Below are 54,940 nucleotides of genomic sequence, written 5' to 3' on the forward strand. Positions count from 1 at the left end.
CGACGAGGGTGCGGGGGGCCGGGGCGTGGGAGGAGCGGAGGAACTCCTCGGGGATGCGATACGACCGATCCGGATCCGTCGTGGGCTGGGCAGGCAATCGCATGTCCTTCTCTCGGCCTGGTGGTGCGTTCGTCCGGTTATCTCACGGTCAGATGGACGGAGGGTGAACATCGGGTGTGTCGGTGCCCACTCCGGCGGTGGAATCTCCCGCTCGACCCGACGTCGCGCTCCGCGGCGCGGCGTCCGTCTCCGCGCGAAACACCTTATCGCCCTGTAATTTTCGGTTGCGGGACGACGGTCGCTGCGATTCCGGTTTGACATCCGTGCGCGCTCCTGCAATCCTCTTCCGCAGGTCACGAGAACCAGCGACAAGCCCCGGCTAGCTGGTCGGCAACCCTCCTCCGCGGTGGGGTGCTCCGGGTGACGACCAGGCCGTGTTTCCACACCGGACACGGCAAGCGCGGATTCGGACCGTGATCGCACTCGGGCGACGAGGCGACCACCGGCGAATCCCTGAACGACGAGGGAACGTCATGACTGCTGCCGTACTGACCGCCGACACCTGCATCGCCCCGTTCGCCCGGGTCACCGGATGTGACCTGCAGGTACCCCTGGTCCAGGGTGGTACCTGCACCTACGCCAACTTCGACTACGCGGCGAGCGCCCCCGCCCTCGAAGCGGTCACCGAGCGGATCGCCGAGCTCCTGCCGTACTACGCCAGCGTGCACCGCGGTGCCGGTTACGCCTCCCGGATCTCCACCTCGAGCTACGAGCAGGCTCGTGAGTCGGTGGCCCGATTCGTGTGCGCCGCAGACGATCAGGTGGTCGTGTTCACCCGCAACACCACCGACTCCCTCAACCTCCTGGCCGGAGCCGTACCCGGCGACGTCGTGGTGCTCGACGTCGAGCACCACGCAAACCTGTTGCCCTGGAAGAACGCCCGCGTCGTCGAGGCCGCGGACACCGTCGCCGAGACGGTCCGCCGGCTCGTCGCCGAACTGTGCAGCAAGCCCGCCGCGCTGCTCGCCGTCACCGGCGCTTCCAACGTGACCGGTGAGGTCCTCCCGATCGCCGAACTCGCCGACGTCGCGCACGCCTGCGGCGCCCGGATCCTCGTCGACGGAGCGCAATTGGTTCCGCACCGGCGGATCGACCTCACCGCTCTCGGCGTCGACTACCTCGCGTTCTCCGGTCACAAGCTCTACGCCCCGTTCGGTGCCGGCGCCCTGGTCGGACGCCGGGACTGGCTCGACGTCGCGGAACCGCATCTCGCAGGGGGCGGTGCGGTCCGCGAAGTGCGTCTCGGTCACACCGAATGGGCGTGCGCCCCGGCGCGGCACGAGGCGGGCACGCCGAACGTGCTCGGCGTCGCGGCCCTCGCCGCGGCGTGCGACGCGCTCGCCGGTTTCGACGCCGACGCCGTCGCCGAGCACGAGGAGGCGCTGTGCCGGCGCCTCCTCGGCGGGCTGCGCGACCTCGACGGCGTGGAGATCCTGCGACTGTGGAGCGACACGCCGGACTCGGTCGGCATCGTCACCTTCACGGTCGCCGGATTCGAACCCGGCGAGGTGGCGTCGTACCTGTCCGCCGAGCACGGAATCGGCGTGCGCGACGGCCGGTTCTGCGCGCACCCGCTGCTCGCGCGGGTCGGCCTGCCCGGCGGTGCGGTGCGCGCCTCCCTCGGTCTCGGCAGCTCGTCCGCCGACGTGGACCGCCTGCTCGACGCGCTGCGCGGGCTCGTCGACGCCGGTCCCGGCTGGACCTACGCCAAGACCGACGGCCTGTGGGGACCGTCGCCCGAGACCCGTCCGGGCCTGGTGGAGTCCACCGCCGGCGCCGCGCAGTGCAGCTGACCGCTTCCCGGGCGGACCGCCGGACAGGCACCGCCCGCCGGTCGATCCGGCAGGTCTAGTCGACGTCGACGTCGACGGCCGCCGTGATGCGCATCAGCTCGCGGAACGTCGTGCGGAACAGCGTGCGCGGATGCCCGCCGGAGGCCCACAGCTCGGGAAAAGCGGCCAGGGCGGTGTCGACGTACGTGGTCAGGTTCGTCGGATGCCCGAGCGGTGCCACCCCGCCGACGGGCTGCCCGGTGACCTCGGTGACCACTTCCGGGGACGCCGCAACGAGCGCACCACCGAGGCGTTTGCCCGTCCGTTCCGGGTTCACCCGATGCGCACCCGAGACCAGCAGCAGCACCGGTTCGTCGTCGAGCAGGAACACCAGCGACTTGACGATCGCACCCACCTCGACCCCGAGCGCGGCCGCCGCCTCCTCCGCGGTGTGCACCGACTCCGGCTGGGTCGTGATCAGCCCGTGATGACCGCGCGCGATGAGCGTGTCGGCCACCCGAGCGGCATTCGGATGCAGTGTCCCGGACATGGTTCCAGCCTAGGAGCCCACCGCCGTCCGTGGCCCCGATCGACGGGGCTGTCCGCACTCGGCGGTCAATACAGGGGAAAGCCGTCCTCCGGTCCGAGCATGCGCTCGAGCCGGGTACGGGTGATCTTGGCCAGTTCCTCCGTGCACGCTTTGCGCTCCGCCTCGGGTTCGTGCGCGAGGCGGTGGCGGAGGTCCGTCAGCAGTTCCCCCGGCCCGCGACCCTGCGGGCACCACAGGTAGCGGTAGCCGAAGCGCTCCTCGTATGCGGCCGCCGCGGCCGTGATCGCGGTCATCAACGCCTCGTCCTCGTCCCACAGCGAGCACTGCTCGAGCCGTGAGGCGGTGCTGCCGCGCCGGCATCCTACCACCGGGTGGCAGTCGAGGGCCTCCGCGATCTCCGCGTCGCCCAGCGAGAACAGGGCGGCGTCGGCTCGGGCGAACAGTTCCGAATAGCTCGCGTAGGGCCGCCCGGCCGCCACCGACTGGGCCCAGGTCAGCGACGCGCAACACTCGTACAGCGCGTGGGTGGCGCCCCGCCGGGACAGGGCGTTGAAGGCGCCCAGACCGATGCCCTGATGCATCAACATGGCAGTCGCTCCTTTGCGAGTCGGACTGTTCGTGTCCTCAGGATCCGTCCGGTTCGCGGCGGTCACCAGTGGGGGAGCAGGGAATTTTCGAGGCTGTAACGAGCGGCCCTCGTCGGCTGTCCGAAGCGCAGACATTACTGTTGAGTAATGACTGCAGATTCCCGCTGGAAAGCGTTCACCGTCGACGTCGCCGACCACGTCGCCCGCGTCACGCTGGTCGGGCCCGGCAAGGGCAACGCGATGGGCCCCGACTTCTGGACCGAGCTGCCCGTGCTGTTCGGCGAGCTCGACGCCGATCCGGACGTGCGCGCCGTCGTGCTCGCCGGCGCCGGCAAGCACTTCTCCTTCGGCCTCGACCTGCCCGCCATGAGCGGCGACCTGGGCAAGGTCCTCGCCGACAAGGCGCTGGCCGCCCCGCGCACCGAGTTCCACGAGATGGTCAAGCGGATGCAGGCGGCGATCACCGCGGTCGCGGACTGCCGCAAGCCCGTCGTCGCGGCCGTGCAGGGCTGGTGCATCGGCGGCGGCGTGGACCTGATCTCCGCGGCCGACATCCGCTACGCCAGTGCCGACGCGAAGTTCAGCGTCCGCGAGGTCAAGGTCGGGATGGTCGCCGACGTGGGTAGCCTCGCCCGCCTGCCGCTGATCATCGGCGAGGGGCACCTGCGCGAGCTCGCCCTCACCGGCAAGGACATCGACGCGGCGCGCGCGGAGAAGATCGGTCTGGTCAACGACGTCTTCTCCGACGCCGACGCCGTTCTGGCGGCCGCGCAGGCCACCGCCGCCGAGATCGCGGCGAATCCGCCGCTGGTCGTGCACGGCATCAAGGACGTCCTCGACCACAGCCGCTCGGCGCGCGTCGACGACAGCCTGCGCTACGTGGCGGCCTGGAACGCGGCGTTCCTCCCGTCGGAGGACCTGACCGAGGCCATCACGGCAGTCTTCGAGAAGCGGCCCCCGGAGTTCCGGGGACGGTAGAGGATGGACGGGTGCGACGGCATCCGGCCCCGACGTGGGGCGGCCGGCTGGTGCCGGTCGTCCCACTGTTGTATCTGGCGGTCTATCGGCCGTGGCAGTTGCGCTGGGGTGCGACGAGGACCGAAGTGGCTCAGCGGGTTCCGGGGGACGAGATCGTGCCCAGTCCGCACTGGTCGGCGACCCGGGCGGTGTCGATCGCGGCCGACCCCGAGGACGTGTGGCCCTGGCTGGTCCAGATGGGCGCGGGGGACCGCGCCGGCTGGTACAGCTACGACCTCGTCGACAACGGCGGGAAGCCGAGCGCCCGCGAGATCCGGCCCGACCTGCAGCGGCTCGAGGTCGGCGACCCGGTCCGGCTCGTCGCGGGTTCCCCGGCCGCCTTCCGGGTGGAGTCGATCGACCCCGGACGTTCGCTCGTGTATGCCCACTCGCACGACGGGGGCACCGTCACCGCCGCGCTGGTGCTGCGCCCGGACGGCCCCGGCCGCAGCCGGCTGGTGCATCGCGTGCGATTCCGCATCCCGCCGTCGCCGTTCGCTGTCGGCTGGGCCGCCCTCATGGACGCGGGGGACTTCGTGATGTCCCGGCGGATGCTGCTCGGCATCCGGGACCGGGCCGAGCGGCATGCCCGACGGCGCCGGGGCGGGCCGCCGCCCGAAGATGAAAGTCCTGGCGCCGCAATGGATTTCCGGCTACAAATCCCGGTGCGCCGACCGCCCGGTGCGGTGTTCGCGCTACTCGCCGACGTTCAGGAACACGTGGGTGCACCGGCGCGCACGGGCGTCCGGATGAGCAAATCCCCACCCGGTCCGACCGCCGAGGGCACCCGGTGGCACGAACGGGTGCGGCTCGCGCCCGGTTGGTGGATGTCCGTCGACAGCGTCGTGACCGCGATCGAGGACCCGGAACTGCTCGGGATGGACTTCCGGAGCGCCTGGTTCACCGGTCACCTCGACTACCGGATCGAGTCCACCCCGGGGGGATGTCTCCTGCGGCAGCACTTCGTCATGCGGTTGCCGCGCCCGCTGCAGTCGTGGTCGGCGCGGGTGGACGCCCGGCTCCGCCCGCGCCTGCTCGATCGGCTCGCCGACGTCCGGGACGCGCTCGAGCAGGACGGGTGAGAACGCGTCCGGGCTCCGCAGCCGGCGGCCGCGGAGCCCGAACGATGCGTGGGGTCAGTGCCCGCCGTCGGCCTTCAGGCGCTCGATCGACGCGGTGACCTCGGCCTCGGCCTCGGCGCGGCCGACCCAGTCCGCGGCCTCGACGTGCTTGCCCGGCTCGAGGTCCTTGTAGTGGACGAAGAAGTGCTTGATGGCGTCCAGTTCGAACTGCGAGACGTCGCTGATGTCCTTGACGTGGTCCCAGCGCGGATCGCCCGCGGGCACGGCGAGGACCTTGTCGTCGCCGCCGGCCTCGTCGACCATCTTGAACATGCCCACCGGGCGGGCCTCGACGATGACGCCGGGGAACACCGACTCGGGCAGCAGCACCATGCAGTCCAGCGGGTCGCCGTCCTCGCCGAGGGTGTTCTCGATGTAGCCGTAGTCGGCGGGGTAGCCGAACGAGGTGTAGAGGTAGCGGTCCAGCTTCACACGGCCGGTTTCGTGATCGACCTCGTACTTGTTGCGCTGCCCCTTGGGGATCTCGATGGTGACCTCGAACTCCACGCCGTGTCCTCACTTGTAAGTCGATACGACTGCCGTATCTGCGGTGATGGTCCGCACAGAGGATAACGGGTCGGCGCTAGGCTGGTGGCGCAGGTGCCGGACCAGCGGGGCGGCCACCAGGGCGCGGGTTTCGCCGGAGCGGACGCCGCGGGATTCGACACAGCGGAGGCGTGTTGGCGGGGCAGGGCAAGAAGAAGCTGGGCACACTGGCGGGACGGCGCCGCCGGAACCTCCGGATCCTGTTCACCATCTGGGGGGCGGGAACCGTCGCGCTGCTCGTGGGGGGAGCCTTCGCGCTCTCCGACGTCCGCAGCGGGGAGGCCGCCGCCGCGATCGCGCCCGCGCCGGCGCCCGTCACCGCGACCCCGCAGGTGGCGCCGGTACCCGCCGACGCGCTCGCCCCCACCGCTCCCGCGCTGGCGGCCACGCTCGCACCGGCGCTGGGGAACGCGGGACTCGGCAACTTCACCGGCTCGATCACCGACGCCGCCACGGGCACCGTGCTGTGGTCGAAGGATCCCGCCCAGCCGATGATCCCGGCGTCGACGACGAAGGTCCTCACCGCCGCCGCGGCGCTGCTCGCCCTGCCCGCCGAACACCGCGTCACCACCAAGGTCGTCGAGGGTGGCCGGCCGGGGGAGATCGTGCTCGTCGCCGGCGGCGATCCCACCCTCACCGCCCGGCCCGTCGGCGAATCCGGCTTCTACGCCGGCGCCCCGCGCATCGCCGATCTGGTGCAGCAGATCCAGCGGAGCGGCACCGTCGTCGACACGGTGCTCGTCGACGCCGGCGCCTACGCCGGCGCCACCCTGGCCACCGGCTGGTTCCCGGCCGACATCGCCGGCGGTTCCGTGGCACCGATCGAACCGGTGATGCTCGACGGCGGCCGCCTGAACCCGCTCGAGGACGAGTCGCCGCGCACCCCCACCCCCGCCCTCGACGCCGGCCGGGCCCTCGCCGCAGCACTCGGCGCCGACCCGGCCCGGGTCGCCGCCGGCACCGCCCGGCCCGGAGCAGCCCCGCTGGCCGCGGTCCAATCGGCGCCGCTGCGCGACCGGCTCGGGCAGATGGTGGGCTACTCCGACAACGTCCTCGCCGAGGCCGTCGGCCGGGAGATCGCCGCGACCGAGGGCGCCGAGCCGTCGTTCCGCGGCGCGGCCGACAGCGTCTCCGCGGTCCTGCGCGAGGCCGGATTCGACCTGACCGGGCTCACCCTCCACGACGTGAGCGGGCTGTCCGTCGACAACCGGATTCCCGCGCAACTGCTCGACGGGGTGATGGCCGCCGCCGCCGGAACCGAACAGCCGTCGCTGCGCCCGATGCTGGACTACCTGCCCGTCGCCGGTGCCACCGGCACCCTCTCCGAGCGCTACGCCTCGACCAACCGCGACGGGGCGGGTTGGGTCCGCGCGAAGACGGGCACTCTGTCACAGGCGAGCGGCCTGACCGGATTCGTCGTCGACACCGACGGACGGGTGCTGACGTTCGCCCTGTTGTCCAACGACCGTCCGCCGGGCGAGAGCCGGCCGGCCCTCGACGCGGTGGCGGCGACCCTCCGAGGATGCGGATGCCGATGACCGACCAGGACCGCACGCTGGCTGACGCGATCGATTGGAAGCTCGCGGCCGGGATCGGGGCGCGCCTGACCCGACCGGGCCCGGCGATGTCGCGGTACACCGCCGAGACCGTCGTCGCCGAGCTGGCGTCGGCCGCCGACCGCGCCGAGCCGCCGGTGCGGGAGCTGACCGGACTCGGTGACGGACGGGACGTGCCGCCCGCCGCGGTCGTCGACCGGTCCGGATGGGTGCACGCCGCCGCCAGGTCGATGGCAGACCTCACCGGTTCCGGGCCCGCCGACGGCCGCTGGGTCGGCAAGCCCGCCGGCGTGCAGGCCGGTGCGATGCTCGCGTACCTTTCCTCCGCAGTGCTCGGTCAGTACGACCCGTTCTCGCGGTCGCTGCTGCTCGTCGCGCCGAACGTGGTCGCGGTCGAGCGGTCGCTGCGGGTGCCCACCGCCGACTTCCGGATGTGGGTGTGCCTGCACGAGGTCACCCACCGCGTGCAGTTCGCCGAGGCGCCGTGGATGGCGGATCTGATGCGCGAGGCCGCGGCGGAGCTGGGCCGGACCGCGGAAGAGTCGTTCACCGACCTGGCCGGCCGGATCACCGGGGTCCTGCGCGATCGCCGGACGGGTGAGGAGAAACCCATGGCCGAGCGCGGCGTGCTCGGCCTCGTCCGCGCGGTGCAGTCCGAACCCCAGCGCGCCGCACTCGACCGCATGCTGGCCCTCGGCACCGTGCTCGAAGGCCACGCCGACCACGTGATGGACGCGGTCGGACCCACCGTGGTGCCCGCCGTCGCGCAGATCCGCCGGGCCTTCGACAACCGCCGGCGCCGGGCCGTGAACCCCGTCCACCGCATCATCCGCGCGCTGCTCGGGATGGACGCCAAGATGGCCCAGTACGTGCAGGGCAAGAAGTTCGTCGACACCGTCGTCGAGCAGGCGGGCATGGCCCGGTTCAACGCCGTGTGGAGCGGTCCGGACGCAATGCCGACCCTCGCCGAGATCGACGATCCCCACGCGTGGATCGCGCGGGTGCTGGGCTGACGGTGTCGTCCGAGCGGCCGCTCCTGCCCGAGACCCCTGCCCTCCACGAGGTGCGCCTGGCCGTGCGGCGGTGGGTCGCCGCCCACGGCCGGTCCGTCGCGGTCGGCCTGTCCGGCGGCGCCGACTCGTCGGCCCTGACCGCCGCCGCCGTCGCCGAGGCGGATTCGGTGCGGGCCGTCGTCGTCGACCACGGCCTGCAACCCGGCTCCGGCGACGTGGCCGCGCGGGCCGCGGAGTTCGCGCGGTCCGCCGGATGTGTGTCGGTGCAGGTCGTCCGCGTCGCGGTGACCGGCCCCGGCGGTCTCGAGGCGGCTGCGCGCGCGGCCCGCTACCGGGCGCTCGGCGAGGCCCGGACGGGGTTGCCCGTGCTGCTCGGGCACACGCTCGACGATCAGGCCGAGACGGTGCTGCTCGGGCTGGGCCGCGGTTCCGGTGCCCGGTCCCTCCGCGGCATGTGTGAGTTCGACGATCCGTGGGGCCGCCCCCTGCTCGGGGTGCGCCGCGACGTCACCCGCCGAGCATGCGCGGAACTGGGGTACGCGCCCTACGAGGACGCGCACAACAGCGACCGGCGCTTCACCCGGGTTCGGCTGCGCGAGGAGGTGCTGCCGCTGCTCGAGGACGTGCTCGGGGGTGGGGTCGCGTCCGCCCTGGCGCGCACGGCCGGGCAGCTGCGCGAGGACGAGGACGTGCTGGAGGAGCTGGCCCTGCACCGGCTCACGGACGCCCGGGCCGGGGCCGGTCTTTCCGTGGACGCCCTCGCCGGCACTCCCGTGGCGGTGCGACGGCGGGTCCTGCGGCGATGGCTGCTCGAGTCGGGGGCGTCGGCGCCGACGGACCGCACGCTGCGGGCCGTCGACGAGCTGATCGGCCGGTGGCGCGGGCAGGGCGCGGTGGCGGTGGGCGGCGGGCCGGAGCCTGGCGTCAGGTTGGTGGTCACGCGTCGGCGTGGCAGGCTGATCGTCGAGTTCGTCGGCCGGCGACAGGGTGCGGACGACTGAGGGAAGGCAGGAAGAACCCGGTGTACGAGAACGACATCGCGTCGGTACTGATCTCCGAGGACCAGATCAAGCAGCGCACGAAGGAGCTGGCCGAGACCATCGCCACGCGCTACCCGGTGGGCGCACCCGAGGGTGACCTGCTGCTCATCGGCGTGCTCAAGGGCGCGATCTTCTTCATGACCGACTTCGCGCGGGCGTTGCCGATCCCCAGCCAGATGGAGTTCATGGCGGTCAGTTCGTACGGGTCGTCCACGTCCTCGTCCGGCGTGGTGCGCATCCTCAAGGACCTCGACAAGGACATCGCCGGCCGGAACGTGCTGATCGTCGAGGACATCATCGACTCCGGCCTCACGCTGTCCTGGCTCATGCGCAACCTCTCCTCGCGCAACCCTGCGTCCCTCGAAGTGGTGACGTTGCTGCGCAAGCCGGAGGCCGTGAAGGTCGACGTCCACGTCGCCGACGTGGGATTCGACATTCCGGACGAGTTCGTCGTCGGCTACGGCCTCGACTACGACGAGCGCTACCGCGATCTCCCGTACATCGGCACCCTCGACCCGAAGGTCTACACCGGCTGATCCGAACTCGGCCCCACCGGCTCGCGCGTCGACCGCGTGGGGGCCATGCCGCGCTGCAGTGCCCGCAGGTCGTCCTCCATGATGCGGAACAACCAGTACACGAGCACGAACGCGGCGATGCTGCCCACCGCCAGCACCCGGACCGCAACGAGAACCTGCTGTATCTCCTCGGGCGAGAGATACGTCACGCCGGCGACCCCGACGAGCGGCACGGCCGCCGCGAGCGCCAGGTAACGCACACTGCGCCGGTGCAGCCCCTCGAGTTCGCGGGCGTCCGTGGCGTCGGTCGCCCCGTGCGGCAGGAACGCCGGATACAACGATCGCACCATGTAGAAGGCGACCAGGAAGAACGGGTAGGCGACGGCGATCGCGCCGCACACCAGGATCGACGTGAGGAAGTGCGCGGCCGAAGGGCCGTCGATGTTGCCGCCGACGAAGTGCAGCGCGACGGGGAACGCGATGCCCGCGACCGTCCACAGGGTCATCACCACCGCGGCGACGCGGTCGCTGATCAGCAGCGCGTCGTGCCGGGCCCGGGCGAGTTCCACCGCGTCGTAGCTGCGGCCGCGGTGCAGGCCGCGCGGCACGGTGATCAGCCGTCGGCACAGGTACACGATGATCACCGTGCCGAGGGGGAAGGTGATCCCGTTGATGATCAGCGCCAGCTGTTCGAACTCGCGCTGGGTGTCCGGTGGGAGCCGGTCGACGATCAGGTTCGCATTGTGCTGGTAGTTGTACAGGGCGGCCAGCACGTTCGGGATCGCGATCGCGGCCGTGAGGATCGGCACCACGGGTCGGCGCAACCGGGCCCGCCAGCTGCGCGGCGGCGGGTCGACGAGGTCCCGGGCCCGCGGATCGAGACACAGGTCGAACTGCTGGGCCAGCTCCGCGCCCGACGCCCACCGATCCGCCGGATCCGGCTCGAGGCACTTCGCGAGCACCCGGAGCAGCGTCTGGGGGCAGTCGGCCGGCACCCGCTCGCGTGCAGCCGCGGTCAGTCCCGAGCGGCGCCGCGCGAGCATGGTCTCGAGCGCGGGCAGGGTCTCGGCGCCCAGATCCTCCTCGCTGTTGGGCCGGCCGCCGGTGAGCAGTTCCCACAGCATCACCCCGAGCGCGTAGATGTCGCTGCGGGTGTCCATGTCCGCGGCGGTGCCGGGCAGCCCGGGATGGCACGCCTCGAGCTGTTCGGGCGACATGTAGGCCAGGGACCCGCCGAGATACGCCACGGCGGACGTGCCGCCGACGGACTCGGCGAAGCTGATGTTGAAGTCGGCGAGCTTGGGCACGCCCTCCGCGGTGAGCAGGACGTTGGCGGGCTTGACGTCGCGATGCAGCACTCCGCGCCGATCGGCGTAGTCCAGCGCGGAGGCGAGCCGGCGGCCGAGCCACGCGACGGTCTCGGGCCAGGTCAGGCTCTCGAGCTGGCTGCGCACGGTCGACTCGGCGGGCCGGATCTCACCCTTTTCGGCGAGGGTCTCGTCGACGACATCGAGCAGGAGCCGGCCGCTGCGCTGCTCCGGCGGAGTGGTGCGCACCCGGTGCAGCACTCGCAGCAGCGTCCCGCCCGGCAGATACTGCATGTACAGCAGCCGCAGGCCGTGTTCCGGCAGGATCCGCTGGTCGAAGACGCGGACGATGTAGTCGTGGTCGAGCTGGGCGAGGGTCTGCGCCTCGGTGCCGCGGTCGGGGGAGATCTTCACCGCGACGAGCCGCTGCATCGAGTGCTGCCGGGCGAGGAACACGCGGCCGAAGGCGCCGCGGCCGAGGTTGGTGAGCAGGTCGAAGTCGTCGATCCGGTTCCCGGCCTCGACGTCGTCGATGCCGGTGGGGACGCGGACCGGGAAGGGCTCGGTCGTCGACTCGCCGGGAGGACCGGCCCCTGCCGTGCGGGCCGGTTCGGTGGGCGCATCCGCGGTGCGCATGAGGTCCACGGCTGCGGTACGGGTGGGGTCGGCCGCAACCGTTCGGGTCGGCTCGGCCGCAACCGTTCGGGTCGGCTCGGCCTCGGTGGTTCGGGTCGGGTCGGCCTCGGTTGCAGCGTCCGGCTCCTGCATGGCCATTCGAAATGATAACCACGCCGCGGCCCGTGACCGCAGGCACCTGACGCGACCGGGAACCCCCGGGTGCTCTCGGACGTTGACCCTTGGGACCGTGCGACCGCGCGAGGGCAACGCTGCGCGTCCACGCGGTAACCTTGCGGTGTCCGGTTCGTCGCCGGACTCCTCGGGACGACCACGATGATGACCGCACTATCGAAAGGACCGGCCGGCCGGGCCGAACCTGTATGAACCGCAAGACAGTGTTCCGTAATCTGGCGATCGTCGCCGGCATCCTGTTGGTCATCTACGCCTTCAGCTACTTCGGCGACGACACCCGCGGTTTCGCCAAGGTGGACACGTCTGTCGCGATCGCCCAGCTCGACGCGAACAACGTCAGCCGGGCGCAGATCGACGACCGCGAGCAGCAGGTTCGCCTGTGGCTGAAGAGCGGCAACGAGGCGACCGGAGACAACACCGAGATCCTCGCGAAGTACCCGGAGTCGGCGTCCGAGCAGATCTTCGACAAGGTCGCCGGCGCGGGCCTCGAGAAGTTCGACACCACCGTCACCCAGGAGAGCTGGCTGACGTCGATCCTGCTGTTCGTGCTCCCGATGATCATCCTGCTCGGGGTGTTCTTCTTCGTGATGAGCCGCATGCAGGGCGGCGGCCGCGGCGGCATGATGGGCTTCGGCAAGTCCAAGGCCAAGCAGCTGTCCAAGGACATGCCCAAGACCACGTTCGCCGACGTCGCCGGTGCGGACGAGGCCGTCGAAGAGCTGTACGAGATCAAGGACTTCCTCCAGAACCCGGCGCGCTACCAGGCCCTCGGCGCGAAGATTCCGAAGGGCGTGCTGCTGTACGGACCTCCCGGCACGGGCAAGACGCTGCTCGCCCGCGCGGTCGCCGGCGAGGCCGGTGTCCCGTTCTTCACCATCTCCGGTTCGGACTTCGTGGAGATGTTCGTCGGCGTCGGCGCGTCCCGCGTGCGTGACCTGTTCGAGCAGGCCAAGCAGAACAGCCCGTGCATCATCTTCGTCGACGAGATCGACGCGGTCGGCCGCCAGCGTGGCGCCGGCCTCGGCGGTGGCCATGACGAACGCGAGCAGACGCTCAATCAGCTGCTCGTCGAGATGGACGGCTTCGGGGACCGGCAGGGCATCATCCTCATCGCCGCCACCAACCGTCCCGACATCCTGGATCCGGCCCTGCTGCGTCCGGGCCGGTTCGACCGGCAGATCCCGGTCAGCAATCCCGATCTCGCCGGGCGCCGGGCGATCCTGCGGGTGCATTCCAAGGGCAAGCCGCTCGACCAGAACGCCGACCTCGAGGGGCTGGCCAAGCGCACGGTCGGCATGTCCGGTGCCGACCTGGCCAACGTCGTGAACGAGGCCGCGCTGCTCACCGCGCGCGAGAACGGCACCGTGATCACCGAGGCCTCGCTCGAGGAGTCGGTGGACCGCGTGATCGGCGGCCCGCGGCGCAAGAGCCGCATCATCAGCGAGCACGAGAAGAAGATCACCGCCTACCACGAGGGCGGGCACACGCTCGCCGCCTGGGCGATGCCGGACATCGAGCCGGTGTACAAGGTGACGATCCTCGCCCGTGGCCGCACCGGTGGTCACGCGATGACCGTCCCCGAGGACGACAAGGGCCTGATGACCCGCTCGGAGATGATCGCCCGCCTGGTGATGGCAATGGGTGGCCGCGCCGCCGAGGAACTCGTGTTCCACGAGCCGACGACGGGTGCCTCCTCCGACATCGACCAGGCCACCAAGATCGCCCGTGCGATGGTCACCGAGTACGGCATGAGCGCCCGCCTCGGCGCCGTCCGCTACGGGCAGGAACACGGCGATCCGTTCCTCGGCCGCTCGATGGGCGTGCAGTCCGACTACTCGCACGAGGTGGCCCGCGAGATCGACGAGGAGGTGCGCAACCTCATCGAGGCCGCGCACACCGAGGCGTGGGCGATCCTCAACGACTACCGCGACGCGCTGGACCTGCTCGCCGGTGAGCTGCTCGAGCACGAGACTCTCACCCGCAAGGATCTCGAGCGGATCCTGGCCTCCGTCGAGAAGCGGCCACGGATCACCGAGTTCAACGACTTCGGTGGGCGCACGCCGTCGGACAAGCCTCCGATCAAGACGCCGGCCGAGCTGGCGAAGGAACGCGGCGAGCCGTGGCCGCCGGAAGCGGTGCGTCCGTCCTTCACCAAGCCCGCCCAGCCGCAGCCACAGCCGCAGCCCGCGGCGCCGACGAACGGGCATCCGGCGCCGGTGCCGGCGCCCGCGTCGGAGCCCCTGCCGGGATTCGGGCAGCCGCCGCACCAGGGTGGGCCGCGCCACGCGACCCGGCCCGACTACGGCGCGCCGGCCGGCTGGTCGGCACCCGGCTGGCCGCCTGCCGACTCCGAGCAGCCGCCGCAGAGCACCTATCCTGGGTATCCGCAATGGACCCAGCCGGCGCGCCCGGCCGACGACGACGAGCGACGGGCCGGCCGGAACGTGGCTCCCGAGCCACCGCCGACGCAGCCGTGGGAGGGGCCGGCCGGTCCGCGCTGAGTCCGAGTCAACGAGAGTGGAGGTACGGTCCGGTGTCGGTGAATCACCTGGATTCCGAAGCGGATTCCGCGTCGATCGGCGGTGACGGCAAGGTTCTGCGCAGCCTGGAGTCGGGCCGGACCTTCGATCAGGCCCGCGCGGAGGCGGCCGTCCGGGAACTGTTGATCGCGGTGGGGGAGGACCCCGAGCGCGAGGGTCTGCTCGACACCCCGGCGCGCGTCGCACGGGCGTACCGGGAGATGTTCGCCGGCCTGTACACCGATCCGGACTCGGTCCTGGACAAGACCTTCGACGAGGGCCATCAGGAACTCGTCCTGGTGCGTGACATCCCGATGTACTCCACGTGCGAGCACCACCTGGTCTCGTTCCACGGCGTCGCCCACGTGGGCTACATTCCCGGTCGCACCGGCCGGGTGACCGGGTTGTCGAAGCTGGCGCGGGTGGTGGACCTGTACGCCAAGCGCCCGCAGGTGCAGGAGCGGCTGACCAGTCAGATCGCGGATGCGCTCGTGCGCAAGCTCGATCCGGTCGGGGTGATCGTCGTCGTCGAGGCCGAGCACCTGTGCATGGCCATGCGGGGGATCCGCAAGCCCGGGGCGAGCACCACCACCTCGGCGGTGCGGGGGCTGCTGCAGACCAACTCGGCGTCGCGCGCCGAGGCTCTGGATCTGATCCTCCGCCGGTGAGCGCGCTCCCGAACCCCGGGCGCCCGGTGGTGATGGGCGTGCTGAACGTGACGCGGGATTCGTTCTCGGACGGCGGCCGGTACCTCGACCGCGACGCGGCGGTCGCGCACGGTCTGGAACTGCGCGACCTCGGCGTGGACATCGTCGATGTCGGCGGCGAATCCACCCGTCCCGGAGCGGCCCGCGTCGACCCGGAGGTCGAGGCCGGGCGCGTCGCGCCGGTCATCGCCGCCCTGAGCGCCGCCGGCATCCCCACGAGCGTCGACACCATGCGCGCGTCCGTGGCCGAGGCTGCGATCGAGGCCGGCGTCACCATCGTCAACGACGTCTCGGGTGGGCGCGCCGACTCCCGCATGGCCGCGGTCGTGGCGTCGGCCGGCGTGCCGTGGATCCTCATGCATTGGCGGCCCGCGGGCGGCTTCGTGCACGCCGGCGGGTCCACCCACTACGACGACGTGGTCCGTGAGGTCCGCGGTGAGCTGATGGTGCAGGTGGATGCCGCGCTCGCGGCAGGCGTGGAGCCGGCGAACATCATCCTCGATCCCGGGCTCGGCTTCGTGAAGGACGCCGACCACAACTGGGAACTGCTGCATCGGCTGCCCGAGCTGACCGAGCTCGGCTACCCGGTGCTGATCGGCGCGTCGCGCAAACGGTTCCTCGGATCCCTGCTCGCCGCCCCCGACGGCACGATCCGGCCACCCGGCGGCCGCGAGGTGGCCACCGCGGTCGTGTCGGCGCTCGCGGCGGAGCGCGGGGCCTGGGGGGTGCGCGTGCACGACGTGCGGGGGTCGCTCGACGCCGTCGCCGTGGTCGGCGCGTGGCAGCGCGGCCGTGCGGCGGGAGGACCGGCGTGAGCGACCGGATCGAACTGCGCGGACTGCGCGTACGCGGCCACCACGGCGTGTTCGACCACGAGAAGCGCGACGGTCAGGACTTCCTGATCGACATCGTCGCGTGGCTCGATCTCGCGCCGGCCGCGGCGAGCGACGCCCTCGACGACACCCTGCACTACGGCATCCTTGCCGAGCGGGCCGCCGCCATCGTCGCCGGCCCGTCGCGGGACCTCATCGAGACCGTCGCCGGGGAGATCGCCGACGACGTCCTCACCGATCCGCGGGTCACCCGGGTCGAGGTCACCGTCCACAAGCCGTCGGCGCCGATCCCGCTGACCTTCGCGGACGTGGCGGTGGTGGTCGATCGCACCCGGAGCGGCTCGTGAGCCGGGCGGTGCTGTCCATCGGGTCGAACATCGGGGACCGGCCGGCGCACCTGCGTTCGGTCACCGAGGCGCTCGCCGATCGGATCGTGGCCGTGTCGCCGGTGTACTCGACCGCGCCGTGGGGCGGGGTCGAGCAGCAGGACTTCCTCAACGCCGTCGTCGTCGCGGAGGACCCGTCGCTGGACTGCCGCGGCTGGCTCGAGCTGGGCCGGCAGCTCGAGGCCGCCGCCGACCGGGTCCGGGAGCAGCGGTGGGGGCCGCGCAGCCTCGACGTCGACGTGGTCACCTGCCACGACTCGGACGGTAACGAGGTTCTCAGCGACGATGCCGAACTGACCCTGCCGCATCCGCGCGCCCACCTGCGCGCCTTCGTGCTCGTCCCGTGGTGGGACGTCGAACCCCAGGCGACGCTGACGGTCGACGGCACTCGACGGCCGTTGACGGAGTGGCTCGCCGCCCTCGACGTCGACGAACGCGAAGGGGTGCGCCGCACCGAGTACCGGCTGGAGCCGCCGCGGTGATGAAGGCGACGCGTATCCGGGACCTGGTGGCGCTGGCGGTGCTCGCCGCCGTCGCGGCGTGGTTGCTGGCGCGCGGCCTGTACGGCACGTTGCCGCCGATCCCCGTCTACGCGGGGGCGTCGCTGTATCCGGTCGCGATCGTCGAGGTGGTGCTCGCGTTCATGATCCGTTCCCGGGTGGGCAAGCACGAGATCGGCGACGGGCCGCACCAGTTGCATCCCATCACCGCGGCCCGCGCGGTGGCGCTGGCGAAGGCGTCGGCTCTGGTCGGGGCGGCCAGCGCGGGCATCTGGGCAGGTTTCCTGCTGTACCTGGTGCCGCAGCGACCGGTGCTGCAGGCCGCGGTCGAGGACAGCGCCGGGGTGATCGTCGGGCTGCTCGCCGGCGTGGCGCTCGCGGTTGCCGCGCTGTGGCTCGAACATTGTTGCCGGACACCGGAAGACCCGGACGAGCCCGCGACCTGACCGGGGCGGCGAATCGTGTGCGCTCGGCTCTCGGGACACGGCGGACGCGCCCAGTAGTCTGGAACCCATGGGGACTCCGGTGCGAACGAGGAAGGGCCGTCGGTCACGGCGCAGCGCGAGTTCTGTGATCGTGGCGGCGCTGCTCGCCCTGGCGTTGATCGCGTCGCTGTTCCTGGTCTTCAGCGACAGCGTCCAGCTGCTGCGCGTCGGTCTGGTCCTCGCGTTGTGGGCCGCCACCGTCGGCGCGATCGCGATGACGAAGTACCGTCGCGAGTCGGCGCTGGACCGTGCCAAGGTCCGGGATCTGCAGACCGTGTACGAGTTGCAGCTCGAACGGGAGATCGCGGCGCGGCGCGAGTACGAGCTGACCGTCGAGGAGAAGGTCAGGTCGGAGCTGCGGATCGATGCCGACCAGATGGCGGCCCTGCGCGCCGAGCTCGGTGCTCTGCGCCGCAACCTCGAGGTGCTTTTCGAGGGCCGGCTGCCCGAGGACCGGGCGGCGTTGTGGGCGGGCCGGGGACAACTGCAGGAGCTCGGCGGGGGGAACTTCCGGGTGACGGCCGCGCCCCGTCCGGCGGGCCCGTTCTTCGCCTCGCCCGACGACGAGCCGGTGACCGCCGAGACGACGGTGGTCACCGACGGCGACACGACGACGGCCGTGCCCCGCCGGCCGGCGGGCGCGACGGCCGCTCCCGGCGGATCCAAGGACACGGAACGGCGGGACCGGGCCGAGTCGGAGGATCGGGCCGAGTCCGGGTCGCAGCCGGAGGAGCCCGAGGAGCAGGCCGAGGCCCCCGAGGCGGACCACGACGCCGAGCCCACAGGCCGGCGCGCCCGGCGACGGCAGCCGGACGGTGCCGGCGAGGGGGCGCACAGCCAGGGCCGCACGGTCGCGGAGATCCTCGCCGCCCTGTCCGCCGAGCGCTGAGCGTTCGCCGCGCCGGGTGAGGCGCAGATCACGTTCCCCTCCCATGGCCGGGGTTGCTCGGGCCGCGCTATTGTCGGTCGGAACGTCTGGTACCCGCCGAGCGGGACTGGAACGAACGAGAGGACTCCCGTGACCTCCTTCGGGATCACAAACGAGCCTGCGCCTGCACGACTGACGGTCGGAATCGTTTCCGCCGGGCGGGTGGGCACGGCAATCGGCGCGGCACTCGAACGCGTCGGACACCTGGTCGTGGCCTGTTCCGCCGTATCCGAACTGTCCAAGCACCGCGCCCGCACCCGACTCCCGGACACCGAGATCGTCCCTGTCGACGAGGTCGCCGCCCGCTGCGACCTGCTGCTTCTCGCCGTTCCGGACTCGGAACTCCACTCGCTCGTCCGCGGGCTCGCCGCCACCGGCTCCGTCTCGCGCGGCACGATCGTCGCCCACACCTCCGGCGCGAACGGCATCGGCATCCTCGCTCCGCTGACCGAGCAGGGCATCGTGCCGCTCGCCATCCACCCGGCGATGACCTTCACCGGGCACGACGAGGACACTGCCCGGCTCGCGTCGGCGTGCTTCGGCATCACGGCCGCCGACGACATCGGCTACGCGATCGCCCAGTCCCTCGTGCTCGAGATCGGTGGCGAACCGGTGCGCGTCCGCGAGGAGCGGCGCGCGCTGTACCACGCCGCGCTCGCACACGGCAGCAACCACCTCGTCACCCTCGTGGTGGATGCGGTGGAGGCGCTGCGGGTGGCGCTCGAGGGCGACGAACTGCTCGGCCAGCAACTCGTCGACGACGCGCCCGGCGGTGTCGCCGAACGGGTGCTGCAGCCGCTGTTGTCGGCGGCCCTCGACAACGCGTTGCGCCGGGGGCCGTCCGCGCTGACCGGTCCCGTCGCCCGCGGCGACGCGCGGGCCGTGGCCACGCACCTGCGGGTGCTCGGGGAGGTCGATCCCCGGATCGCTGCCGGATACCGCGCGATGTCCCTGCGTTCCGCGCAGCGCGCCGGGGCGAAACCCGAACTGATGGAGATCCTCGAAGGGGCTGATCACGGTGAGTGAAACGCAACAGGGCGGCTACGCGCGCGGCGAACTGACCGTGCACCACGACCCCGCCGCCCTGACCAAGGTCACCAAGGCGCTGCGTGGCGTCGGCCGCACGGTCGCCCTCGTGCCGACGATGGGTGCCCTGCACGCCGGTCACCTGGAGCTCGTCCGGCAGGCGAAGCTCACCGGTGCCGTGGTGGTGGTGTCCGTCTTCGTCAATCCGTTGCAGTTCGGGGCCGGTGAGGATCTCGACGCCTACCCGCGCACCCTCGACGCCGACCTGGAGCTGCTGCGGGAGGCCGGCGTCGAGCTGGCGTTCGTGCCGTCGGTGTCCGCGATGTACCCGAAGGGCCGGCGGACCGTGATCCATCCCGGGCCGCTGGGGGCGGAACTCGAGGGCGGCAGCCGGCCGACGCATTTCGCGGGGATGCTCACGGTGGTGGCGAAGCTGCTGCAGATCGTCGCCCCCAACGTCGCCTTCTTCGGCGAGAAGGACTACCAGCAGCTCGCCCTGATCCGGCAGATGGTGGAGGACCTGAACTTCGACGTCCGCATCGTGGGGGTGCCCACGGTGCGTGAGCAGGACGGGCTGGCGCTGTCCTCACGCAACCGCTACCTGGATCCGGACCAGCGCCGGGTCGCCACCGTGCTGTCCGCGGCGCTGGTCGCCGGGGCGCACGCCGCCGCGGGCGGTCCCGAGGCGGTGCTCACCACCGCGCGCGAGGTGCTCGCCGCCGCGCCCGAGGTGCAGCTGGACTACCTCGAGCTGCGCGGGGCGGACCTCGGGCCCGCGCCGGAACGCGGTGACGGCCGGCTGCTGATCGCCGCGCGGATCGGCACCACCCGGCTCATCGACAACGTCGGTGTCGCGATCGGCACCGGATTCCTCGAACGCGAGACCGGCCCGGTCGACGCGTCCACCCCCGACGACCTGCTCACCCGCCGATAGCGCGTCCGGCACGAAAAAGCTGAGGAGACACCATGTTCCGCACGATGATGAAGTCGAAGATCCACCGCGCCACGGTGACCCACGCCGATCTGCACTATGTGGGTTCGGTGACCGTCGACCAGGACCTGATGGACGCCGCGGACCTGCTCGAGGGCGAGCAGGTCGCCATCGTCGACATCGACAACGGCAACCGCCTCGAGACCTATGTCATCGCCGGCGAGCGCGGCTCCGGCATCATCGGGATCAACGGTGCGGCAGCGCGTCTCGTGAGTCCTGGTGATCTGGTCATCCTCATCGCCTACGGCGTGATGAACGAGCAGGAGTGCCGCGACTACGCTCCGCGCGTCGTTTTCGTCGACGCGGACAACCGGCAGGTCGAGCTCGGTAACGACCCGGCGCACGCGCCGGAGGGTTCCGGCCTGATCACCCCGCGCATGCTCGCCACTCTCGACTCCGGTTCGTTGGTGTAGCAGTGCTTCTCGCTGTCGACGTCCGGAACACGAACGTCGTCCTGGGTCTGTTCACCGGCAGCGGATCGCACGCGAAGCTGTTGCGGGACTGGCGGATGCGTACCGATCCGCGCATGACCGCCGACGAGCTCGCGCTCATCTTCCGTGGTCTGCTCGGCGGGTACGTCGATCAGATCACCGGCGTGACCGCGTTGTCCACGGTGCCGTCGGTGCTGCGTGAGATCCGGGTGATGCTGGGCCGCTACTGGGAACACGTGCCGCACGTGGTCGTCGAGCCGGGCGTACGCACCGGGGTGCCGCTGCTCGTCGACAACCCCAAGGAGGTCGGCGCCGATCGCATCGTCAACAGCCTTGCGGCACATCACTTCTACGACCGGCCATGCATCGTGGTGGACTTCGGGACGTCCACGTGCGTGGACGTGGTCTCGGCGAAGGGCGAGTTCCTCGGCGGCATCATCGCCCCCGGAATCGAGGTGTCGATGGACGCGCTGGCCTCGCAGTCCGCGGCGCTGCGCAAGGTGGAACTGCTGCGCCCGCGCGCCGTGGTCGGCAAGAACACCGTCGAATGCATGCAGTCCGGTGCGGTTTTCGGATTCGCCGGAATGGTCGACGGGCTGGTGCGCCTGGTGCGTGCCGAGCAGCGCGGGTTCGAGGGTGACGACGTCGCGGTCATCGGGACCGGCGACCGTGCGCCGTTGATCATGCCGGAGTCCGAGACGCTCGAGCACCACGAACCGGACCTGACGCTGGAGGGCCTGCGCCTGGTGTACGAACGCAATCTCGCACGGCGCGGCGCCCGATCCGCCGCCGTGGGTTCCGCCCGCCGCGATCCTGTGCAAGAATAGTCGCCGTGATCCGCTGCATGAGCGCCCAGGAGTGTTGTCGAGGCTGACGTCCGCCTCGATCGTTCACACATACCTGGAGTCACCCTCATGCGCACTGCGCTCGCTGCATCTTTCGTCGCCGCACCCGTTCACCCGCTTCCGCTCACCACCGAGCGCACCTATCCGGCCGGGCTGGCCGCGACCGTCGCGCGCGGCGCGGTGGTCGTCGACATCCGCACCCACGCCGAACGCGCCGTCCAGGGCACCCTGCCCGGGGCGCTGGCCATCTCCGCCGACCTGCTGCCCCGGCGCCTGCACCCCACCAGCGACGAGCGCCTGGCGGTGGCCGTCGACCGCGACGTCGAGTGGGTCGTGGTCTCGGCCTCCGGCACGGAGACCGACGCCGTCGTCGCCGTGTTGCAGGCCCTCGGACTGCGCCGCGTCACCGGCCTCGTCGGCGGGTACGCGGCCCTCGCGGCGGTCGGGGCGACCGGTGCGATCACCGCGGCCCCGCACGTCGAGGACGACGTGGCGCGCGTCACCGCGCACTGACCCGGCGGGCGCCGGCGCCGGGGCCGGCGCCCCGGGCACGTCGGTCCCGCGCAGGCGCTCGAGGCGGTCCGATAGTCTGGTCACCCGTGAGTGATGCACCCGTTCAGCAGTCCGACGACACCCCCGAGCAGATCCGCATCCGCCGCGAGAAGCGCGAACGGATCCTGGCGCAGGGCAAGGACGCGTACCCCGTCGTCGTGCCCCGCACTCACACCCTCGCGGAGATCCGGGAGAAGTACCCGGACCTCGAGCCCGACACCGCCACCGGTGAGCACGTCGGCGTCGCGGGCCGGGTCATCTTCTTCCGCAACACGGGCAAGCTGTGCTTCGCCACGTTGCAGGAGGGCGACGGCACCCAGTTGCAGGCGATGATCAGCCTGAACGGCGCCGGCGAGGAGTCACTGGCGGCGTGGAAGCACGACGTGGACCTGGGCGATTTCGTGTTCGTGCACGGCGAGGTCATCAGCTCTCGGCGCGGCGAGCTCAGCGTGATGGCGGACTCGTGGCAGATGGCCGCCAAGGCCCTGCGGCCGCTGCCGGTGGCGCACAAGGAGATGAACGAGGAGACCCGGGTCCGGCAGCGCTACGCCGACCTGATCGTGCGTCCCGAGGCCCGCGCCAACGCCCGCATGCGTGTCGCGGTGGTGCGCGAGTTGCGCAACGCGCTCGAGCGGCGCGGCTTCCTGGAGGTCGAGACCCCGATGCTGCAGACCCTGCACGGCGGCGCGACGGCCCGCCCGTTCGTCACCCATTCGAACGCCCTCGACATGGATCTGTATCTGCGCATCGCGCCGGAGCTGTTCCTCAAGCGCTGCGTGGTGGGCGGCATCGAGAAGGTCTTCGAGATCAACCGCAACTTCCGCAACGAGGGTGCCGACTCCACGCACTCGCCCGAATTCGCGATGCTCGAGACGTACGAGGCATACGGCACGTACGACGATTCGGCGACGATGACCCGCGAGCTCATCCAGGAGGTGGCGATGGCGGTGTTCGGCACCCACGTCGTCACCCTCGCCGACGGCACCGAATACGACCTCGGCGGCGAGTGGAAGACGATGGAGATGTACCCGTCGCTGTCGGCGGCCATCGGAACCGAGGTCACGCCCGGCACGTCGCTGGAGGAGCTGCACGCCCTCGCCGACCGGGTGGGTCTCGAGGTCCCGGAAGGCAAGGGCTGGGGCCACGGAAAGCTCGTCGAGGAGCTGTGGGAGCACCAGTGCGGCGACCAGTTGCACGAGCCGACGTTCGTGCGGGACTACCCCGTCGAGACCTCGCCCCTCACGCGGCAGCACCGCAGCAAGAACGGTGTGACCGAGAAGTGGGATCTGTACGTGCGCGGTTTCGAGCTCGCTACCGGCTACTCGGAGCTCGTCGACCCCGTGATCCAGCGGGAGCGGTTCGTCGACCAGGCGCGGCTGGCCTCGGCCGGTGACGACGAGGCGATGGTTCTCGACGAGGACTTCCTCGCGGCGATGGAACAGGGTATGCCTCCGACGACCGGAACCGGCATGGGAATCGACCGTTTGCTGATGGCGCTGACGGGCCTCGGAATCCGGGAAACAATCCTGTTCCCAATTGTTCGCCCGGCGAGGTAATTGATCGCATTCGTTTTCCGTATTGCCATGAATTGATTCCCGGGTATTGTTGTCTCGTACCGCGGGGGGCCGCGCTTCTTCATTCGAGAGGATTTGCAGCACATGGCAAAGAAGGTCACCGTTACCCTGATCGACGACGTGGACGGGGAGACGGCGGCGGACGAGTCCGTGGAATTCGGGCTCGACGGAGTCACCTACGAGATCGATCTGTCCGAAGACAACGCGGCCAAGCTCCGGGAAGAATTGGAGTTCTGGGTCACTCATGCCCGCAAGGTGGGTGGCCGTAAGCGCGCGAAGGTCGTGCCCACCGCGCCCGCTCCCCGTAAGTCTTCTCGCGGCGGCACGGACAGGGAACGTACCGCGGAAATTCGGGAATGGGCCCGTAACAACGACATGCCCGTCTCGGCCCGAGGCCGTATCTCCGCCGAAATCATCGAGGCGTACAACAAGGCGCACTGAGCCGGAAGCGCCGCCTTCCGTCCGACCGAGGCGATATCCGCGACAACTGTCGTGGATATCGCCTCGTCGTCGTGTCTCGCGGAATCCTTTCCTTATTCATGCGAAAAGCCGAAACGGTCGGTCGGAACGGGCCGCCGCCGGGAAGTGGAGACACGCGTCACACCCGCCCGGCATTCCGTCCGTCGCGGCGGAAACGGCGGTATCGCCGGGTAGCGTGTCGGCCATGGGAGAGCGGATTACCGTCCCGGGTGAGACGTGCTGGCGGGTCGATCGTGCCGATCGCCTCGCCTGCATCGTCGACGCCGCCGATTATTTCCGATACGCCAAGTCGGCGATGCTGCAGGCGCGCCGGCGGATCCTCCTCGTCGGGTGGGACTTCGACACGAGGATCAAGCTCGAACCCGACCGGAAGACCCTCGAGGGCCCGAACCGGCTCGGCGCATTCCTCAAGTGGCTGCCGCAGCAGCACCCGGATCTCGAGGTGTTCCTGCTGAAGTGGAACATCGGCGCATTCGCGGCCATCGGGCGTGGGATGACACCGGTCTTCGTGCTCAACTGGATGAGCGACCCGCGGCTCCGGCTCGAGATCGACGGCGCCCACCCTGTGGGAGCGGCGCACCACCAGAAGATCATCGTGATCGACGACGCCGTCGCGTTCTGCGGAGGCATCGACATGACCGTCGACCGCTGGGACACCAGCGAGCATCCGGACCACAGCCGCTACCGGCGGGAGCCGAACGGCCGCCGGTACGGGCCGTGGCACGACGTGACGACCGCGGTGGACGGCGCGGCCGCCCGCACGATCGGCGAACAGGCACGCGCCCGGTGGAAGGCTGCAACGGGGGAGGACCTCGAACCGGTCGACACCGGGCACACGATCTGGCCCGACGGGCTGCGCCCGGCACTGCGCGACGTCGACGTCGCCGTCGCACGGACCCTCCCCGAACTCGGCGACCGGGCGGAGGTCCGGGAGATCGAGGCCCTCTACCTGGCAGTGATCGCCGGCGCCCGCCGCACGCTCTACCTGGAGAGCCAGTACCTGGCGTCCCGGACCCTCGCCGAGGCGCTCGCGAAGCGGCTGCGGGAACCGGACGGCCCGCAGATCGTGCTGGTCCTGCCGCGCAACGCCGAGGGCTGGCTCGAGCAGAAGGCGATGGACGGCGCCCGCCGCAAGCTGCTGCACATGCTGTGGAACGCCGACGTCCACGGCCGGTTCGCCGCCTACTACCCCGTCACCGCGGGCGGGGCGCCGATCTACGTGCACGCCAAGGTCGTCGTCATGGACGACGTGCTGCTGCGCATCGGCTCGTCGAACCTGAACAACCGGTCCCTGGGCTTCGACACCGAGTGCGACCTCTTCGTCGAAGCGGACCACGAGGGCGACCACATCAGCCGCGCGGTGGTCGAGATGCGGGAGCGCCTGCTGTCCGAGCACCTCGGGGTGGCCCCGGACGACGTCGCGTCCGCCGTCCGGTCCGAAGGTTCGCTCGTCGCCGCGGTGGAGCGGCTGCGCGGACCCGGCCGGACCCTCGCACGATTCGAGCCGGGCACCGTCGCCGACGAGGACAGCCCCCTCGCGGAGAACGAACTCGTCGACCCGGAACGCGCCCCGCAGCGCATGGGACAGCGCCTTCGCCGGCTGATGCCCCGCTGAGCAGCGTGTTCGCTGCTGGCGTACACGGGGGCGGGAACGCGGTGCCGACGTGCAGCGTTACCCCTCGTAGCCGGAGTTGCCGCCGGCGCCGATCGGGTGGAGGGGCAGCGCCTCGAAACGGCGGCAACTAGAGTGTCAAGTGGGGTCGTGGAACCTGGTTCCACTCGACGACTCGAGTGCCGGAGCGAAACGCGGCAGCCGGGTCCGGAACGATCCGCGTACCGGACCTGTCGGCCGGAGAGTGTGAGGGAGTGCGATGTTCGAAAGGTTCACCGATCGCGCGCGGCGCGTCGTCGTCCTGGCTCAGGAAGAGGCCAGGATGCTCAACCACAACTACATCGGCACGGAGCACATTCTCCTGGGCCTCATTCACGAAGGTGAGGGCGTAGCGGCCAAGTCGCTCGAATCTTTGGGGATCTCCCTCGAAGGCGTCCGCAGCCAGGTCGAGGAGATCATCGGCCAGGGACAGCAGGCCCCGTCGGGCCACATCCCGTTCACGCCCCGTGCCAAGAAGGTGCTCGAGCTCAGCCTGCGTGAGGCGCTGCAGCTCGGACACAACTACATCGGTACCGAGCACATCCTCCTCGGTCTCATCCGCGAGGGTGAGGGCGTTGCGGCACAGGTGCTCGTCAAGCTCGGTGCGGACCTGAACCGGGTGCGCCAGCAGGTCATCCAGCTGCTCTCCGGATACCAGGGCAAGGAGCCCCAGGAATCCGGTCCCAGCCGTGGCGAGGCCGGCACCCCGTCGACGTCGCTGGTGCTCGACCAGTTCGGCCGCAACCTCACGCAGGCCGCGCTCGAGGGCAAGCTCGACCCCGTCATCGGCCGCGCGAAGGAAATCGAGCGCGTCATGCAGGTCCTGAGCCGTCGCACCAAGAACAACCCGGTGCTCATCGGCGAGCCGGGCGTCGGCAAGACCGCCGTCGTCGAGGGCCTGGCGCAGGCCATCGTGAACGGCGAGGTCCCCGAGACACTCAAGGACAAGCAGCTGTACACCCTCGACCTCGGTTCGCTGGTCGCGGGCAGCCGCTACCGCGGTGACTTCGAGGAACGCCTGAAGAAGGTGCTCAAGGAGATCAACAGCCGCGGCGACATCATCCTGTTCATCGACGAGCTGCATACGCTCGTCGGCGCGGGTGCCGCCGAGGGCGCCATCGACGCGGCGTCGATCCTGAAGCCGAAGCTGGCGCGCGGCGAGCTGCAGACCATCGGTGCCACCACCCTCGACGAGTACCGCAAGTACATCGAGAAGGACGCCGCGCTCGAGCGCCGGTTCCAGCCGGTGCAGGTGGGCGAGCCGACGGTGGAGCACACCATCGAGATCCTCAAGGGCCTGCGCGACCGGTACGAGGCGCACCACCGCGTGTCCATCACCGACAAGGCGCTGGTCGCCGCGGCGAGCCTCGCCGACCGCTACATCAACGACCGTTTCCTGCCGGACAAGGCGATCGACCTCATCGACGAGGCCGGTGCGCGCATGCGCATCCGCCGGATGACCGCGCCGCCGGACCTGCGCGAGTTCGACGACAAGATCGCCGACGCGCGCCGGGAGAAGGAGTCCGCGATCGACGCGCAGGACTTCGAGAAGGCCGCAAACCTGCGCGACAAGGAGAAGCAGCTCGTCGCGCAGCGCGCCGAGCGCGAGAAGCAGTGGCGCGCCGGTGATCTCGACGTCATCGCCGAGGTCGACGAGGAGCAGATCGCCGAGGTCCTCGCCAACTGGACCGGTATCCCGGTGTTCAAGCTCACCGAGGAGGAGACCACCCGTCTGCTCCGTATGGAGGACGAGCTGCACAAGCGGATCATCGGGCAGGAGGACGCCGTCAGGGCTGTCGCCAAGGCGATCCGGCGTACCCGCGCCGGCCTGAAGGACCCGAAGCGTCCCGCCGGTTCGTTCATCTTCGCCGGCCCGTCCGGTGTCGGTAAGACCGAGTTGTCGAAGGCGCTCGCGAACTTCCTGTTCGGCGAGGACGACGCGCTCATCCAGATCGACATGGGCGAGTTCCACGACCGGTTCACCGCGTCGCGGCTCTTCGGTGCCCCTCCGGGCTACGTCGGCTACGAAGAGGGCGGCCAGCTCACCGAGAAGGTGCGCCGCAAGCCGTTCTCCGTGGTCCTGTTCGACGAGATCGAGAAGGCCCACCAGGAGATCTACAACACCCTCCTGCAGGTCCTCGAGGACGGCCGCCTCACCGACGGCCAGGGACGCACGGTCGACTTCAAGAACACCGTGCTGATCTTCACCTCGAACCTCGGTACCGCCGACATCTCGAAGGCGGTCGGCCTGGGCTTCACCAAGGGCTCCGGCGCCGAGTCGAACTACGAGCGGATGAAGCTCAAGGTCAACGACGAGCTGAAGAAGCACTTCCGGCCCGAGTTCCTCAACCGCATCGACGACATCATCGTCTTCCACCAGCTCACGCAGGATCAGATCATCCAGATGGTGGACCTGATGATCGGTCGCGTCGAGGTGCAGCTGAAGAACAAGGACATGGGCATCGAGCTCACCGAGAAGGCGAAGTCCCTGCTCGCGAAGCGCGGCTTCGATCCGGTCCTCGGCGCCCGGCCGCTGCGCCGCACGATCCAGCGCGAGATCGAGGACCAGCTCTCGGAGAAGATCCTCTTCAACGAGATCGGCCCCGGCCAGATCGTCCTGGTCGACGTCGAAGGCTGGGACGGCGAGGGTGCCGGCGAGAACGTGAAGTTCACCTTCACCCCGAGCGAGAAGCCGGCCGAGGTCCCCGACACCCCGGCGGTGGCCCTGGCCAAGGACGCCGAGTAGTCCTGCTCCGACGAACGCCGACGGGCGGCACCCACTGCGGGTGCCGCCCGTCGGCGTTCGGGTGCCCGGATCAGCGCCGCCAGGCCGCGGTGTCCCGCCCGGACCAGTTCGCGAGCCGCTCGACGGGACTCGCGTCCGGCGCCGGCTCGACGGCCGCGCCGAAGGGAACCCGTCCGCCGCGCACGGAGGCCGGGATCTTGCTGCGCGCGACGACGAACGCGGCCTCCACGAGCACCGGATCCGGCTCGGCCGGCAGTCCCGTGGCGACGGCGAGATCCCAGCCGTGCACGAGGGCCTCGTTGAGATTGCTCAGCACGGCGGCGCGGCCGGGCACCGTTCCCCACGGCGCGACGACGGGCCGGTCGAGCAGGTCGTCGTCGCTCCACACGGTCCGGTAGTGGGCCTGCGCCCGCTCGAGTTCGGCGTGCCACGCGTCGTCGGGCACGCCGGTCAGGAACTCCGGAACACTCAGCGGGTCGCCGTCGCCGCCGATCACGCGGCCGCGATCGACGGTGGCGACGAGGTGGCCGAGCAGGGCGCGCACGTCGTAGTCCGGACAGGGCGTCGGGTCGGCCGTCTGTTCGGGGCGGACCTCGTCGATCAGCGTGGCCACCCACGCCAGGGCGTCGCGGTAGAGGGGACGGGGGTCGGACGCGGTGCTCATGTCGGGCCTTTCGGTCGTGTGGTTGCTGCCGGACCCGATCCTGCGCGCGAAACATGACACCTTCTGTCAGGTATTTCTGGGAGAGTTCGGCAGGTGCGAGCCGATCGGTTGCTGTCCCTGGTCCTGCTGCTGCGACACCGCGGCCGGGTGACCGCGCCCGCGATCGCCAGGGAACTGGAGGTCTCGGTGCGTACCGTGCTGCGCGACGTCGAGGCCCTGTCGGCGGCCGGGATCCCCGTCTACGCCGAACGCGGACGCGACGGCGGGTTCGCGCTGCTGCCCGGCTTCACCACCGACCTGACCGGCCTGACCGTCGACGAGGCGACCGCCCTGCTCGCGGCGAGCACGTCGACCACCCCCGACTCGCTCGGCATGGCGTCCGCGTTCGCCTCGGCGATGCGGAAGGTGACCGTCGCGCTGCCCGAGGCGCAGCGCACCGCCGCGGCGCGGGTCGGGGAGCGGATCGTCGTCAGCTCGTCGGGGTGGGTGGTCGATCACCGGCGGGACGAGCACCTCGGCGTCGTGCAGCAGGCCGTGTTCGCCGATCGCCGCCTGCGCATCCGCTACCGCTCCCGCGGCGCCGAGGCGCGGTGGCGGACCGTCGACCCGCTCGGGTTGGTCAGCGCGGCGGGCCGCTGGTATCTGGTGGCGCTGCATCGCGGCGCCGAACGCACCTACCGCCTCTCCCGCATGGAACGGGTGCAACTGCTCGACACCGCCGCTCACCGCCCACCCGACGTCGACCTCGCCCGGATCTGGCAGCGGCGCCGCACCGAGTTCCGGGCCGGCCTGGGCACTGTCACCGCCGCGGTGCGGATCCGGGACCGGCGCCGGGAAGACCTCGCGGCGATCGCGATCCGCGTCGTCGCGCAGCGGCCCACCGGTGACGGCTGGTGGGAGGCCGCGGCGGAGTTCGGCGGGGCTGCCCACGCCGGCGCCGCGATGTGGCAACTCGGCGACGACGCCGAGCTGCTCGGGCCGCCCGGGCTCCGGGAACAGGTCCGGTCGTCGGCCGAGCACCTCGCCGAGCGGCACCGGTAGCCCGGCCCGTCACAGCGCCACCGCGGTTCTCGCCGCCGCAGCCCCGAGGTCCGGGATGCGACGGGCGTCGACGAACGCCTCCTCCGCGATCTGGGCCGCGTAGACCGCCGGGTCGATCCGCGCGACGAGGTCGGCGGTCTGGGTCGCCATGACCCGCAGCGCGGTGAGTTTGCGGTCGAGCGCGAGCCCGTGCAGCCGGACGTGGATCGCGAGCCGCTCTTCGGGCACGCCCGTGGGGCGCTCGTCGCTCATGTACATGCCCCATTCCTCGTAGAGGTCCCGGAACCGGTCGAGATGCTCCACGGTGGGGGTGGCGTACAGCAGCCGGGAACGGCCGCCGCGGGCACGCCAGGCCCGGGTGACCCAGCGGTGCACGGCGGTGTGGTCGGGGTGGTAGGTCATCCCGTCGGCGCCGAAGGTCAGGATCGTGTCGGGGCGGACATCGTCGAGGAGCCGTCCGGCCCACGCGAGACCGGCGTCCTCGTGCTCGGCGAGGGCGCCGTCCGGCAGGCCGAGGACGTGGTGCTCCTCGACACCGAGGACGGCCATGGCGGCGGCCGCTTCCCAGCGGCGGACCCGGCCCAGCCGCTCGGGGGGCCACGAGGCGGGGTCTGCGGTTCCGTGCTCGCCGGCGGTCGCCGAGGCGCACACGACGCGCCGGCCGTCGTCGCGGGCGGCGGCCATGACGCCGGCGGCGAGGTAGGTCTCGTCGTCGGGGTGGGCCCAGATCGACAGGATCGTCCCGGGCAGGGGCAGGGATGTCGTCGCGTTCATGCCTGTCACGGTTCCTGCGGGCCCTGTCCCGGCGCTCCCGCGCGCTCTCGGCGCGCTGTGATCCGGTGGGAGCGCGGTGAGGGCAGGCGGGCGCATCGTCGTGGCCATGGACACCACACTCACCATGAACCCGACCCGAAACCGGACCGCAACCGAGTTGCCGACCGAGATGCTGGAGCGGTTCCGATCCCGTGCCGGCGAACTCGACCGGTCCAACTCCTACTTCGACGAGGACCTCGCCGAGTTGCGGGCCGCCGGCTATCTCGCCGCCGCCGTACCCACCCGCCACGGGGGATGGGGGCTCGATCTGGCCCGGCTGGCCGCGAGCCAGCGGCGCCTCGCCCGTTACGCCCCGGCGACCGCGCTGGCGATGACGATGCACTCCTACTGGATCGGGATCGCCACCGAACTGGAACGCACGGGCGACACGTCGCTCCGCTGGATCCTGGAGGCCGCGGTGGCCGGCGACGTGTTCGCTGCCGGACACGCCGAGACGGGCAACGACATCCCGGTGCTGCTGTCGACGTGCCGGGCGCAGCGCGTGGCGGGCGGCTACCGGCTCACCGGCCGCAAACAGTTCGGCTCCAACGGTCCGGCGTGGCGGTGGCTCGGCGCGCACGCCGTCGACGCGGACGCGGCGGGCGGGCCGCACATCGTGCACGCGTTCGTCGAACGAGGCAGCGCGGGGGTGAAGGTCGTAGAGACGTGGGACACCCTCGGCATGCGGCCCACGCAGAGCCACGACACGGTCCTCGACGACGTCTTCGTGCCCGACGACCGCATCGGGCGGGTCGTCCCCGCGGGCGACGGCAGCGACCCGTTCCTCGTGGCGATGACGATGTGGCCGCTCTCGCTGATGGCCGCGGTGTATCTGGGGATCGCCGACCGCGCCCTGGAACTTTCCGTCCGCAGCGCCCGGCGCAAGACCTCGGTGGCGATCGAGCGGGGCGCGTACGCCTACAACCCGTTCGTGCAGCACCAGGTCGCGGAGATGTACCTCGAGCTGGACGCCGCCTCGGCGACGCTCGACCGGTTCGTCGCGGACCGGGTCGCCGGCACGGACCACGGCGACGAGTGGGTGCCGAAGGTGTATGCGATGAAGTGGCGGGCGGTGGAGGCGGCCAAACGGGTCGTGGACATCGCCCTCGACGTGGCCGGTGGCGCCGGCATGTTCACCGGCAACGAGCTCGAACGCCTCTACCGCGACGTGCGGTGCGGGGGATTCCACCCCGGCAACGACGCGCTGACCCACGAGCTCGTCGGCAAGTCGTTGCTGGGCATTCTCGGCGAACAGCCCAGGTGGTGAGGTCCGGGCTCCCGGCCCGGTCGGTCACAGCGCGCGGAGCGCATGCTCGGCGGCGGCCTCGCCGTCGAGCATCGCGCCGTGTCGTCGCGCCGCCTCGTACGCGTCGTCGCCGAGCTCGGCGCGCAGTCGCGCACCGAGCTCGTCCAGGGCCACCTCGTCGGCGCCGAAGATGCGGTGACCGGCCGCGGTCGCGCGGACGGCCCCCTCGAGCACCGCGGCGTCGCGGTGGTGGCCCAGGCGTTCGAGAAGTCCGGCGATCGAGCGCAGCATCGTCCATTGCGTCGACCACATCCCGGCCCGCCGCCAGTGCGGGATCAGCCGCCGGTACTCGTCGGCGGCGGCCGCGGGATCACCGATCCGGGCGTCGAGTGACGCCTTCGACGCGCCGGCGAGACCGGTGACGAACGAGGCGTTCGTCTGCGCCGCGATGTCCAGGGCCCGAGCGAAGCGCGCGCGGGCCCGTTCGACGTCGACTGCCAGGTCCGCCTCCCCGGCGCAGTGCCAGACATACGCGGCGTGCGGCGTGCGTGCGTCGGCGACCTCGGCGAGGAGTGCCTCGGCCTGCTCGACGGCGGCCGGGTCACCCGCATAGCCCAACGGCAGCAGCTCGGTGGCACGCGCCATGAGCCGCTGCGCCGGGTCGGTCGCGGCGGCCGCGGCGGCCCGCCGATACCAGGCGGCGGCCTCGTCGAGATGCCCCTCGAACAACTCGTAGCTCCCGCGAACGGTCATCGCCTCCGCCGCCGGCTCGGTCTTCCCCCGCTCGACGGCGCGCAGCGCAACAGCGCTGAGCCGGCCCGTCTCGGCCACGTCGCCGGACATCCATGCCGCGTAGGCGGCCACCACCCGCACGCGCGCCGCGAACGGGCTCCGGCCCGCCGGATCGGCGTCGATCACCATCCGCGCCCAGCCCAGCACGTCCGGTCGCAGCCGGAAGATCCCGTAGTCCAGCAGGGCGTTGACGAGACGCCCGGCGAGCGCGACCTCGTCGTGGTCGAGCAACCAGCCGAGCGCGCTGCGCAACTCCGGTACGGCGGCATCGATCTGCGCCAGGACCGGCTCACCCGGCTGCAGCAGTCGTCGATCGGCGCGGTCGACCCAGTCGGCCAGGTGCCGGGCGTGCCGTTCCGCGACGAGGTCGACCCGGCCCTCGCGGGTGAGCTGTTCGGCGCCGAACGCCCGCAGCGTCTCGAGCAGCATGTACCGGCGGCCGGGTATCCGCATCACCAGCGAGCGCTCCACGAGGTGCGTCAACGCCGCGGTGACCGTCCCCGGATCCGTGCCGCAGACCGCCGCGGCGTCGGCCGCGTCGAACGATCCCGAGAACACCGACAGTTCCGCGAAGGTCCGCTGCAGATCCTCCGCGAGCAGCCCGAACGACCACGACACCGCCGCGGCCAGCGACCCGTGCCGTGGCGACGTGCGGTACCCCGACGCCAGCAGCTCGAAGCGGTGGTCCAGGCCCGCGGCGACCTCCGCGACCTCGTGGGTGTGCAGGCGCGCAGCCGCCAGCTCGATCGCCAACGGCAACCCGTCCAGGCGCCGCACGATCTCGGCGATGCAGGCGCGTTCTCGCCCGTCCGGCTCGAAGCCGGGGACGACGGCCCGCGCCCGCTCCTCGAACAACCGCACGGCCGGTGCGTCCTCGCCGTCGTACGACAGCGTCGGCACGCTGCGGACGTGCTCACCCACGACTCGGAGCCGCTCCCGGCTCGTCGCCACGATCCGCACGTGCGCGCAGATGGCGAGCAGGCGTTCGACGACCGCGGCGATCGGATCGAGCACGTGCTCACAGTTGTCGAGCAGCAGCACGATCTCGGTGTCACCCAGCACGTCGGCCACCCGCTCGGCGAGGGAGGTGCCGGGACGGGCGTCGATTCGCAGGCCGGCGGCGACCACGTCGACCGCGGAGTCCGGGTCGGCAGTGGCCAATTCGCACAGCACCACCGGCCGGTCCGGTCGTCCGGCACGGAGCCGGTGCCCGACCTCGAGGAGCAACCGGGTCTTGCCCACCCCGCCCGGACCGACCAGGGTCACCAGGCGTCCGGACTCCGCCAGCTCGGTCACCGCCACCGCCAGGGCGTCCCGGCCGACGAGCGATGTCGCCGGAACCGGCAACCGGCCCACCGGCGCCCACACCCGGTCGGTGACACCGGCGAGCAGTTCCGCGTGGTGGGCCGCCAGTGCCGGCGACGGTTCGATGCCCAGCTCGTCGCCGAGCAGCCGCCGGAAGTCGTCGTAGACCCGTAGCGCCTCGGCCCGGCGTCCGGTTGCCGCGAGTGCGGTCATCAGCAGCGCGCGCGGCCGTTCCCGCAACGGTTGTGCGTCGGCGAGCGCCACCAGTTCGGCAACGAGGCCGTCGGTGTCGCCCCGCGCGAGCCGCACCTCGGCCCGGACCTCGTGGGCCCGGGAACGCAGCTCCTCCAGCCGCGTCGCCTCCGCCCGGGCCTCCTCCACCTCGTCGAGTTCGGGGTAGGCGGGACCCCGCCAGCGGGCGAGCACGGCGTCGATCCCGGCCGGCGCGACGGCCTCCCCCGTCGCTCCCGCGCTCAGGGCCGCCACGAGGCGGTCGGCGTCGACCTCGACACCGGCCGGATCGAGCCGATAGCCCTCACCCACCGACTCGATCAGGCCGTCGGGCAGACCACGGCGAAGCCGGAACATGTGGTTCTGCAGGGCGGCGGCCGGGTCCGCCGGCCGCCTGGACGGCCACAGGGCGTCGACGGCGGAGTGCGCCGGCACCACCCGGCCCCGCCGGAGCACCAGCAGCGCCAGCAGGCGTCGCTGCAGCGGCCCGTCGGGAGTGATGTCGCGACGATCCGCGTCCAGCACGCGGATCGGGCCGAGCACCTCGACCCGCACCCGGTCGCCACCCGAGACCACGAAACCATTGGACCACCCGGGGCCTTCAGGTGCGATGCGGTTCCGCCGGATCGGCCGGCCGCATCCACAGCGCCGCGACGAGGAAGCACAACGCCCCGACGAACGTGCCGAAGTCGGCGAGCCGCGGCGCGAGCGTCGCGCCGGCCGGATCGACGTGGGCGCCGACGGCCGAGGCGCCGAATGCGAGCGAGCCGAGCATGTTCAGCCACGTGCTGCGCCAGTTGCGGGCGTGCGGATCCCACAGCGCGTCGGTGTCGGTGGTCGCCACCACCGCCAGTGCGCTGCTGACGAGGAAGCACACCGAGCCGACGGCGTCGGGGCGCCACACCAGGTTCCGCTCCTCGGACGCCGTCAGACCGGCGACGAGCGCGAATCCGGTGCTCACGTTGAACGCGAGTGTGCCCGCCCACTGCACCGCGGCCGACCACCAGTCGTACCGGTCCACGCGCGTCGCCGCGGGTGGGCGGTGCGTCAGCAGCAGCTGCACTGTCGCTGCCGCGGTGAAGAACCACGAGCCCACGAAGTAGAACAGATTCGAGGTGGCGGCGGGGAGGACGAGCACGCCGCCGGAACCGGCGGCGAACAGGGCGGAGCCGATGACGAACAGCCGCGATTCGCGGCGCAGCGTCGGCCGGGTGAACACACCCGCGAACCTAGCGGCCGCGGCCCGCCGCCGTGCAAGGGGGCGGCACCGCCGCCGTGCACAGGGGCGGCACCGCCGCCGTGCGGAACCGGAGCCGGGCCGCGCGACGTGGCGTAGGTTCGGCGGGGGAGGACACCCCACGACGAAGGGACCGATCGATGCCCACACGTACCGCTCGCACCGCCTGGAACGGTGGCCTGCAGGACGGCGCCGGACAGGTCGAACTCACCAGCTCCGGCCGCGCCACGTTCGACGTCTCGTTCCCCAAGCGGGCCGCCGAGGACGCCGGCGGCACCACCAGCCCGGAGGAGCTCATCGCCGCGGCACACTCGTCGTGCTACGCGATGCAGCTCTCGGCGCTGATCGCCGAGGCCGGCGGCACACCGCAGAGCCTCGACGTCACGGCCGACGTCTCGCTCGGCCCCGACCCGGACGGCGGTTTCCGGCTCACCGGCATCAAGCTGACGGTGCGCGGCGAGGTCGACGGCCTCGATGCCGACGGGTTCGCGAAGGCTGCGCAGGGAGCCAAGGAGGGCTGCCCGGTCAGCAAGGCACTGACCGGGGTGGATATCACGCTCGACGCGGCACTCGAATCCTGAGCGATTCCACCACCGCGGGTGCGCACCTCCTGCGGCGACCGCCCGGCGTGTCGTCCCCGGAAGTGCGCACCCGCGGCGTGCGTCACCGGCCGGCGAGCGCGTCGAGGTAGCGGCCCATCATCCACCGCTGAGCGAGCGGCAGGACCGGCGCGCCGAGGCGGGTGAACCATCGGCCGGGACGGGAGACGGCGGTGATGTGGCCGAACACCGCGCCGTCGGGCCGTCGCTCGACGACGAACGCCTCCTCCCCGCTGACCGGGTGACCGTCGAGGGTGCCGTACGCGAAACCGCGGCGATCCGGCTCGTCGACGACGTAGACCACGCGGCACCACGCCCCCCAGCGCGCCGGACCGAACGGTGGATCCAGCCGTACCTCCAGCCCCGCCCGCGGCGGAGGAGTGGTCGCATCGACGCGAAACCCCGCATGCCGCTGCATGTTCCAACTTTCGAGTGCCCGAACGGCGGCACGGAACGCGACGTCGCCCGAGCCGAGGCGGCGGGTGAGGTGCGCGTGCCGGAACCCCGCCGGAACCCCGCCACGCGTGGCGCCGACGTGCGGGTAGTTGAACGAGCGCTGCGCGTTCACGGCGGCGCGCTCAGCCCTGGTCGGTGTCCTCGCCGGCGGCCTTGACGTCGAGCACGACCTCGAATTCGAGCAGCGACGCCCCCGACGCGACCGGCCGCTTCGCCTCACCGGCGTGCGCCTGCCGGGCCGGGCCGTCCCGCCACGCCGCGAAGGCCTCCTCCGACTCCCACTGGGTCACCACGAAGTAGCGCGTCTCGCCCTGCACCGGCCGCAGGAGCTGGAAACCGAGGAAGCCGGGCGAGTTCTCCACGGTGTGCGCGCGATGCGCGAAGCGCGTCTCCAGTTCCGGGCCCGCGCCCTCGGGGACCTCGATTGCATTGATCTTCACCACTGCCATGGCGGCGAGCGTACTCCGCTACCTTGGCGGTTGTGTTGCACGACGAAGGTGGTTCCGGGCGGCCGATCCTCCTGCTGCACGGCCTGATGGGCAGCTCCCGCACGTGGCGCCGGCAGTTGCCGTGGCTGCGCGCGCACGGCCACATCCACACCTTCGACGCCGCCGGCCACGGCCGTCCCGCCCCGGACCGGCTCACCACCGAGGCGTTCGTCGCCGACCTCGCCGCGCACCTCGACGACATCGGTGAACCGCTGGTGGTGATCGGGCACTCGATGGGCGCCCTGCACGGGTGGTGCTTCGCCGCCGCGCACCCCGACCGGGTGGCCGCGCTCGTCGTCGAGGACATGGCCCCCGACTTCCGGGGCCGCACCGCCGCGGACTGGGCCGCGATGATCGCGCGGTGGCCGCAGCCGTTCCCGGACGAGGAGGCGGTCGTCGGCTACTTCGGCGACGTCGCCGGCCGGTACTTCCTCGACTCCTTCGAGCGTCGCGCCGACGGCTGGTATCTGCACGGCGAGGTGGCCACCTTCCGCGACATCTCCGAGGAGTGGGGCGCCCGGCACTTCTGGGACCAGTGGCGGTCGATCTCGGTGCCTGCCCTGCTCGTCGAGGGGGAGTTCACCATCACCCCCGAAGGACAGATGCGGCGGATGGCCGACGAGCATCCCGGGGCCCGGTACGCCCGGATTCCGGGCGCAGGGCACCTGGTGCACGACGAACGCCCCGACGAATACCGCGCCGAGGTCGAACGGTTCCTCCGCGCCCTCGCCTGATCACGCCTGGCCGGCGAAGCCCTCGCCGGCGAGCGCGAAACGCCCGTCGTCGGTCTGTTCCACGAGGCCGTCCACGAGCAGCGAGTGCAGCGCCCGGTCGCGCTGCCCCGGATCCGTGAGCCACACCCGGTCCAGCACGGGCCGCTCGACCGGGACGTCGCTCTCGCGCAGCACCGCCATGAGCTTGCCCCGCACCTGACGGTCGGTGCCCGTGAACTTCTGCACCCGTCGCGGCGGGCCGTCGTGGGCGGGCCGGCCGGCCTCCACCCACGCGCACCGCGGCAGCGGGCAGCGGGCGCAGTCGGGCGAGCGGGCCGTGCAGATCGTCGCCCCGAGTTCCATCAGGGCTGCGGAGAACGTCGCCGCCCGCTCGCGGGTTCGCGGCAGCAGCGACTCGACGTCGGCCAGATCCCGGGTGGCCGACGGGTTACCGGGTTCGGCGGCACCGTGCACCGCGCGTGCGACGACGCGACGGACGTTCGTGTCCACCACCGGGACGCGCCGGCCGTACGCGAAGCAGGCGACCGCCCGCGCCGTGTACGCGCCGATGCCCGGCAGCGACAGCAGCACGTCCACATCGGCAGGGACCACGTCGCCGTGCTCGGTGGCCAGGACCCCGGCGCACTCGTGCAGCCGCAGCGCCCGGCGCGGATATCCGAGCCTGCCCCAGGCGCGCAGGACGTCGGCCCGGCTCGTGGCGGCCATCGTCGACGGCACCGGCCACCGCTGCACCCACTCCAGCCAGATCGGTGCCACGCGGGCCACCGGCGTCTGCTGCAGCATCACCTCGCTCATCAGGATCTGCCAGCCGGTGACGCCCTCCTCGCGCCACGGCAGATCCCTCGCCTCGGCGGCGTACCAGCGCAGCAGGGCGGTCGCGTCGACCGGCATCTCTCACATCCTCCCGTCCCGTTGTCGGCCCGATTTAGCCCCGCGGTAACTCCACCGAGCGGGATGCGTCACAGTAAGGGATGGATAATGCCCTTATGCCGAACTCCAACCCCATTTCCGCGTGGAAGGCCCTGACCGAGGGTAACCAGCGATTCGTCAGTGGTACCCCGCTGCACCCCAGCCAGGGCATCGACCACCGTGCCACCCTCGTCAACGAGCAGCACCCCATCGCGGTGCTCTTCGGATGCGGCGACTCGCGGGTGGCCGCCGAGATCATCTTCGACCAGGGCCTCGGCGACATGTTCGTCGTGCGCACCGCCGGACACGTGATCGACAGCGCGGTGCTCGGTTCGATCGAGTACGCGGTCGGCGTGCTGAACGTGCCGTTGATCGTCGTGCTCGGTCACGACAGCTGCGGCGCGGTCAAGGCCACCCTGGACGCCCTCGACAAGGGCGACATTCCGCCGGGATTCATCCGGGACATCGTCGAGCGCGTCGCGCCGTCGATCCTCATGGGCCGCAACGACGGGCTGTCCACGGTCGACGAGCTCGAGGGCCGCCACGTGGTGGAGACCGGGAAGCTGCTCAGCCAGCGGTCCCAGATCATCGCCGAGCGCATCGCCAAGGGGCAGTGCGCCATCGCGGGCGTGACCTACAAGCTCTCCGACGGTCACGTCCAGTTGCAGGGGCACGTCGGCGACATCGGTGTGACCGTCGACTGACGCGACACGCCGACTTCGGTGCGGCGGCGCCTCGCCGGTGGCACATACCGTGTGAGGCGTGCTTGAACCGACCGGGCCGCTGCCCCCCGAGATCTACTGGCGTCGACGCGCGCTCGCCGTTGGTGTCGGCGTGGTCGTGCTCGCGCTCGTCGTGTGGCTCGTCCTGTCCCTGACCGGCGGGGGCGACGACCCGGAGCCCGACCCGGCGGCCGCCGGCGTCCTGACGTCCGAGACCAGCACCACCCGCACACCCACCAGCAGCACCGGGAGCGAGGAGGCCGACGGCGTCGCCGCCGCCGGCCCCGGCGGGTCCTCCGGAGGCTCCGACTCGGGGTCGTCCCAGTCGGGGTCGTCGCAGTCGGGGTCGTCCCAGTCGAGCACGACGTCGGGGTCCGCCGGGTCCTCGAGTTCCGCGGCGGCGAGTGCGTCCGCCGTCGCGGCCGGGCAGTGCCCGGACCAGTCGCTCGCCGTGCGGGTGACCGCGGACCGGCCCAACTACCAGGTGGGCGAGGAGCCCGAGTTCACCATCGTCATCACGAACATCGGCACGACCGCCTGCGAGCGCGACCTCGGCGCGGGCCTGCAGCAGGTGCTGGTCTACTCGCTCGACGGCAGCCGACGACTGTGGGCGAACACCGACTGCTTCCCCGAGTCCACCGCCGATGTGCGCAAGCTGGCCCCGGGTGACCAGGCCGCCTTTGCGGTGAAGTGGTCCGGAACGACCTCCGAGCCCGGTTGTCAGGCGCCGCGGGAGCGGGTCCCGGCCGGCGCTTACACGGTGGTCGGCCAGCTCGGGGGCCTGCGCAGCACGCCCGAGCCGTTCAACATCGCCTGACGGGCCGACACCGCCCGACCGGCGTCGTGCTCGCGGATCAGTCGTACGGGCCGCTGATCGACGATTCCGCCAGCCGCGACAGCCCTTCGCGGATGTAGCGGGCCCACAGCCCGCCGATGCCCTCCACGGACTGCAGGTCCGCCGCCGTCGCCGCCAGCAGGCCCTGCAGGCTTCCGAACGAGCCGACCAGCCGATGGATCTGCGACGACTGCAGCCGCGGCACCCGATGCAGCACGCGGTAACCGCGCGGACTCGTCGCCGCGTCCAGCGCCTCGATCGTGCCCGGATACCCGAACACGCGCGCCAACGTCGTCAGATCCAGCAGATCGACGTCGGTGAGCCGGTCCAGCGCGGCGAGGGTCTGCTCGACGGCGACGAGCTGCGGCGCTTCCGTGCCGGCCAGATAGTCCCGCACGATCAGCTGCCGGGCCAGGTCGTTGTCGCCCACCAGCTCCTCGAGCTGCAGGGCCAGCTGCCGGCCGTCGGTGCCCAGTTCGAGCACCTCCTGTTCGATCTCCACCGAGACGCGCCGCACCATCTCGAGCCGCTGCGCGACGGTGAGCGCGTCGCGCAGCGTCACGAAGTCCTCGATCTCCACCACCGACAGCTGCCGGGTGACCTCGTCCAGCCGCGACTTGTAGCGCTCGAGCGTCGCGACGGCCTGGTTGGCGCGGGAGAGGATGGTCGCCGAATCGTTGATCACGTGCCGCTGGCCGTCGACGTAAACGGTCACGATGCTCATCGACTGGCTCACCGACACCACCGGGTAGCCCGTCTGGATCGCGGTGCGCTCGGCGGCGCGGTGCCGCGTGCCGGACTCGACGGTGGGGATCCGGTGATCGGGTACCAGCTGCACGTTGGCCCTGACGATGCGGCCGCCGTCGGTGGACACCACGACCGCGCCGTCCATCTTCGACAGCTCCCGGAGCCGGGTGGGGGCGAACTCCACGTCCAGTTCGAAGCCGCCGTCGCACAGCGCTGCCACGTCGTCGTCGAACCCGAGAACGATCAGACCCCCGGTGCGGCCGCGCAGGATGCGCTCGAGACCGTCGCGCAGGGCGGTGCCGGGCGCGAGCCGGGCGATGGTCTCGCGCAGTGTCACGGACGGTGCCACATCGGTCATCGATGGATCCTTCCCGTGTCCGGCCGGTGCGGCGAACGTCACTTCGTGCCGGTCCGCCCGGTGGAGCCGACCGAACCGCCGACTAGATTACTGCCCCATGAGCGGTACCTGGACCCTGCCCGACGACCTCACCCTTCCCAAGCTTCCCGACGACCATCCCGGGGCGGGCGCGCCGATTCCGTCCCATTGGAGCAAGTGCTTCGGTTGCGGCGACGACCAGCCCGCGGGAATGGCGATGCAGTTCACGTTCGGCGAGGGTCTCGAGATCACCGGCATGCTCGACGTCGCGAACCGCTACCAGGGCGGCCCCGGCTTCATCCACGGCGGGATCCTGACCACGGCGTTCGACGAGGCGCAGGGCATGGCGTGCATGGTGCTGCGCCGGCCCGTCGTCACCGGTCACCTGCAGATCGACTTCGCCAAGCCCATCCCCCTCGGATCGGTGCTCGAGCTGCGCGCCCGGATCGACGGGACGGTGCGCCGCAAGGTGTACACCAGCGCGGAGGCCCGCATCGTCGAGGGACCGTTCGCCGACCCGGACGTCGTCGTCGCGACGTCGCGCGGGTTGTTCCTCACCGTCGGTGCGCAGCACTTCGACAAGGCCAAGGACTTCGTCGACGGGGTACCCAGGTCGCCGCACGGCACCTCGTCCGTGTAGCCGCCCCGGTCACTCCGGGAGAAGGGGAACGGCCGGGTGCGGACGCCGGCCGAGTAGCGAGGCCGACGTCAGCGCCCGCGTGCCGAACCGGCCGTGCACATCGTCGAGCACGGCGTCCAGGGCGTGGCGGTCGACGGGCGGACGGCCGGCCGCCGCACCGTCGGAGGCCGGTTCGTCGAACGGCAGCTCGAGCTGTTCGGTGTCCGCGGAGTCGAGATTCGACACGGCGACGCCGATCAGGGTCAGCCCCCGGTCTGCGACCAGCGGCCCCGCCTGGACCAGCAGCTCCCGCGCGGCGCCGAGGACGACGTCCGTCCGGGCGGTGGGACCGCGCAGCGTGTGCGACCGCGTCACCCGCGTGTAGTCGGCGAAGCGCAGGCGCAGCACCACGGTGCGACCGGGCCGCCCGGCCGCGCGCATGCGGCCGGTGACCCGTTCCACCAGCATCCGCAGCGTCGCGTCGACCTTCTCGGGATCGTGTCCGGCGGCGCTGAGGGGCCGGCCGAGGGCGTGCTGCGCGCCTATGGACCGGCGCCGGCGGTGGGGGCGGACCGGTCTCGGATCGTGCCCGTGTGCGAGCGCGTGCAGGTGACGTCCCGTGGACTTGCCGAGCAGGGCGACGAGCTCGACCTCGCTCTCCCGCGCCAGGTCGGCCACGCGGCGGATGCCGTGCGCGTGCAGGGTCGCGGCGGTGACCTTGCCGACGCCCCACAGGCGTTCGACAGGCAGCGGGTGGAGGAACTCGAGTTCCCGGTCGGGAGGCACCACCAGCAGCCCGTCCGGCTTGGCGACGCCGCTCGCGACCTTCGCGAGGAACTTGGTCCGGGCCACCCCCACCGTGATCGGCAGCCCCACCTGTTCGGCGACGTCGCGCCGCAGCCGCGCCGCGATGTCCGCCGGGGTGCCGCCGATTCGCCACAGCCCGGCGACGTCGAGGAAGGCCTCGTCGACGGAGACGGCCTCGACGAGCGGCGTGGTCTGCTCGAACACCGTGAACACGGCGCGGCTGGCCCGCGCGTACGCGTGCATGCGGGGAGGAACGAGGATCGCCGCCGGGCACAGGGCGCGGGCGGCGCGCCCGGACATGGCCGTCGCGACGCCGCAGGCCTTGGCCTCGTAGCTGGCGGCGAGCACGACGCCTCCCCCGCCCACGATCACGGGCCGGCCGCGCAGGCTCGGGTCGTCGCGTTGCTCGACCGACGCGTAGAACGAGTCGAGGTCGGCGTGCAGGATGGTCGCGTGACCGGACACGAACACATGTTCGCATCCGGTTCCGACACGTCTACATGCCCAGCGCGGCGAGCGCCTGACCGACGTTGCCGACCTCGATCGGGTCCCGGTCGGAGGCCGGGGACCGTGACTTGCGGCCTCCCACCGGGGCCGCCGCGGGTTCGTGCGGCACGATCGCGCGGGTGAATCCGAGCCGGCCCGCCTCCGCGATGCGTCGCCCGACCCCGGTGACCCGGCGGACCTCGCCGGCGAGGCCGACCTCGCCGAGCAGCACCGTGCCCGGCGGCAGGGGGCGCTCACGTGCGGCCGACGCGACCGCCAGGGCCAGGGCCAGATCCGCGGCCGGATCGGTGATGCGCATGCCGCCGACGGTCGAGGCGTAGACGTCGCATTTGCCGAGCGGCAGCCGGCATCGCCGCTCGAGTACCGCCAGCACCATCGCGACCCGTGCCGCATCCAGGCCGCTGACGGCGCGCCGGGGTGCGGGGTTCTGCGTCGGCACCACCAGCGCCTGCAGTTCGCCGAGCAGCGGCCGCTTGCCGTCCATGGTGACCGTGACGGCCGTGCCGGCCACTTCCTCGGTCCGATGGTGCAGGAACAGCCCCGACGGGTCGCTGACACCGACGATGCCGCCCTCGGTCAGTTCGAAGCAGCCCACCTCGTCGGCGGCGCCGAAGCGGTTCTTCACCCCCCGCACCATGCGCAGGGTGGAGTGCTTGTCGCCCTCGAAGTGCAGCACCACGTCGACCAGATGCTCGAGCGAGCGCGGACCCGCCACCGCACCGTCCTTGGTGACGTGCCCGATGAGCAGCACCGGGACGCCGCTGGCCTTGGCGAGCGAGGTCAGCGCGCTGGTCACCGCCCGGACCTGAGTGACGCCGCCGGACACGCCCTCCACGTCGGCGGCGAGCATCGTCTGCACGGAGTCCACCACGAGCAGCGTCGGCTTGACCTGCTCGATGTGTCCGAAGATGGTCGCCAGATCGGACTCCGCGGCGAGGAAGACGCGTTCGTGCACCGAACCGGTGCGGTCGGCGCGCAACCGTACCTGTCCCGCCGATTCCTCACCGGTGACGTAGAGGGCCCGGTCGTCGCTGCCGCGGCGCGCCCAGCGGTGGACCACCTCGAGCAACAGGGTGGACTTGCCGACGCCGGGCTCCCCGGCGAGCAGCACCACCGAGCCGGGAACGACACCGCCCCCGAGCACCCGGTCGAGTTCCTCGATCCCGGTGGGCTTCGCGTGGGTGGTCCGGCTGTCGACGAGGGTCAGCGGCGTGGCCGGGGTCGTGGGTAGAAGGGCCGCGGCCCCGGCGCGGGCGAGGGAGGTGCCGGGCCGCGACGCCACCGCGGCGGGCAGGGCCGACGCCTCGTCCATCGAACCCCACGTCCCGCAGTCGGGGCATCGGCCGACCCATTTCGCGACGGTGTGCCCGCAGTCGGTGCAGCGGTAGATCGACTTCGTCTTTGCCACCGCGTCAGCCTAGGGCCGGGGGCCGACACGAAAACGGGGCCCGGGGCGAGCGGAGTGCTCGCCCCGGGCCCCGGGCGCCTCGGGGGTGCCGGTCAGTGACCCTCGGCCTCGACCGGCGACTTCTCGGAGACGTTGCGCTCGACGTCCTGGCCGGCGTCGACCGGGACCTCCATGGTGACGTCGCCGGCCTCGGCGAAGGTGAACGTGACCGGAATGGTCAGGCCGGGGCGCACGCCCTCCTTCAGTCCGGTGAGCTCGACCTGGGCCACGGACGGGGTGTCGGAGGACTCGGCGGCCTCGGCGGGACGCGGGGACTCGTCGGTCGCGGCCTCGGCGGTCGCGTCCTCGGCGAGGGTTTCACCGGTCAGGCCGGCCGAGATCGAGGCCTGCGGCTCGATGCGCAGGCCGGACACGCCGGTGGCGGAGGACGCGAAGTCGGTGGTGATGCGGGTCAGCTCGTCGGGGGTGGTCTCGCTCAGGTTGACCACGGTGAAGCCGAGCGCGGCCTTGCCGCCGGGTTCGAGGCTGTACTCCTCGGAGTCCGGGTAGATCACGTGCACGTTGCGCAGCGCGATGTTTCCGAGCTCGGCGCTGTTGCCGTTGACCGCGGCCACCTGGGTGGCGGTCTGGCTGATCTGACCGGCGCCGCAGGCGGACAGCGTGAGCGCCGCACCCGCGGCCAGGGCGAGAGCGGTCGCGACTCGGCGAGTCGGCGCTTTGGGAGCAGTCACGGGTTGTCCTCCACTCGAGTAAGGCTCGCAATCCACTAGGCAGAGTAGTAGTCGAAGGGCGCCGAGTCTGCGCCGGGGGCGGAAGTCGGGGCTTTCGTCCCGCTCGGGCCGCGTCCGCGGGGCCGCGCGGGGCCGCTCCGGGCGATGTGTCGAACATCACCGGATGCACGTAACCAATTGGCTGTCAAGTCCTACGCGCACGCGTCTGTGCCCCTGACCTGCGCCGTTGATAAGAGCCGGACGTAAGCACGTGTTAAACTCGAAGAATCGAAAGGGGCACGGGACACATGATTTTCAAGGTCGGAGATACCGTCGTATACCCCCATCACGGTGCGGCGCTGATCGAAGCTATCGAAACTCGCACCATCAAGGGTGAGCAGAAGGAATATCTCGTTCTGAAAGTCGCCCAGGGCGACCTGACGGTTCGGGTACCTGCGGATAATGCGGAATACGTCGGTGTTCGCGACGTGGTCGGGCAAGAAGGCCTCGACAAGGTTTTCCAGGTGCTGCGCGCACCGCACACCGAAGAGCCGACCAACTGGTCGCGGCGGTACAAGGCCAACCTCGAGAAGTTGGCCTCCGGAGACGTGAACAAGGTCGCCGAGGTCGTGCGCGACCTGTGGCGGCGGGAGCAGGACCGCGGCCTGTCCGCAGGTGAGAAGCGGATGCTGGCCAAGGCACGGCAGATCCTCGTCGGCGAGCTCGCGCTCGCGGAGGGCACGGACGACGTCAAGGCCGACAGCCTGCTCGACGAGGTGCTCGCCGCCGCCTCCTGAGCGGCCACGCGAACTGCCGAATTACAGATGAACGATCGCAACGGGCCGGTCGTCGGAATCATTCCGGCGGCCGGCCGTGGTGTACGTCTGGGCGAATCGCTGCCCAAGGCGTTCGTCGAACTCGACGGGCGCACGATGCTGGACCGGGCGGTGGAGGCCATGCTGGCCTCGGCGGTGGTCGACCGGGTCGTCGTGGTGGTGCCGCCGGCCCTGGTGGCGTCCGTCGCGGCCACGGCGCCGGCGCGGGTGTGTGTGGTGGCGGGCGGTACAGAACGCACCGATTCGGTGCGCGCCGGACTGGCGGCCGCGGAGGACGCCGCCTACGTCCTGGTGCACGACGCCGCACGCGCCCTCACTCCGCCGCGGTTGTTCGCCCGGATCGTGGCGGAACTGCGCGGCGGCCGGCCCGCGGTGATCCCCGTGCTGCCGGTCGCGGACACCGTCAAGAGCGTCGACCGCGACGGCCGTGTCACCGGCACCCCCGACCGGTCCGTCCTCCGGGCGGTACAGACCCCGCAGGGATTCGACGCCGGCCTGTTGCGCCGCGCCAACGCCGGCGCCGGGGACGCGACCGACGACGCCGGTCTCGTCGAGCGGCTCGGCGAGGGCGTGTACACCGTCCCGGGCGAACCGCTCGCCTTCAAGATCACCACACCGCTCGATCTGGTCCTGGCCCGCGCCGTGCTCGCGGCCGGGGCCCCCGTCGAACAGGAGAGCTGAGTGCGCGTCGGGATCGGAACCGATGTCCATCCGATCGAGCCCGGACGGCCGTGCTGGCTGGCCGGTCTGTTGTTCGAGGACGCCCACGGGTGTGCGGGGCATTCGGACGGGGACGTCGCGGCCCACGCGCTGTGCGACGCCCTGCTCTCCGCGGCCGGTCTCGGCGATCTCGGTTCCGTCTTCGGCACCGGCCGGCCGGAGATGCACGGCGCGAGCGGCGCGTCCATGCTCGCCGAGGTGCGGCGCCTGCTCGACGGCGGGGGCTTCGCGATCGGGAATGCCGCCGTCCAGGTGATCGGCAACAGGCCCAAGATCGGTCCCCGCCGCGACGAGGCGCAGCGGGTGCTGTCCGAGGTGCTCGGGGCGCCGGTGTCGGTCTCGGCGACGACGACGGACGGCCTCGGCCTGACCGGGCGCGGCGAGGGCGTCGCGGCCGTCGCGACGGCACTCGTATTTTCGCGCGCCGACGACCGGTAGGATGGCCGGTCGTGACCTTGCGCTTGTTCGACACCGAATCGCGGGCCGTGCGGGATTTCGTTCCGCTGGTCCCCGGCCGAGCTTCGGTGTACCTCTGTGGCGCGACGGTCCAGGGTGAGCCCCACATCGGTCATGTGCGCAGCGGCGTCGCCTTCGACGTGCTGCGGCGCTGGCTCATGGCGAAGGGCCTGGATGTCGCCTTTGTGAGAAACGTCACAGACATCGACGACAAGATCCTGCGCAAGGCCGCCGAGGCGGGCCGGCCCTGGTGGGAGTGGAAGACGACCTACGAGCGGGCCTTCGCCCGCGCCTACGACCAGCTCGGTGTGCTCCCGCCGTCCGTGGAGCCGCGCGCGACGGGTCACGTCACCCAGATGGTCGAGCTGATGCAGCGCCTGATCGACGCCGGTCACGCCTACGCGGCCGACGGAAACGTCTACTTCGACGTGCTCAGTTACCCCGAGTACGGCCGGTTGTCGGGTCACCGGATCGACGACGTCCATCAGGGGGAGAGCGCGGGGAGCGGCAAGCGGGATCCGCGGGACTTCACCCTGTGGAAGGCGGCGAAGCCCGGCGAGCCGTCGTGGCCGACGCCGTGGGGCCGCGGCCGCCCGGGCTGGCACCTCGAGTGCTCCGCGATGGCCGAGTACTACCTCGGCGAGTCCTTCGACATCCACTGCGGCGGTATGGATCTCGTTTTCCCGCACCACGAGAACGAGATCGCCCAGGCCAAGGCTGCCGGCGACGGGTTCGCGCGGTACTGGCTGCACAACGGCTGGGTCACGATGGGCGGCGAGAAGATGTCCAAGTCGCTCGGCAACGTGCTGTCCATCCCGAACGTGCTCGCCCGGGTGCGGCCCCAGGAGTTGCGGTACTACCTGGGCAGTGCCCACTACCGGTCCATGCTCGAATACTCCGATGCCGCGCTGCACGAGGCGGCGGCCGGGTACCGCGGCCTCGAGGCGTTCGTCCTCAAGACCCGGGACCGGGCCGGCGACATCCCGGTAGGAACATGGACCGAGGAGTTCGCCGCGGCGCTCGACGACGACCTCGGCGTGCCGAAGGCGCTCGCCGAGATCCACGGCCGGCGCAGCGAGGGCAACAAGGCGCTCGACGCCGGCGACCTGGACACCGCGGTGCACATCGCCGCGCAGGTGCGCGCCATGCTCGGCATCCTGGGGGTGGACCCGCTCGACCCGCACTGGGCCGAGGTGGCCGGCCGTGACTCGGCGGCCCTCGAGGCCCTCGAGGTGCTGGTGGCCGCCGAACTCGACCGCCGGCAGGCGGCGCGGGCCGCGAAGAACTGGGCGCTCGCCGACGAGGTGCGCGATCGATTGACGGCGGCGGGCATCGAGGTGACCGATACGCCGAACGGACCCGAGTGGTCCCTGAAAGCAGGGCAGTGATGGCTGGTAATTCTCAGCGACGAGGTGCGGTCCGCAAGGGCGGCACCAAGAAGGGCCAGGTCGTCGGGTCCGGCGGGCAGCGCCGCCGCGGCCTCGAGGGCCGCGGTGCCACCCCCAAGGCGGAGGACCGGCCGTACCATCCCGCCGCGCGGCGCGCCCGCGCCGCGGCGAAGGCCACCGACAAGCGCGGCCGCAGCACCGCCGGCCGCAAGGGCGAGGACGGGCCGGAGATGGTGCTCGGCCGCAACCCGGTCGTGGAGTGCCTGCGCGCGGACGTTCCCGCGACGGCGCTGTACGTCGCGGTCGGCGCCGAGGCGGACGAGCGGCTCAAGGAGGCCGTGCAGCGGGCCGGGGACGCGGGCATCTCGATCCTCGAGGTTCCGCGCGGCGAGCTCGACCGTCTCACCGCCAACGGCATGCACCAGGGCATCGGGTTGCAGGTCCCGCCGTACCGCTACGCCCATCCGGACGACCTGCTGGCCGTCGCCCACGACAACCACGAGCGGCCGCTGCTGGTAGCCCTCGACAACATCACCGATCCGCGGAACCTGGGCGCGGTGATCCGGTCGGTTGCCGCGTTCGGCGGGCACGGCGTGCTGATCCCGCAGCGGCGCAGCGCCGCGGTCACGGCGGTGGCGTGGCGGACCAGCGCGGGCGCCGCGGCCCGCCTGCCCGTCGCCCGGGCGACGAATCTGACACGCACCCTCAAGGAGTGGCAGTCCCGCGGCGTCCGGGTCGTCGGGCTGGATGCGGGGGGCGACACCACCCTCGACGACTTCGACGGCACCGATCCGGTGGTGATCGTCGTCGGCTCCGAGGGCAAGGGACTCTCGCGCCTGGTCCGCGAGACGTGCGACTCGATCCTGTCGATCCCGATGGCCGGCGACGTGGAGTCGCTCAACGCGTCCGTCGCCGCAGGCGTCGTGCTCGCGGACATCGCGCGTCAGCGCCGTCTGCAGTAGCTCCCGGATCCGCGCCGACGGTCGGCCGCGACCCCGATCGAGGTGGCGGCCGACCGGGGACCGCGCGGCCGGATATTCCGGGGAACGGTTCCGTCCCCGACTGCGTCGAATCGGGTAGAGCGATCGACCGCGGACGGGGGACACATGGCACATCGAACCGAATTCACCGGACGGATCGAGATCGATCCCCCGCTGAACCGGCACGAGATCGACTTTCTCGTCGCGTTCGCCGGTCCGGCGAGTGGCCCGCACCGGTCACCGGCCGACGGACTGCCCCGGCGGGGGCGCCCGCTGTCGTGGTGCCAGTGGGTGCCCACCGCCGACGGCACCGCACTCGTGTGGAACGGCGGCGACTGCTTCTACTTCTACTTCTACACGGAGTGGCTGGCGTACCTGATCGACACCTTCCTCTCGCGCCGGGCGCGGTTGCGCCGCGCGTCGCGGGGCCCGCGTGCGACGGTCCCGTCCGGATGCGCGGGTTTCACGTTCGACCACGTGCTCGACGGAACGGTCGACGTCCGCACGCCGGCCGGCACGTTGCGACGAATTGCCGTGCGGGACAATCGCGTCGAGGAGCACATTGTTGCGGCCCCGGGCCTCGCGGTCCGGCCGTCGAGCGGTGCGGCGGTGTCCTGACCGGCCGCGGAGTCACCGGGTGAGGGTCGCGACGAACCGCACCCGGTGCCCCGGCTCGAGCTGCGCGGCGACGGGAAGATCGGCGGGCAGGACGACCGCGATCACCGGGTGGTCGCCGACCACGGGATGGTCGGCCAGGAACAGGATGGGGTTGCCGTCGGGGGGAACCTGTACCGAGCCCGCGACGGTCGGTTCCGGACTGTCGGTCCGGCCCCGTGCGAGATGCAGCTTGCCGGGGCCGTGCAACCGGATGCCGACGCGGTCCAGTTGCGGCGTCACGGTCCATGTCTCGTGTAGCAGCGCGTGCACCGAACCGGGGCTGAAGACCTCGGAGCGCCGGCTCAGACGTACACGCAGCATGGCGGGATCCTCGATCGGCCCCGGCGGCGGGATCTGCTCCTCGATGGGCAGCTCGCCCGCCAGGGTGCCGACCGGTAGCCGGTCACCGTCCCTGATCGGGGCGGGGCCGGCCCCGGTCAGGGTGTCGGTGGAGCGGCTGCCGTGGGTCTCGGGCACGTCGATTCCGCCGCGCACCGCCAGGTACGAGCGCAGCCCGCTCGACGGACTGCCCAGGGCCAGCACGTCACCGTCGTCCAGCCTCAGCATCGCGTAGTCGGCCTCGGGGTGGCCGTCGACGGTCACCGGTACGCGGGCGCCCGTCACCGCGACGACGTTCGCGCCGATGCTGCGTACGGTCAACCCGCCGGCGGCGACCTCGAGGGTCGCGGCGGTGGGCTCGTTGCCGACCAGCCGGTTGGCGGCGTCGTGCGCTGCGCGGTCGGCGGCGCCGGACGTGCCCAGCCCGTGGTCCTCGTGTTCCGGCCGGCCGCGGTCCTGGACGGTGGTGAACATTCCGCTGTGGACGACTTCGAGCCCCTGCATGGGGAAATTGTCCCCGGAACCGCGGGGGTGCCGGGGGCGTCTTCGCGAATCAGCTCGTCGCGGAGCAGGGCGGATCGACGGCGGTGACCGGGGAGCCGACGGCGGAAACAGCGGACTCGGGAAGCACCCGGTAGGGGAGCGGACCGGACTCCGGGGTGCTGACGCTCCGCCGCCCGAAAACCGCTCGTGCCGGCCGCCGTGCTCCTGCTAGCGTCGCGGCACCGCCTCCTCCCGAGTGAATGCCGACCGCCGTGACCACCCTCGACCTGACCACCCGCCGCTTCGCGCCGCTGATCCTCCTCAACGTCGCCACCCTGCTGTCCGCCACCGGCAACGGCATCGTGGTCGTCGCGCTGCCGTGGCTGGTGCTCGAGCAGACCGGCCGGGCCACCGACGCGGCGATCGTCGCGGGCGCGGCCACCGTGCCGCTGCTGCTGGCGAGCCTGCTCACCGGGACGGTCGTCGACCGGTTCGGCCGGCGGCGCACCGCCGTGGTCTCGGATGCGCTCTCGGCGCTGTCGGTCGCGACGATCCCCGTGCTCGCGGCCACCGTCGGGCTCTCGGTGCCCCTGCTCGCCGCGCTCGCGGCGCTCGGCGCCGTGTTCGACCCGGCGGGAATCTCGGCGCGGGAGTCGATGCTGCCGGCGGCGACCCGCGCCGCCGGGTGGTCGCTGGACCGCGTCAACAGCCTCTACGAGGCGAACTACAACCTCGCCTACCTGATCGGACCGGGTGTCGGCGGTGTCCTCATCGCGGCGGTCGGTCCCGAGAACACCCTGTGGGTGACGTCGGCGTGCTTCGTGCTCTCGCTCGTCACCGTCGCCTTCCTCCGGCTCGAGCACGCCGGCCGGCCCGACCGGGCCACCCGGCCCGCCTCGCTGTGGGCCGGCACCCTGGAGGGGCTGCGCTTCGTGTGGCGCGACCGGTTGCTGCGCACGCTCGCGCTGGTCGACATGGTCATCATGGCGCTGTTCCTGCCGATCGAGTCGGTGCTGCTGCCCGCCTACTTCACCGGCCTGGACGCACCCGCTCAGCTCGGCTGGGTGCTGATGTCGCTGAGCGTCGGTGGCCTGGTGGGTGCCCTGGCCTACGGCGCCTTCGCACCGCGCCTGCGGCGCCGCAGCCTGATGCTCGTCGCGGTCACGGTGCTGGGCGCGGCGACGACCGGCATGGCGTTCCTGCCGCCGCTGGGGGTCCTCGTGCTGCTGGGCATCCTCATCGGCCTGGTGTTCGGCCCGGTGGGGCCGATCGGGAACTGGGCCATGCAGACCCGCAGCCCGGAGCACATGCGCGGCCGCGTCGTCGGTGTGATGACCTCGACCGCGTACGCGGCGGGCCCGGTCGGGATCCTGGTCGCCGGGCCCCTGATCGACGCGACGGGTGTGCGGACGACATTCTTCGCGCTGGCCCTGCCGATGGTGTTCGTCGCCGCGGTGTGTTTCGCGCTGCCCGTCCTGCGGGAACTGGATCCCACCCCGGAGTCCCGTTCGGCCTACCGGCCGTAGCCGCCCCCGCCCGGCGTCTCGACCACGAGCACGTCACCGATCCCGACCTCGACGGAGTCGCAGCCGGCCATGCGGGTGACGGTGCCGTCGGCGCGCTCGATGCGATTGCTGCCCAGCGCTCCAGGCTCGCCACCGGCCATCCCGTACGGCGGCACGCGCCGGTGCCCGGAGAGCGTGCTGACGGTCATCGGCTCGAGGAACCGGAGCCGGCGCACGGCGCCGTCGCCGCCGCGCCACCGGCCGTCGCCGCCGCTGCCGTGACGAATCGTGAAGGCCTCCAGCAACACCGGAAGGCGCCACTCCAGGACCTCCGGGTCGGTGAGTCGCGAGTTGGTCATGTGGGTCTGCACCACCGACGTCCCGTCGAACCCCTCGCCGGCGCCCGACCCGGAGCCGAGCGTCTCGTAGTACTGGTATCGCTCGTTGCCGAAGGTGACGTTGTTCATCGTGCCGGCGCCCTCGGCCTGCACCCGCAGCGCCGCGTAGAGCGCGCCGGTGACGGCCTGCGACGTCTCGACGTTGCCCGCGACGACAGCGGCGGGGAACTCGGGGGCGAGCATCGACCCGTCGGGGACGACGATGTGCAGCGGACGCAGGCACCCGTCGTTGAGAGGGATGTCGTCGGCGACGAGCGTGCGGAAGACGTACAGTGCCGCGGCCCGCGTGACGGATGAGGGCGCGTTGAAGTTCGAGGCGAGTTGCGGTGACGTGCCGGTGAAGTCGATCGTCGCCGAGCGCGCCTGCCGGTCGACGGTGACCCGCACCGCGATCACCGCACCGGAGTCCATCTCGTAGCGGTACTCGCCGTCGTGGAGGCGGTCGACGACGCGGCGCACCTCCTCCTCGGCGTTGTCCTGCACGTGGCGCATGTAGGCCTGGACGACGTCGAGACCGAAGTGGTCGATCATCCGGCCCACCTCGGCCACCCCGCGGGCGTTGGCCGCGATCTGTGCGCGCAGGTCCGCGAGATTGGTGTCCGGGTTCCGGGACGGGTAGGGGCCGCCGGTGAGCAGCGCGCGGGTGTCGGTCTCGCGGAAGGTTCCGTTCTCGACGAGCAGCCAGTTGTCGAACAGTACCCCCTCCTCGCGGATGTCGTGGCTGCCGGAGGGCATGGAACCCGGTGTCGATCCGCCTATTTCGGCGTGGTGACCGCGGGAGGCGACGAAGAAGAGGATGTGCTCGCCGGACCCGTCCGGCCCGGGGCCGAAGACGGGTGTGATCACCGTGACGTCCGGCAGGTGGGTACCGCCGTGGTACGGGTCGTTGACCGCGTACACGTCACCCGGCTTCATCGACCCGTGCCGGCGGCGCACCACCTCCTGCACGCTCGTGCCCATCGAGCCGAGATGGACGGGGATGTGCGGCGCGTTCGCGATCAGGTTTCCGTCCGGATCGAACAGCGCGCACGAGAAGTCCAGGCGCTCCTTGATGTTCACCGACTGCGCGGTGGATTCGAGGGTGGTGCCCATCTGCTCGGCGATCGACATGAACAGGTTGTTGAAGATCTCGAGCATCACCGGGTCGGCGTGGGTGCTCACCGCCGTGTCGTCGTGGGCGTGCACCCGGGTGAGCACGAGATGGCCCTGTTCCGACATCGTCGCCTCCCAGCCGGCCTCGACGACGGTGGTCGAGTTGTCCTCCGCGACGATTGCCGGCCCGGCCACGGCGGCGCCGGGGGACAGGTGCTCGCGACGGTGCAGGGGGGCATCGCGCCACGCGCCGTCGACGAACATCCGGACGGTGCCGCGGGACGGGCGGGTG

General features: G+C 71.6%; 54 protein-coding genes and 1 riboswitch. Of the genes, 37 read left to right on the forward strand and 17 right to left on the reverse strand.

What is annotated here, in order from left to right; genetic code table 11:
• Nucleotides 1-351 precede the first annotated feature (351 nt).
• Nucleotides 352-467: riboswitch (SAM riboswitch) on the forward strand.
• Between the two features lie 66 nt (nucleotides 468-533).
• Entirely contained in the window at nucleotides 534-1,853 is a 1,320-nt protein-coding gene (locus tag G6038_RS16725) for an aminotransferase class V-fold PLP-dependent enzyme (protein ID WP_165038946.1), read from the forward strand.
• A gap of 55 nt (nucleotides 1,854-1,908) precedes the next feature.
• Here the strand turns inward: G6038_RS16725 and G6038_RS16730 are convergent, their stop codons facing one another.
• Both G6038_RS16730 and G6038_RS16735 read right to left on the reverse strand, forming a co-directional pair.
• Complete coding sequence (locus G6038_RS16730) at nucleotides 1,909-2,382, reverse strand: YbaK/EbsC family protein (RefSeq protein ID WP_165038947.1); 474 nt, start codon at nucleotides 2,380-2,382, stop codon at nucleotides 1,909-1,911.
• Nucleotides 2,383-2,447: 65 nt separating this feature from the next.
• The gene (locus G6038_RS16735) at nucleotides 2,448-2,969 is read right to left on the reverse strand and encodes a 2-oxo-4-hydroxy-4-carboxy-5-ureidoimidazoline decarboxylase (RefSeq protein ID WP_165038948.1); all 522 of its coding nucleotides are present in this window, start codon (nucleotides 2,967-2,969) and stop codon (nucleotides 2,448-2,450) included.
• A gap of 147 nt (nucleotides 2,970-3,116) precedes the next feature.
• Here G6038_RS16735 and G6038_RS16740 point away from each other — a divergent pair, with 147 nt between their 5' ends.
• Together G6038_RS16740 and G6038_RS16745 are read left to right on the forward strand one after the other, a co-directional pair.
• Nucleotides 3,117-3,947 carry a crotonase/enoyl-CoA hydratase family protein gene (locus G6038_RS16740; RefSeq protein WP_165038949.1) on the forward strand — a complete coding sequence of 277 codons (831 nt, stop codon included), beginning with the start codon at nucleotides 3,117-3,119 and terminating at the stop codon, nucleotides 3,945-3,947.
• An 11-nt stretch (nucleotides 3,948-3,958) separates the two neighbouring features.
• The gene (locus G6038_RS16745) at nucleotides 3,959-5,068 is read left to right on the forward strand and encodes an SRPBCC family protein (protein ID WP_165038950.1); all 1,110 of its coding nucleotides are present in this window, start codon (nucleotides 3,959-3,961) and stop codon (nucleotides 5,066-5,068) included.
• 54 nt (nucleotides 5,069-5,122) lie between these two features.
• Here the strand turns inward: G6038_RS16745 and G6038_RS16750 are convergent, their stop codons facing one another.
• Entirely contained in the window at nucleotides 5,123-5,614 is a 492-nt protein-coding gene (locus tag G6038_RS16750; protein WP_165038951.1) for an inorganic diphosphatase, read from the reverse strand.
• 170 nt (nucleotides 5,615-5,784) lie between these two features.
• Here G6038_RS16750 and dacB point away from each other — a divergent pair, with 170 nt between their 5' ends.
• From dacB to hpt, 4 genes are read left to right on the forward strand one after another with little or no spacing between them, the layout of a single operon-like run.
• Entirely contained in the window at nucleotides 5,785-7,191 is a 1,407-nt protein-coding gene (dacB, locus tag G6038_RS16755) for a D-alanyl-D-alanine carboxypeptidase/D-alanyl-D-alanine-endopeptidase (protein ID WP_165038952.1), read from the forward strand.
• A complete protein-coding gene (locus tag G6038_RS16760; RefSeq protein WP_165038953.1) occupies nucleotides 7,182-8,222 on the forward strand; it encodes a zinc-dependent metalloprotease in 1,041 nt (346 codons plus the stop codon). The genes dacB and G6038_RS16760 overlap by 10 nt, the downstream gene beginning before the upstream one ends.
• Nucleotides 8,223-8,224: 2 nt before the next feature.
• Nucleotides 8,225-9,223, forward strand: coding sequence for a tRNA lysidine(34) synthetase TilS (tilS, locus tag G6038_RS16765; RefSeq protein ID WP_165038990.1), 999 nt, complete (start codon nucleotides 8,225-8,227; stop codon nucleotides 9,221-9,223).
• Nucleotides 9,224-9,243: 20 nt separating this feature from the next.
• The gene (hpt, locus tag G6038_RS16770; RefSeq protein ID WP_165038954.1) at nucleotides 9,244-9,798 is read left to right on the forward strand and encodes a hypoxanthine phosphoribosyltransferase; all 555 of its coding nucleotides are present in this window, start codon (nucleotides 9,244-9,246) and stop codon (nucleotides 9,796-9,798) included.
• On the opposite strand, the gene G6038_RS16775 is transcribed toward hpt, so the two are convergent.
• Nucleotides 9,786-11,858, reverse strand: coding sequence for a serine/threonine-protein kinase (locus G6038_RS16775; protein ID WP_165038955.1), 2,073 nt, complete (start codon nucleotides 11,856-11,858; stop codon nucleotides 9,786-9,788). The two genes, hpt and G6038_RS16775, sit on opposite strands and share 13 nt — an antisense overlap.
• A gap of 224 nt (nucleotides 11,859-12,082) precedes the next feature.
• Here G6038_RS16775 and ftsH point away from each other — a divergent pair, with 224 nt between their 5' ends.
• From ftsH to G6038_RS16855, 16 genes are all read left to right on the forward strand, one after another.
• Nucleotides 12,083-14,395: an ATP-dependent zinc metalloprotease FtsH gene (gene ftsH / locus G6038_RS16780; RefSeq protein ID WP_165038956.1), complete on the forward strand. Its 2,313-nt coding sequence runs from the start codon at nucleotides 12,083-12,085 to the stop codon at nucleotides 14,393-14,395.
• 74 nt (nucleotides 14,396-14,469) lie between these two features.
• On the forward strand, nucleotides 14,470-15,081 hold the full coding sequence (gene folE, locus G6038_RS16785) for a GTP cyclohydrolase I FolE (RefSeq protein WP_346772839.1): 612 nt from the start codon (nucleotides 14,470-14,472) through the stop codon (nucleotides 15,079-15,081).
• A 32-nt stretch (nucleotides 15,082-15,113) separates the two neighbouring features.
• Entirely contained in the window at nucleotides 15,114-15,935 is an 822-nt protein-coding gene (gene folP / locus G6038_RS16790) for a dihydropteroate synthase (protein ID WP_165038991.1), read from the forward strand.
• The gene (folB, locus tag G6038_RS16795) at nucleotides 15,932-16,300 is read left to right on the forward strand and encodes a dihydroneopterin aldolase (protein WP_006930416.1); all 369 of its coding nucleotides are present in this window, start codon (nucleotides 15,932-15,934) and stop codon (nucleotides 16,298-16,300) included. The genes folP and folB overlap by 4 nt, the downstream gene beginning before the upstream one ends.
• Nucleotides 16,297-16,821: a 2-amino-4-hydroxy-6-hydroxymethyldihydropteridine diphosphokinase gene (folK, locus tag G6038_RS16800; RefSeq protein ID WP_165038958.1), complete on the forward strand. Its 525-nt coding sequence runs from the start codon at nucleotides 16,297-16,299 to the stop codon at nucleotides 16,819-16,821. Before folB ends, folK begins: the two co-directional genes overlap by 4 nt.
• On the forward strand, nucleotides 16,821-17,285 hold the full coding sequence (locus G6038_RS16805) for a DUF3180 domain-containing protein (protein ID WP_165038959.1): 465 nt from the start codon (nucleotides 16,821-16,823) through the stop codon (nucleotides 17,283-17,285). Before folK ends, G6038_RS16805 begins: the two co-directional genes overlap by 1 nt.
• A 124-nt stretch (nucleotides 17,286-17,409) precedes the next feature.
• A complete protein-coding gene (locus G6038_RS16810; RefSeq protein ID WP_165038960.1) occupies nucleotides 17,410-18,213 on the forward strand; it encodes a DUF6779 domain-containing protein in 804 nt (267 codons plus the stop codon).
• A gap of 129 nt (nucleotides 18,214-18,342) precedes the next feature.
• Nucleotides 18,343-19,278, forward strand: a complete 936-nt coding sequence (locus G6038_RS16815; protein WP_165038961.1) for a DUF2520 domain-containing protein — start codon at nucleotides 18,343-18,345, stop codon at nucleotides 19,276-19,278.
• Nucleotides 19,271-20,212, forward strand: coding sequence for a pantoate--beta-alanine ligase (gene panC, locus G6038_RS16820; RefSeq protein ID WP_165038962.1), 942 nt, complete (start codon nucleotides 19,271-19,273; stop codon nucleotides 20,210-20,212). The genes G6038_RS16815 and panC overlap by 8 nt, the downstream gene beginning before the upstream one ends.
• Nucleotides 20,213-20,244: 32 nt before the next feature.
• Nucleotides 20,245-20,682, forward strand: a complete 438-nt coding sequence (panD, locus tag G6038_RS16825) for an aspartate 1-decarboxylase (RefSeq protein ID WP_165038963.1) — start codon at nucleotides 20,245-20,247, stop codon at nucleotides 20,680-20,682.
• A 2-nt stretch (nucleotides 20,683-20,684) separates the two neighbouring features.
• Nucleotides 20,685-21,527 (forward strand): type III pantothenate kinase, encoded by an 843-nt coding sequence (locus tag G6038_RS16830; protein WP_165038964.1) that lies wholly within the window; start codon nucleotides 20,685-20,687, stop codon nucleotides 21,525-21,527.
• Between the two features lie 87 nt (nucleotides 21,528-21,614).
• Nucleotides 21,615-22,058, forward strand: coding sequence for a rhodanese-like domain-containing protein (locus G6038_RS16835; RefSeq protein ID WP_165038965.1), 444 nt, complete (start codon nucleotides 21,615-21,617; stop codon nucleotides 22,056-22,058).
• Nucleotides 22,059-22,144: 86 nt separating this feature from the next.
• A complete protein-coding gene (gene lysS / locus G6038_RS16840) occupies nucleotides 22,145-23,653 on the forward strand; it encodes a lysine--tRNA ligase (protein WP_165038966.1) in 1,509 nt (502 codons plus the stop codon).
• A gap of 102 nt (nucleotides 23,654-23,755) precedes the next feature.
• The gene (locus G6038_RS16845) at nucleotides 23,756-24,112 is read left to right on the forward strand and encodes an Lsr2 family protein (RefSeq protein ID WP_006930387.1); all 357 of its coding nucleotides are present in this window, start codon (nucleotides 23,756-23,758) and stop codon (nucleotides 24,110-24,112) included.
• Between the two features lie 223 nt (nucleotides 24,113-24,335).
• The gene (locus G6038_RS16850) at nucleotides 24,336-25,766 is read left to right on the forward strand and encodes a phospholipase D-like domain-containing protein (protein ID WP_165038967.1); all 1,431 of its coding nucleotides are present in this window, start codon (nucleotides 24,336-24,338) and stop codon (nucleotides 25,764-25,766) included.
• Nucleotides 25,767-26,022: 256 nt separating this feature from the next.
• A complete protein-coding gene (locus tag G6038_RS16855; RefSeq protein WP_165038968.1) occupies nucleotides 26,023-28,548 on the forward strand; it encodes an ATP-dependent Clp protease ATP-binding subunit in 2,526 nt (841 codons plus the stop codon).
• 70 nt (nucleotides 28,549-28,618) lie between these two features.
• On the opposite strand, the gene G6038_RS16860 is transcribed toward G6038_RS16855, so the two are convergent.
• Nucleotides 28,619-29,212, reverse strand: coding sequence for a TIGR03086 family metal-binding protein (locus G6038_RS16860; RefSeq protein ID WP_165038969.1), 594 nt, complete (start codon nucleotides 29,210-29,212; stop codon nucleotides 28,619-28,621).
• Nucleotides 29,213-29,305: 93 nt separating this feature from the next.
• Here G6038_RS16860 and G6038_RS16865 point away from each other — a divergent pair, with 93 nt between their 5' ends.
• Nucleotides 29,306-30,253 (forward strand): WYL domain-containing protein, encoded by a 948-nt coding sequence (locus G6038_RS16865; protein WP_165038970.1) that lies wholly within the window; start codon nucleotides 29,306-29,308, stop codon nucleotides 30,251-30,253.
• A 9-nt stretch (nucleotides 30,254-30,262) separates the two neighbouring features.
• Here G6038_RS16865 and G6038_RS16870 read toward each other — a convergent pair whose 3' ends face one another.
• On the reverse strand, nucleotides 30,263-31,027 hold the full coding sequence (locus G6038_RS16870; RefSeq protein ID WP_165038971.1) for a PIG-L family deacetylase: 765 nt from the start codon (nucleotides 31,025-31,027) through the stop codon (nucleotides 30,263-30,265).
• Nucleotides 31,028-31,133: 106 nt separating this feature from the next.
• Between G6038_RS16870 and G6038_RS16875 the strand changes: the two genes are divergently transcribed.
• Entirely contained in the window at nucleotides 31,134-32,333 is a 1,200-nt protein-coding gene (locus G6038_RS16875; RefSeq protein ID WP_165038972.1) for an acyl-CoA dehydrogenase family protein, read from the forward strand.
• 24 nt (nucleotides 32,334-32,357) lie between these two features.
• Here G6038_RS16875 and G6038_RS16880 read toward each other — a convergent pair whose 3' ends face one another.
• Together G6038_RS16880 and G6038_RS16885 are read right to left on the reverse strand one after the other, a co-directional pair.
• Nucleotides 32,358-35,216, reverse strand: a complete 2,859-nt coding sequence (locus tag G6038_RS16880) for a BTAD domain-containing putative transcriptional regulator (protein ID WP_165038973.1) — start codon at nucleotides 35,214-35,216, stop codon at nucleotides 32,358-32,360.
• A 25-nt stretch (nucleotides 35,217-35,241) separates the two neighbouring features.
• Entirely contained in the window at nucleotides 35,242-35,859 is a 618-nt protein-coding gene (locus G6038_RS16885) for a YrhK family protein (RefSeq protein WP_165038974.1), read from the reverse strand.
• Between the two features lie 158 nt (nucleotides 35,860-36,017).
• Between G6038_RS16885 and G6038_RS16890 the strand changes: the two genes are divergently transcribed.
• A complete protein-coding gene (locus tag G6038_RS16890) occupies nucleotides 36,018-36,458 on the forward strand; it encodes an OsmC family protein (RefSeq protein ID WP_006947898.1) in 441 nt (146 codons plus the stop codon).
• A gap of 82 nt (nucleotides 36,459-36,540) precedes the next feature.
• Here G6038_RS16890 and G6038_RS16895 read toward each other — a convergent pair whose 3' ends face one another.
• Together G6038_RS16895 and G6038_RS16900 are read right to left on the reverse strand one after the other, a co-directional pair.
• Nucleotides 36,541-37,044, reverse strand: a complete 504-nt coding sequence (locus tag G6038_RS16895; protein ID WP_165038975.1) for a DUF1990 domain-containing protein — start codon at nucleotides 37,042-37,044, stop codon at nucleotides 36,541-36,543.
• 10 nt (nucleotides 37,045-37,054) lie between these two features.
• Nucleotides 37,055-37,381: an antibiotic biosynthesis monooxygenase gene (locus G6038_RS16900; RefSeq protein ID WP_006947900.1), complete on the reverse strand. Its 327-nt coding sequence runs from the start codon at nucleotides 37,379-37,381 to the stop codon at nucleotides 37,055-37,057.
• Between the two features lie 32 nt (nucleotides 37,382-37,413).
• Between G6038_RS16900 and G6038_RS16905 the strand changes: the two genes are divergently transcribed.
• Nucleotides 37,414-38,154 (forward strand): alpha/beta hydrolase, encoded by a 741-nt coding sequence (locus G6038_RS16905; protein ID WP_165038976.1) that lies wholly within the window; start codon nucleotides 37,414-37,416, stop codon nucleotides 38,152-38,154.
• On the opposite strand, the gene G6038_RS16910 is transcribed toward G6038_RS16905, so the two are convergent.
• Nucleotides 38,155-39,045, reverse strand: coding sequence for an A/G-specific adenine glycosylase (locus G6038_RS16910; RefSeq protein ID WP_165038977.1), 891 nt, complete (start codon nucleotides 39,043-39,045; stop codon nucleotides 38,155-38,157). It abuts the gene before it with no gap.
• Between the two features lie 95 nt (nucleotides 39,046-39,140).
• On the opposite strand from G6038_RS16910, the gene G6038_RS16915 reads away from it, so the two are divergent.
• Together G6038_RS16915 and G6038_RS16920 are read left to right on the forward strand one after the other, a co-directional pair.
• Nucleotides 39,141-39,767, forward strand: coding sequence for a carbonic anhydrase (locus tag G6038_RS16915; RefSeq protein WP_006947904.1), 627 nt, complete (start codon nucleotides 39,141-39,143; stop codon nucleotides 39,765-39,767).
• 58 nt (nucleotides 39,768-39,825) lie between these two features.
• A complete protein-coding gene (locus G6038_RS16920; protein WP_165038978.1) occupies nucleotides 39,826-40,602 on the forward strand; it encodes a hypothetical protein in 777 nt (258 codons plus the stop codon).
• A 37-nt stretch (nucleotides 40,603-40,639) separates the two neighbouring features.
• On the opposite strand, the gene disA is transcribed toward G6038_RS16920, so the two are convergent.
• Entirely contained in the window at nucleotides 40,640-41,725 is a 1,086-nt protein-coding gene (gene disA / locus G6038_RS16925) for a DNA integrity scanning diadenylate cyclase DisA (RefSeq protein WP_006947908.1), read from the reverse strand.
• A 97-nt stretch (nucleotides 41,726-41,822) separates the two neighbouring features.
• Here disA and G6038_RS16930 point away from each other — a divergent pair, with 97 nt between their 5' ends.
• Nucleotides 41,823-42,383, forward strand: a complete 561-nt coding sequence (locus G6038_RS16930) for a PaaI family thioesterase (RefSeq protein ID WP_165038979.1) — start codon at nucleotides 41,823-41,825, stop codon at nucleotides 42,381-42,383.
• Between the two features lie 9 nt (nucleotides 42,384-42,392).
• Here the strand turns inward: G6038_RS16930 and dinB are convergent, their stop codons facing one another.
• From dinB to G6038_RS16945, 3 genes are all read right to left on the reverse strand, one after another.
• Nucleotides 42,393-43,640 (reverse strand): DNA polymerase IV, encoded by a 1,248-nt coding sequence (gene dinB / locus G6038_RS16935; RefSeq protein ID WP_165038980.1) that lies wholly within the window; start codon nucleotides 43,638-43,640, stop codon nucleotides 42,393-42,395.
• A gap of 25 nt (nucleotides 43,641-43,665) precedes the next feature.
• On the reverse strand, nucleotides 43,666-45,084 hold the full coding sequence (radA, locus tag G6038_RS16940) for a DNA repair protein RadA (RefSeq protein ID WP_165038981.1): 1,419 nt from the start codon (nucleotides 45,082-45,084) through the stop codon (nucleotides 43,666-43,668).
• Nucleotides 45,085-45,176: 92 nt separating this feature from the next.
• Nucleotides 45,177-45,815, reverse strand: coding sequence for a hypothetical protein (locus G6038_RS16945; RefSeq protein WP_165038982.1), 639 nt, complete (start codon nucleotides 45,813-45,815; stop codon nucleotides 45,177-45,179).
• 287 nt (nucleotides 45,816-46,102) lie between these two features.
• Here G6038_RS16945 and carD point away from each other — a divergent pair, with 287 nt between their 5' ends.
• The 6 genes from carD (at nucleotide 46,103) to G6038_RS16975 (ending at nucleotide 50,792) form a co-directional block, all read left to right on the forward strand.
• Entirely contained in the window at nucleotides 46,103-46,591 is a 489-nt protein-coding gene (gene carD / locus G6038_RS16950; protein WP_003935974.1) for an RNA polymerase-binding transcription factor CarD, read from the forward strand.
• Nucleotides 46,592-46,618: 27 nt separating this feature from the next.
• Nucleotides 46,619-47,311 carry a 2-C-methyl-D-erythritol 4-phosphate cytidylyltransferase gene (gene ispD / locus G6038_RS16955; RefSeq protein WP_165038983.1) on the forward strand — a complete coding sequence of 231 codons (693 nt, stop codon included), beginning with the start codon at nucleotides 46,619-46,621 and terminating at the stop codon, nucleotides 47,309-47,311.
• Nucleotides 47,312-47,788 carry a 2-C-methyl-D-erythritol 2,4-cyclodiphosphate synthase gene (gene ispF, locus G6038_RS16960; protein ID WP_165038984.1) on the forward strand — a complete coding sequence of 159 codons (477 nt, stop codon included), beginning with the start codon at nucleotides 47,312-47,314 and terminating at the stop codon, nucleotides 47,786-47,788.
• A gap of 11 nt (nucleotides 47,789-47,799) precedes the next feature.
• Nucleotides 47,800-49,194, forward strand: a complete 1,395-nt coding sequence (gene cysS / locus G6038_RS16965; RefSeq protein WP_165038985.1) for a cysteine--tRNA ligase — start codon at nucleotides 47,800-47,802, stop codon at nucleotides 49,192-49,194.
• Nucleotides 49,194-50,156, forward strand: coding sequence for a 23S rRNA (guanosine(2251)-2'-O)-methyltransferase RlmB (rlmB, locus tag G6038_RS16970; RefSeq protein ID WP_165038986.1), 963 nt, complete (start codon nucleotides 49,194-49,196; stop codon nucleotides 50,154-50,156). The genes cysS and rlmB overlap by 1 nt, the downstream gene beginning before the upstream one ends.
• 144 nt (nucleotides 50,157-50,300) lie before the next feature.
• A complete protein-coding gene (locus G6038_RS16975) occupies nucleotides 50,301-50,792 on the forward strand; it encodes a hypothetical protein (RefSeq protein ID WP_165038987.1) in 492 nt (163 codons plus the stop codon).
• 12 nt (nucleotides 50,793-50,804) lie between these two features.
• Here the strand turns inward: G6038_RS16975 and G6038_RS16980 are convergent, their stop codons facing one another.
• Nucleotides 50,805-51,674 (reverse strand): biotin-dependent carboxyltransferase family protein, encoded by an 870-nt coding sequence (locus G6038_RS16980; RefSeq protein WP_165038988.1) that lies wholly within the window; start codon nucleotides 51,672-51,674, stop codon nucleotides 50,805-50,807.
• A 239-nt stretch (nucleotides 51,675-51,913) separates the two neighbouring features.
• On the opposite strand from G6038_RS16980, the gene G6038_RS16985 reads away from it, so the two are divergent.
• Nucleotides 51,914-53,179, forward strand: a complete 1,266-nt coding sequence (locus G6038_RS16985; protein ID WP_165038989.1) for an MFS transporter — start codon at nucleotides 51,914-51,916, stop codon at nucleotides 53,177-53,179.
• On the opposite strand, the gene G6038_RS16990 is transcribed toward G6038_RS16985, so the two are convergent.
• The coding region (locus tag G6038_RS16990; RefSeq protein WP_206024910.1) for a hydantoinase B/oxoprolinase family protein at nucleotides 53,167-54,940 on the reverse strand (1,774 nt) is incomplete at its 5' end. The genes G6038_RS16985 and G6038_RS16990 overlap by 13 nt on opposite strands.

The sequence above is a fragment of the Rhodococcus sp. 14C212 genome (assembly GCF_011058195.1).
GTDB classification, from domain to species: Bacteria; Actinomycetota; Actinomycetes; order Mycobacteriales; family Mycobacteriaceae; genus Rhodococcus; species Rhodococcus aetherivorans.

Excerpts from the sequence above, each read along its gene's own strand:
- G6038_RS16725 (WP_165038946.1), top strand. The coding sequence starts at position 534 with ATGACTGCTGCCGTACTGACCGCCGACACCTGCATCGCCCCGTTCGCC.
- G6038_RS16730 (WP_165038947.1), bottom strand. The coding sequence starts at position 2,382 with ATGTCCGGGACACTGCATCCGAATGCCGCTCGGGTGGCCGACACGCTC.
- G6038_RS16735 (WP_165038948.1), bottom strand. The coding sequence starts at position 2,969 with ATGTTGATGCATCAGGGCATCGGTCTGGGCGCCTTCAACGCCCTGTCC.
- G6038_RS16740 (WP_165038949.1), top strand. The coding sequence starts at position 3,117 with ATGACTGCAGATTCCCGCTGGAAAGCGTTCACCGTCGACGTCGCCGAC.
- G6038_RS16760 (WP_165038953.1), top strand. The coding sequence starts at position 7,182 with ATGCCGATGACCGACCAGGACCGCACGCTGGCTGACGCGATCGATTGG.
- G6038_RS16775 (WP_165038955.1), bottom strand. The coding sequence starts at position 11,858 with ATGGCCATGCAGGAGCCGGACGCTGCAACCGAGGCCGACCCGACCCGA.
- ftsH (WP_165038956.1), top strand. The coding sequence starts at position 12,083 with ATGAACCGCAAGACAGTGTTCCGTAATCTGGCGATCGTCGCCGGCATC.
- folP (WP_165038991.1), top strand. The coding sequence starts at position 15,114 with ATGGGCGTGCTGAACGTGACGCGGGATTCGTTCTCGGACGGCGGCCGG.
- G6038_RS16805 (WP_165038959.1), top strand. The coding sequence starts at position 16,821 with ATGAAGGCGACGCGTATCCGGGACCTGGTGGCGCTGGCGGTGCTCGCC.
- panD (WP_165038963.1), top strand. The coding sequence starts at position 20,245 with ATGTTCCGCACGATGATGAAGTCGAAGATCCACCGCGCCACGGTGACC.
- G6038_RS16835 (WP_165038965.1), top strand. The coding sequence starts at position 21,615 with ATGCGCACTGCGCTCGCTGCATCTTTCGTCGCCGCACCCGTTCACCCG.
- G6038_RS16845 (WP_006930387.1), top strand. The coding sequence starts at position 23,756 with ATGGCAAAGAAGGTCACCGTTACCCTGATCGACGACGTGGACGGGGAG.
- G6038_RS16850 (WP_165038967.1), top strand. The coding sequence starts at position 24,336 with ATGGGAGAGCGGATTACCGTCCCGGGTGAGACGTGCTGGCGGGTCGAT.
- G6038_RS16855 (WP_165038968.1), top strand. The coding sequence starts at position 26,023 with ATGTTCGAAAGGTTCACCGATCGCGCGCGGCGCGTCGTCGTCCTGGCT.
- G6038_RS16860 (WP_165038969.1), bottom strand. The coding sequence starts at position 29,212 with ATGAGCACCGCGTCCGACCCCCGTCCCCTCTACCGCGACGCCCTGGCG.
- G6038_RS16870 (WP_165038971.1), bottom strand. The coding sequence starts at position 31,027 with ATGAACGCGACGACATCCCTGCCCCTGCCCGGGACGATCCTGTCGATC.
- G6038_RS16875 (WP_165038972.1), top strand. The coding sequence starts at position 31,134 with ATGGACACCACACTCACCATGAACCCGACCCGAAACCGGACCGCAACC.
- G6038_RS16890 (WP_006947898.1), top strand. The coding sequence starts at position 36,018 with ATGCCCACACGTACCGCTCGCACCGCCTGGAACGGTGGCCTGCAGGAC.
- G6038_RS16900 (WP_006947900.1), bottom strand. The coding sequence starts at position 37,381 with ATGGCAGTGGTGAAGATCAATGCAATCGAGGTCCCCGAGGGCGCGGGC.
- G6038_RS16910 (WP_165038977.1), bottom strand. The coding sequence starts at position 39,045 with ATGCCGGTCGACGCGACCGCCCTGCTGCGCTGGTACGCCGCCGAGGCG.
- G6038_RS16915 (WP_006947904.1), top strand. The coding sequence starts at position 39,141 with ATGCCGAACTCCAACCCCATTTCCGCGTGGAAGGCCCTGACCGAGGGT.
- disA (WP_006947908.1), bottom strand. The coding sequence starts at position 41,725 with ATGACCGATGTGGCACCGTCCGTGACACTGCGCGAGACCATCGCCCGG.
- G6038_RS16930 (WP_165038979.1), top strand. The coding sequence starts at position 41,823 with ATGAGCGGTACCTGGACCCTGCCCGACGACCTCACCCTTCCCAAGCTT.
- carD (WP_003935974.1), top strand. The coding sequence starts at position 46,103 with ATGATTTTCAAGGTCGGAGATACCGTCGTATACCCCCATCACGGTGCG.
- ispD (WP_165038983.1), top strand. The coding sequence starts at position 46,619 with ATGAACGATCGCAACGGGCCGGTCGTCGGAATCATTCCGGCGGCCGGC.
- rlmB (WP_165038986.1), top strand. The coding sequence starts at position 49,194 with ATGGCTGGTAATTCTCAGCGACGAGGTGCGGTCCGCAAGGGCGGCACC.
- G6038_RS16975 (WP_165038987.1), top strand. The coding sequence starts at position 50,301 with ATGGCACATCGAACCGAATTCACCGGACGGATCGAGATCGATCCCCCG.
- G6038_RS16980 (WP_165038988.1), bottom strand. The coding sequence starts at position 51,674 with ATGCAGGGGCTCGAAGTCGTCCACAGCGGAATGTTCACCACCGTCCAG.
- G6038_RS16985 (WP_165038989.1), top strand. The coding sequence starts at position 51,914 with ATGCCGACCGCCGTGACCACCCTCGACCTGACCACCCGCCGCTTCGCG.